Below are 57671 nucleotides of genomic sequence, written 5' to 3'. Positions count from 1 at the left end.
CGGCGCGCCTTATTTCAGCTCTATCCGCTGTTGAACCACCTGTACATGTTTGGCGGCAGTTACCATCAGGGTGTGCGCGCGGCCATTGCACAGCTTCCCGGAAGCTGAAGGACAGCGCCCGTGGCGCACCAGCGGTGATGGCTGTTCAGGGAAAATTCAAGTTCGATGCCGTTTCATGACCGGACTGCGCAGGTTCATGAACATGATAGGTAACGGTATAATAAAGCATTTAAACAGGATGCCAGTCACGCCGAACAGCACCCTTAAGGCGGGATCAGCGCCATTGAGCAGTTATTGGCCCGGCAAAAGAGGGCAGATTCCGCATTCAACGCTTCCCAAGACCCTGGAATGTTCCCGTGTACTCGACGAACGGGCATTGTGGTGGTCCCGGCGGCACTGCGTCATCCATGGGCTGGGCCCGACGCGGGCGATCCATTAGGATACGGACACTGCAACAAGGATCCGGACACCATGGCATGGCTCAAAGGCATCATCAGTATCGTGCTGCTGACCGGCAATACGCTGTTCTGGGGAATACCGCTGGTGACATTAAGTCTTTTGAAACTGGCCCTTCCCTTTCGGCCTGTCCAGAGGTGGCTGCTCAAGGGGCTGAACCGGGTTGCCAGCTGCTGGATCACGACCAATAACCTGTGGATACGTCACTGGCTCAAACCGGACTGGCATATTTGCCTGCCTGACACGCTTTCCAGAGAGCGCCACTGGCTGGTCATTGCCAATCATCGCAGCTGGACGGACGTGATTGTCATGCTGTACGCCCTGCATGATCGTTTGCCGATGCCGCGTTTTTTCATCAAGCGGGAGCTGATCTGGGTCCCCATTTTAGGGCTGGCCTGGTGGGCGCTCGAATTTCCCATGATGCGGCGCTACTCCGCCAGCCAGCTCAAGCGTCGTCCTCATCTGGCAAGGCATGACCTGCGAGCGACCCAAAAACTGCTGACCCATATCGACCGTACGCCTGTTACCATCTACAACTTTGCCGAAGGCACACGCTTTACCCGAGCCAAGCATGAACAGCAGGAAAGTCCCTATCAACATCTTCTCAAGCCTCGTGCCGGCGGCTGTGCCCAGGTCATGACGATGATGGGGCATAAACTCTCCGGTATTATTGACGTCACTCTTGACTACCGTCATGGCCGATCACGCTTTTGGGACCTGCTCTGCGGGCGAAGTGCAACGATTACCCTGACGGCGAGACGACTGGACATTCCGGAGTGGATGCCCGACGGGGACTATCTCAATGACACGCATTACAGGGAACGCTTTCAGGCATGGATCAATGCACTATGGCAGGAAAAGGATCAGCACCTCTCATGCACTACCGCTTCCTGACCCTTTTAGTGCTCCTGTTGCTGACAGGCTGTGCCGGGCGTGGAATGAGCGGTGGCGGCGAAGCCGGCTATGTCACTGTCCAGCGGGGCGACACCATGAGCGCCATCGCCCGTCAGGCCGGGGTACCACTGCTGCGGCTGCAGCGGTTCAATCCGGGCATCAGAGCCAACGACATGCGCATCGGGCAGCAGTTGATGCTGCCGGGCCGCAATGAACGTGCCCCCGGCAGCGGGCAATACCGCTACTCGGTGAGAAGCGGCGATACACTGGGGAGAATTGCGAGCCACTTCGGTACGTCCAGCAGCCGTATCACTGCTGCCAACCGCGGTATCGATCCCAACCGCTTGCGGGTCGGGCAAATGCTGACGGTCCCGGTGGGCAGTGCGTCTGCCTCAACGGCCTCGCGCGCCACTGGCGCTCAAACCTCGGCAGTCCCCGCCAGCGCATTACCCAGCGGCGCAGGCCCATGGGCGTGGCCGCTGCGTGGGGCCCAGGTGCAGCGGGAGTTCGGCAAGGACGGCCGCAATGCCCTGCAGCCCATGCTGATGTCCGCCGGGAGTGATCACACGGCTCGGGCCGTGGCCTCCGGTACCGTGCGTTTTGCGGGTACCATGCGCCAGCTTGGCGGCGTCGTCATCGTGCATCATGACAAGAACCTGCAAAGCGTCTATGCCCAGTGCGACCGAATCAACGTCAGCAATGGTCAGCACGTCAGTGCCGGCACACCCGTTTGCGAGGTGCGCCGCGATTCAGGCACCGGCCGCCATGATCTGCTTTTTGACACACGCAATGCGGGCCGTCCCTTCAACCCCAGGCAGATTGTGCGATGACACACGACACAACAACGTCACATGATCGCCCCGCGACCGTCATGAACGACAACCATACTGATCAACATACCGATGATCTCCGAACACCAGCTTCCCGGACACCAATGAAGGTCGCTTTCGTGAGCGAAACCTGGGCCCCCGAAATCAATGGCGTCACGCACACCCTTGGTCATCTGGCGCACCATCTCAAGACGCGCGGGATGTCATTGCAGCTGATTCGCCCCCGGCCCCGAACCGATCATCATGACGAGCTCATGAGTGAAGAGCTGCAGGTCGGTGCCATTCCCATCCCGGATTATGATGGGGTCAGCATGGGGTTTCCGGCGTCTCGCAAGCTTGGCAGACTGTGGCGGGATCATCGCCCGGATGTGGTCTATATCGCGACCGAAGGCCCGCTCGGGCTTTCTGCGCTTAATCAGGCGCGGCGAATGGGGATTCCGGTGATCAGCGGCTTCCATACCAACTTTGATCAGTACAGCCGCCACTACATCATGCTGAAAGTGCTCAGCCCTCTGGTAAGGCCCTTTCTGCGACGTTTTCATAATCGCTCCACCATGACTTTGGTCCCCACCAGGGCCCAGGCGGACAATCTCGCCCAATATGGTTATGACAATGTTAAGGTGATGAGCAGAGGGCTGGATTGTGAGCGTTTTTCACCCGAGCAGCGGGACACGTCGCTGCGCGAGCAATGGGGCGCCGATGAGAACACCCCCGTTGCCCTGCACGTCGGACGTCTGGCGGCCGAGAAAAACGTTTTGCTTTTAATTGACACCCTTGAGGCCATGCGCAAGCGCGAGCCCGACCTCAAGGCAGTACTGGTCGGTGACGGGCCGCAGCGTGCCCTGCTGGAAAAGCGTCTTCCTTGGGCGCACTTTGCAGGATTCCAGCGCGATCAGGCGCTGGCCAGACACTACGCCAGTGCCGACATTTTCCTGTTTCCGTCGCTGTCGGAAACCTTTGGCAATGTCGTCACCGAGGCGATGGCCAGCGGACTGGCCGTTGCTGCCTTTGATTATGCCGCCGCAGGCGAGCTGATTTGCGAGGATATACAGGGTAAGCTTGCCGCCCCTGACAGACCGGCACAGTTTATTGAAGCTGCCGTGGCGCTCTGTGATGACATGGCATCGGCCCGGGAAATGGGCCGCGCTGCCTGTGAGCGGGTACATACACTGGGCTGGCCAAAGATTGGCGACGCCTTTATTGATTATCTGCGTCAGGCACAGGAGGTGAACGATGGCAGGTGAACGACTGATTCCGGTATTTAAAAGACTCGATACGCTCGAGTGGAAAGCCTGCAACAAACTGGCACGTCTTGGCGCCTATCGTCCGCTTCTTTTCGTTCTGCGCTGGGCAAGCCGTCTGGGTGATGCGCCAGCATGGATCGTCATGTGTCTGAGCATTCCGCTGCTGACACAGTGGTGGTACGGCTGGTTTCTGGGGGTCTGCTTCGGCCTTTCAGCAGCGGTAGGCGGTATCCTGTATCGCCTGCTTAAAAACCGTCTGTGCCGCGAACGTCCCTACATCTCCTTTGAAATCCCCTGCACCATGCCGCCACTGGATCGCTACAGCTTTCCCAGCGGCCATACCCTTCATGCCGTGATGTTCACCACGCTGGCCGCCTTGTTCGTGCCGCAACTGCTGATTGTAGTGGCGCCCTTTGCAGTGCTGGTCATGCTCTCCCGCGTCATACTGGGCCTTCACTACATTACCGATGTCGCGGCAGGCGCCCTGATCGGCTTTGTACTGGCGCATGGCATGGCACTGATCATTGTTGCCCTGCGCAGCATGCTGTTTGGCATGTAATCAATAACACCACACTGAAAAATAATCTGTGAGCCGGTGCCCGTGAAGGCGCCGGCTTTTTTATAAGCAAAAATTCTCCCGCCAGCCCTGCCTTCTTTAACTTTGGTAACGCTCCGGACTAACGTCTTACAGCCAGATACGTCGTATTACTGAATGCTGTGTCAGACATAATCATAACAACCGGCAGGGAACGATGGCGCACCACATGGCCGAGCATGCAGCCCATGCAAGGCTTGAAGGCCCGTTGTTTTTCCTGTCTGTCTGGTTCAACGGAGCACGCCCATGAAGATTACCCCCTCGCTGAAAGCTGGTGCCTTTCTTGTACTTGGCGCATTTGCACTCAACGCTTACAGCGCCGAATACGAATGGAAATTTCAGGCCTCTGAAACCTCTGGAGAGCCCAGTTTCAAGATCAAGCAGGAATGGGCCGACAGGATCAAAACGATGACCGATGGCCGCGTGGCCATTGAGGTGATGCCAATCAATGCCGTGGTAGGTCCTACTGAAACCCTGCAGGCCGTCAGCGCCGGGATACTGCAGGGGCATATGACAGATCCCAGCTATTTTTCGGGCCAGAACCCGGCCTTTGGCATGCTGGGCAACCTGGTGGGCGCCTGGCAAAACCCCTACGACTTCCTGGAATACATGAAGTATGCCGGCGGCGAAGGCCTCTACAACGAGCTGGTCGAACCCTACGGTGTACACCTGATCTCGGCGGCCACCTTCCCGCTGGAATCCGTCCCCTCCACGGTGGAAATCAAGACCATAGAGGACTTCAAGGGCCTCAAGATTCGCGCCCCGCAGGGCATGGTGTACAACATCTTCGAGCGTATTGGCGCAACGCCGGTCAACCTGCCGGGCTCCGAAGTCTATACCGGCCTTGAAAAGGGCGTGATTGACGCCGCCGACTCCACGGTCCTTTCCAACAATGATGCCCAGGGGCTTCATCAGTTCGCCCCCTATCCGCTCTATCCCGGCTTCCACTCCATGCCCATGATCGCGGTGTCGATCAACAAGCAGATATGGGATGGCCTGCCGCAGGATCTGCAGGTCACGCTCAAGACCTCCTTTGATCGCATGGCCTACGACCTGATCGCACGCCTCAAGGCGCTGGATCTCGAGACGCTGGCCAAGCTCGAAAAGGACCCCGATGTGCACCCTTATGATTTGCCGCCGGAAGAGCGCAAAAAGTTTCGCCAGGCGGCCGAGAAGGAGTGGCAGGAATGGGCCGGCCGCAATGACATGACCCAAAAGATTTATGATTCGGCCACCGGATTTCTGCGCTCACGTGACCTGCTTTGATCGCAGCACACGACCGCTCGGACCATACCGATAACAACGACAAGGGAAATTCATCATGTCTATCCGCTTTCCGCTAAAAGCCTGTCTTCTCATTGCACTGGGCAGTACAGCGTTTACTGCTCAGGCCGCCGAATATGAATGGACCTTTCAAACGTCGGAAACCTCCGGTGAGCCGCAGTTTGAAATGAAAAAGGCATGGGCCGACAACGTGGAGAAAATGTCGAACGGCCGTATTGCCATTGAGATTTTACCCGTTGGCGCCGTGGTACAGGCCAATCAAACCCTGCAGGCAGTGCGCTCCGGCATCCTGCAGGGGCATCTGACCGACCCCAGCTACTTCACCGGCCAGGACCCGGCCTTTGGCATGATGGGAAATCTGGTTGGCGCCTGGAGCGACCCCTACGACTTTCTTGATTACATGAACAATGCCGGCGGTGAGGCGCTCTACAACAAGCTGGTCGAACCCTACGGACTTCATCTGATCGGCGCTGCCGCCACAGGCCTTGAGTCCCTGCCCTCCAGCAAGCCGATTCGCTCCATTGCAGACATGAAAGGGCTCAAACTGCGGGCGCCGGAAGGCATGGTCTACAACATCTTCGAAAAGGCAGGCGCCACGCCGGTCAACCTGCCGGGCTCGGAGGTCTATACGGGGCTTGAAAAGGGGGTCATCGATGCCGCCGATTACACGGTCTTTGCCACCAACCAGGCGCAGGGGCTGCATGATTTTGCGCCCTATCCGCTTTACCCCGGCTTCCACTCCCTGCCCATGGTCGCCGTCTCGATCAATAACGACATCTGGAAGAGTCTGCCGGCTGACCTGCAGGCCATGCTGACCACATCAGTAGACGCGCTCGCCTACGAGATGGTCGCCGAGCTGAAAACACGCGATCTGGAGGCGGTACGCCAGGCCCGCCAGAACCCGGATATCGAGATCATTGATCTATCCCTGGAAGAGCGCGCGAAGTTCCGTGATATCGCCCGTCAGGAGTGGGCCGAGTGGGCCGGGCGCAACGACATTACCCGTGAGTACTATGACTCGGTCGTGGCCTATCTCAAGGCACACAATCTGCTGCCCGCAGAAAGCGACAATCAAGCAAAAGACGCATCATCCTGATTAAACAGTCCTTGCGCAGGCACGGCCAGAGGCACGATATGGCCGTGCCATCCTCCGATCGATTTTCTCTGATGCAGAGGCTGTCTCATGTCCAAAGATCCTCACCGCCAGCATGGCGTTATCGAAGCAGACGAGGAAGAGCTCGCGCGTTCGAACCCGGACCATATCGATCGTGCCCCGGACCCGGTACGCAGCTTTCTCGACCGCGGCGTGGTGTGGTGTGCTCGGGGCGCCGCCTGGCTCATCTTCGCTGCCATGGCCGTCAGCGTTTATGAAGTGCTCATGCGTTACGGCTTCAACTCTCCCACCTCGTGGGTGCACGAAAGCGTTGTGATGCTGGTGGCCGTCAGTTTTGCGCTTGGCGGGCCGGCAGCGTTGGCCAGCAACCGCCATATTCGTGTGCGCGTTCTCTATGACAGTGCCGGTCCGCGCCTGAGGCTCTGGCTGGACCGTTTCAATGATCTTGTGACCTTCGGCTTTTGTCTGGCCATGAGCTACGCCGCCTTCACCATGTTCTGGGACGCCTCGCACAACCCTCTGGGGGCATGGCAGCTGGAACGCTCCGGTACCTCCTGGAACCCGCCGTTTCCGGCGCTGGTGAAAGGCATCATCATGGCGTCACTGATGATCATGTGCGTCCAGTCGCTGGTCCATTTCATTCAGTCCCTGCGAGGCAGGCCTGCCGAGGTACGGCACAATGACGGGGAGGCAGCGTCATGACCATTGCCGACGGTACGATCCTGATGGTCGGGGCCATCTTTGCCCTATTGATTACCGGCCTGCCGCTGGCCTTCATTACCGGCCTGGTCGCACTCGCCTTTACCTTCGGCTGGTTCGGCCCAATGGCCATGCCGCTGGTCACCAGCCGCATCTATGGTTTTGTCACCGAGTATTCACTGGTGGCGGTACCCATGTTCGTGTTGATGGCATCTCTGCTGGACCGCTCCGGGATCGCAAAGGATTTGTTCAATGCCATGCGTGTCTTTGCAGGCCGACTGCCCGGCGGTGTGGCGGTGCAGACGGTGGTCGTGGCGTTTTTTCTGGCGGCGCTTTCGGGGATTATTGGAGGTGAAATCGTGCTGCTGGGCATTCTTGCCCTGCCGCAGATGCTGCGACTGGGGTATGACAAGCATCTGTCCATTGGCGTGGTCTGCGCCGGCGGCTCACTGGGGACCATGATGCCGCCCTCGATCGTACTGATCATCTATGGGTTGATTGCCAGTGTCTCCATTGCCGATCTGTTTACCGCCGCCATCACACCGGCCGTGATCCTGATGCTGTCCTACATCGGTTATGTACTGGTGCGCTGCCTGAAAAACCCAAGCCTTGGCCCACCGTTAACCGAAGAAGACCGACGCGAAACCTTTGCCACCAAAGGCAAGGCACTGCAGGCGATTATCGTACCGGCGCTGATCGCGGTGCTTGTTCTGGGCTCGATCTATGGCGGTGTGGCCTCGGTTACGGAAGCAGCGGCCATGGGGGTGTTCGGCGTGTTGCTGGCGATCGTGCTGCGTGGAGAGTTCTCGTTCAAGACCATGCACGAAAGCCTTGGTCAGACGCTGATGACCTGCGGCATGATTATCTGGATCGGCATCGGCGCAGCAGCCCTGGTTGGGGTCTACAACCTGATGGGAGGGAACCGGTTTATCTCGGGCATGATCATGGGCCTTGATGTTGCCCCGATCGTGATCGTCCTGGTGATGATGGGCATCCTGCTGGTGCTGGGCATGTTCCTCGACTGGATTGGCGTGGCGATGCTGACCCTGCCGATCTTTGTCCCGATCATTACGCAGCTGGGCTACAGCCCAATATGGTTCGGGATTTTGTTTGCCGTCAACATGCAGGTGTCTTTCCTGTCACCGCCGTTCGGGCCGGCGGCATTTTATCTCAAGGGAGTCGCCCCGCCGGAAATCAGCCTCCAGGATATTTTTGTCTCGCTGCTGCCCTTTATTGCCCTGCAGCTGCTGGTGCTGTTTGCCCTGCTGTTCTGGCCTGATCTTGCCATGTGGCTGGTGTAGACATTGGACACCCTGCAACGCCAGACCTGAAAAGGAACAGCCTGTCGGAAAAAGGCCCTGCCAACGCAGGGCCTTTACCGGTTCCATTCAGCCGCAATAGCACTTCATCCACGACAGCAATTCAGCCACGATAGTAGTGCGTCGTGACAAAGGGCATCGGCGTGACCGTCATGTCCATCCGGCGGCCGCGCACTTCGGCCTGCAGCTTTTGACCCGGCGCACAGCACTCACGCTTGAGATACCCCATGGCAACAGGCATACCGACCGAGGGGCCAAAGGTGCCTGAAGTGACCTCACCGATGGGGTCCCCTTCCATATTGAAAAGTTTCGCGCCTTCACGCACCGGCGCCTTTCCGTCGGACTTCAGCCCGACTCGCAACCGTTCGGTATCCTGATTGGCCTGCTGGGTCAGGATCACGTCTGCCCCCGGGAACCCGCCTTCACGCTCACCGCCCTGGCGCCTTGCCTTGCCAATCGCCCAGCCCAGAGAAGCTTCAATGGGCGTGGTGTCTTCACCCATGTCGTGGCCATAGAGACACAGCCCGGCCTCCAGTCGCAGTGAGTCACGCGCACCTAGCCCAATGGGCGCCACCTCTTCCTGAGCGAGCAGCCATTCGGCAATGTCCTTGGCACCGTCTGCCGCAATGGACAGCTCGAAACCATCTTCTCCGGTATACCCCGAACAGCTCACCCAGACCTCATGGCTCATAATTTCGAACCGGGCATGCTGCATGAAGGTGAGCTCTGCCGCCTGCGGACACAGCCTGCGCATCACCGCACGGGCCATGGGCCCCTGAAGCGCCAGCAGAGCACGATCCTCGACCACCTCAAGAACACCGCCCTCACCCAGCCCGCTTCTCAACAGGGCCGCATCTGCAGCGCGACAGGCGGCATTAACGACCAGATAGAGATGATCCCCGGCATTGACCGCCATGAAGTCATCATGGATACCGCCCACGTTGCTGGTAAACAGGCCGTAGCGCTGGCGCCCGGGGACAATACTCACGGCATCAATGGGCGATACCCGCTCCAGCGCCTGTGCCGGCTGACTACCGCGAATCAGCATCTGCCCCATGTGCGAGACGTCAAACAGTCCACACTGGCGACGGGTATGCTCATGCTCACGCTTGATCCCCATCTCGAACTGGACAGGCATTTCATAGCCGGCGAAGGGAACAAATCTGGCCCCGCGCTGTTGCCAGAGCGTATAAAGCGGCGTTCGATGCAGGGTTGACATAAATCCTCCGGATCCGGTTCATGAATGAATGCTGTTGGTGTACACGGCCCTCGTTTGCCGGGGCCATGCACATGCCGCCGACCTGTTTTTACCCTTGATTGGCCGCCTGCCTTTCCGCAGCGAAATGCTCTCGAGTCAGCTTGAAAACGACCGGTGACAGCAGCGCCAGGGCGATCAGGTTGGGGATCGCCATCAAAGCGTTAAAGGTATCCGCCAGCAGCCAGATGAAATCAAGATGGGCCATTGCTCCCACGGGGATGGCCAGCACAAATGCAATGCGATAAACACGCGCTGCGCGGCTGCCAAAAAGATACTGAAAGCATCGTTCGCCGTAGTACGACCAGCCCAGAATGGTGGTAAAGGCAAAGATCGCCAGCGCAATGGCCACGATATAGTCGCCGGGTCCCGGCAACGCCGTCCTGAAGGCCAGAGAGGTCAATGAAGCGCCCGAGTCCCCGTCAAGCCACTGCCCAGAGGTCAAGATGGCCAGAGCCGTTACAGAACAGACCACGATGGTATCAATGAAGGTGCCCAGCATGGCCACCATCCCCTGCCTGACGGGGCTGTTGGTCTGCGCTGCAGCATGGGCAATGGGGGCACTGCCAAGCCCGGCCTCATTGGAGAAGACCCCTCGAGCCACACCAAAGCGGATGGCCGCAGCGACGGCCGCACCGGCAAACCCGCCGGCCGCTGAAATGGGCGTAAAGGCATGACGAACAATCAACAAGAACGCTTCGGGGATGGCGGCATAGTTAATGGCCAGTACGATCAGACCGGCCAGCAGATAGGCCACGGCCATGAACGGCACCAGACGTCCGGCGACGCTTGAGATACGCTGGATGCCTCCGAGAATGACGGCACCCGCCAGCACCATGATGACCAGACCGGTCACCCAGGAAGGAATGCTGAAAGAGGTCGACAGGGCATCGGCGACCGAATTGGCCTGCACCGTATTACCGATGCCAAACGACGCCAGTGTTCCAAACAGGGCAAACAACACACCCAGCCAGGCATAGCGTTTGCCAAGACCGTTTTTGATGTAATACATCGGCCCGCCCACGAAATTGCCCTGATCATCGCGCTCGCGAAAACGCACGGCACAGACCGCCTCGGCGTATTTGGTGGCCATGCCGACCAGAGCGGTCATCCACATCCAGAACACGGCGCCTGGCCCGCCAAGCGCGATGGCAGTGGCCACACCGGCAATATTGCCGGTGCCGATGGTGGCCGACAGCGAGGTCATGAGCGCGTTAAACGATGAAATCTCGCCGCTGTCCTTTTCACCCGGCGTACGCCCCTGCCACAGCAGTCCAAAGGCGCGACCGATGTTGCGTACCGGCATCCCCTTGAGCCCGATCTGAAGATAAAGTCCGACACCCAGTAACAGCATCAGCATCAGTGGCCCCCAGACCACTCCATTAATTCCTTCCACCAGTCCCTGCAATGCTTCCATGACCGATTTCTCCCGATTTGTTATTGAAGTCATAGTGTGTCAAACGACATGGATGACGGCGCATCATGAAAATCTACAGGCTGACCCTGACAATGTCATGGCAAGCTTGCCGGAGACCGACGTTTTTCACGCCAGCCTCTTTTAGTCCTCGACCGGCGACGTTACGATAAGGAAAAAGTTTCCGATCGGAAACACACCGGCATAACAAAATCGCCGATCCGCAATCAGCAGTGGACGAGCAAGCTGCCTGAAGCCACCCTATAGGCAGGTCAGCCTCGTTATCCCCGGGATGTTTCGCCATCCGTCATCTTGGCATTGAACAGGACATATAATATGAGCCAGATCCCCACTAATCTTCGCTATTCGGACAGTCACGAATGGGTCCAGGACAATGGTGATGGTACGGTCACCATCGGCATTACCGACCATGCCCAGCAGGCCCTTGGCGATGTGGTCTTCGTGGAGCTTCCCGAAGTGGGCAGTACCCTTGCGACAGGCGAAGAGTTCGGTGTGGTCGAGTCGGTCAAAGCCGCCTCGGACCTTTATGCCCCACTGAGTGGTGAAGTCCTGGGCGTCAACACCCTGCTCGAGGATGCCCCTGAAAGCCTCAATGAAAGCCCCTATGACGATGCCTGGCTGATCAAGATTCGTCTGGCAGAACCCGATGAACTCGAATCGCTGATGGACGCTGACAGCTATACCGAGCTTGTTGCCAACGAAGCCAACGACTGATCGCGTTTACCACCAACACCCGAGGCTGACCTCCTCGCTGTTGTCGGAAGGCCGCTCACTCGTTACCGGGTTCTGCAGTGACGCCTTCCGACACCTCATCTTACGGATATCCCATGGCCGCTGATTCTCGCTCGCTGGATGAACTCTTCGCGCATGATGCGTTTATTGCCCGTCATATCGGCATCGATGCCACGGCACGTCACCAAATGCTGGAGACGCTGGGCGCCGATACGATGGCGGACCTGCTCGCGCACGCCATCCCCCAGGACATTCGCATGGAAGGCGAACTGAATCTGGCCGAACCGGTGTCGGAGCTTGAAGCGCTGACGCGCCTACGTCGGGTCATGGGTACCAATCGGGTCATGAAAAATCATATCGGGGCCGGCTATTACGGCACCATCATGCCTGCCGTCATTGCACGCAATGTCCTTGAAAATCCGGGCTGGTATACCGCCTATACGCCGTATCAACCCGAGATTGCCCAAGGGCGGCTCGAAGGCCTGCTCAACTTCCAGCAGATGGTCATGGACATGACCGGCATGGCACTGGCCAATGCCTCATTGCTGGATGAAGCGACTGCCGCCGCCGAGGCCATGGCGCTGTGCAAGCGCTCCAACCGGAAAAATAAAAGCTCGGCATTTTTTGTGGCCGATCACGTGTTCCCTCAGACGCTGGACGTCGTGCGTACGCGTGCTCGCTGGCTGGGTCTTGAGGTCATCGTCGACCGCGCCGACGCACTGGATCAGTACGATGTCTTTGGTGCCCTGCTGCAATATCCGGCTGAAGACGGTAGCGTGACGGATCTCGGAGCGCTTATCGAGCGCGCGCATGAGCGTCACACCATGGTCGCCGTGGCCACCGACCTTCTGGCACTGGCCCTTTTGAAGCCGCCGGGAGAGATGGGCGCCGATATCGCACTTGGCTCCGCTCAGCGCTTTGGCGTGCCCATGGGCTTTGGCGGCCCGCATGCTGCGTTTTTTGCCGTCAACGACGACCTCAAGCGTTCCATGCCCGGTCGTGTCATCGGGGTCTCCCGCGACCGCCACGGCAAACCCGCGCTGCGCATGGCCATGCAGACACGTGAACAGCACATCCGTCGCGAGAAGGCGACCTCCAACATTTGTACCGCCCAGGCGCTGCTGGCCAACATTGCCGGCTTTTATGCGGTCTATCATGGCCCGGACGGTATTCGCACCATTGCCGCCCGCGTTCATCGCCTGACCTGCATTCTGGCAAAAGGCCTGGCCGACAGCGCTGCAAGCGTCGACAACGAGGGCTTTTTCGATACGCTGACGCTGCGTGTTGATGATGTAGCAGGACTTCAGCAGCGTGCTGAAAAGGCCGGGCATAATCTGCGCTATCGTGACGATGGCCGGATAAGCATCAGTCTGGATGAGACCACCACACCGGAAGATATCGACGCCCTTTTCGCCATTTTACTGGGTGACCGGCACGGGCAGGATGTGGCCGCCATCGATGCCACGCTTCAAAATACCGGCGCCCGACTCCCGGCACCCTGCCAGCGCCAGTCGGACTTTTTGACGCATCCGACCTTCTCGCGCTATCACAGCGAAACCGAGATGCTGCGCTACCTGAAGCGGCTCGAAAATCGTGATCTGTCGCTCACGCATGCCATGATTCCGCTGGGCTCCTGCACCATGAAGCTCAATGCCACCACCGAGATGGTGCCGCTGTCCTGGACCGAGTGCGCCGACATTCATCCCTTTGCGCCCGAGTCGCAGGTGTCGGGCTACATGACGATGATTGGTGAGCTGGGGAACTATCTCATTGAAGTCACCGGTTATGATGCCATCTCCATGCAGCCCAACTCCGGGGCACAGGGAGAATATGCCGGGCTTCTGGCCATACGGCGCTATCAGCAGTCGATCGATCAGGGCCATCGGCACATCTGTCTGATCCCGTCATCGGCCCATGGCACCAACCCGGCATCGGCCGCCATGACCAGCATGAAGGTGGTGGTGGTGGAATGTGATGCCAACGGCAATATCGATCTGGAAGACCTGCAGGCGAAGGCTGAAAAGCACAGCGATGAACTCTCGGCCATCATGCTGACCTATCCGTCGACGCATGGTGTTTTTGAAGAAGGTGTTCGCAAGGCCTGTGAGATCGTGCATCAGCATGGTGGACAGGTGTATATCGATGGCGCCAACATGAACGCCCAGGTAGGCCTGTGCCGGCCGGGGGATTATGGCGGTGATGTTTCACACCTCAATTTACACAAGACCTTCTGCATTCCCCACGGTGGCGGCGGCCCCGGCATGGGTCCGATTGGCGTCAAGGCGCATCTTGCCGATTATCTGCCGGGCCATGTCCATCGCACTGATCACACGAGCCTTGAGCCCGGCACTGCCGTCTCCTCGGCCGCCTTTGGCAGCGCCCTGATCCTGCCCATTTCATGGGCCTATATCGTCATGATGGGCGCGCGCGGCCTGCGAGAAGCCAGTGAAGCGGCCATTTTGAATGCCAACTACATGGCCCATCGTCTGAGCGAGCACTACAGCGTCCTCTACCGTGGCCAGAAGGGTCACGTGGCGCACGAGTGCATCATCGATATTCGCCCCCTCAAGGCCGCCAGCGGTATCGACGAAGAGGACATTGCCAAGCGTCTAATGGATTACGGCTTCCATGCACCGACCATGTCCTTCCCGGTGGCCGGCACCCTCATGATCGAGCCGACCGAGTCCGAGTCACGTCAGGAGCTGGACCGCTTCTGTGAGGCCATGATCGCCATTCGCGAAGAGATTCGCGCCGTGGAGCAGGGAAACGTGGCCCGCGACAACAATGTGCTGGTCAATGCCCCGCACACCCAGCGTGACCTGTATCAGGAAAACTGGCCGTTCCCCTACTCCCGGGAACAGGCTGCCTTTCCAACCCCGGCGACAAAAGCCGCCAAGTTCTGGCCCAGCGTCAACCGGGTCGACAATGTCTATGGCGACCGCAATCTGATCTGCAGCTGTCCGAGCATCGATGACTATCGCGACTGATTGACCCTCGCGATTGATCAGCCCTTGGGATACAAAAGGCCGGCACAATGGATGACATTGTGTCGGCCTTTTTGGTCAACACCTGGCGCTGCAGAAGAGGCTTACGCGTTACTGCCCTCGGCAGGCGTTTCGTGGCCATACATGTCGGCAGGCGCTTCGTAGCCATAAAGGGCATTGCGACGCTGCTCGCGAAACTCATCCAGCAACTGCCGGTATCGTCGAGGCAGCTCCGCCCCTCTACGCGTCAGGACATACAGGGACTCATACACCGGTACCGACAGCGGTACTTCCTGAACCTGGCGCTGCCAGGGCGAGGTTTCAAGCACCGCGCGTGATACAACCGTAAAGCCCAGCCCGCGGGCGACCGCGTCCAGCACGACCGCCACATCGTTGGTATAGCCCTTTTGCGGAAAATAACTGATCGAGCGGAACTCGGCAGGATAGTTGTCGCGCAGCACCTGGCTTGCGTTATTCACGCCATTGAAGTAGTTCAGAAATCCCAGAGACAGCAGCTCGTTGATGCTATTGCCACGAAAATCGGCAGGCACTACAAGGCACAGCGGCTCATGGTGCCAGAGCTCATACTCAAGGTCGGGATGACGCGTGATGTCCGTGACGATCCCCAGGTCATGGCGACCGGCCAGAACGTCCTGCACGATTTCAGCATTGAAGGCGAAATTGTAATTGATGGTCAAACCGGTGTTGACCTGCTGATAGCCCAGTGCAAAGGGGTAAAACATCAAGCCGATGCTTGACGGGCTGGCAATCCGACAGTCGCCACTGCTCAGGGACTCATCATCAAGGCCATGGCGAAACTGTTCATGTTCGGCAAACAGGCGAATGGCATAGTCGTAGGCGCGCCGCCCTGCTTCCGTGAGCGTAAAACGACGGCCATGCCGGCGCAGCAGGGTCTTGTCGAGATAGTGTTCAAGCTTGCGGATGTGCTGGCTGACCCCGGGCTGCGTCATTTCCAGCTTATGGGCCGTATGGGTAAAGCTGCCTGTTTCCACCAGCGTGATAAAGGTTTTGAAATACTGGGCATTAAACATGAGACGTTATCAGCTCACTGACGGCCCTGAACGACATGCGCCCGGGCAAACAAAAAATCTTCATTTCTGATCAGATAGATACGGCGTGACCGGCTACCTTATCAGAAAAGACCATGGTCCGCATGAGCTCCTCGGGCTCTCGTGTTAGCATCCCGGGACAGGATTTTTGACACTGCTTGCCATTGGAATCTCCAACATGCCCGACCCCTTTTTAAGACGCGCCGAAGACATTAAAAAGACACTGCTTGCGATGGAATCCGAGGCGCGCGAGGAAGACCTTTTTGCACTGGGCTACATGATTCCGCAGATCGAGCTTGTGCAGGAGATGGCGCAATACGATCCAGAGGACGTAACCAGCGAGGACTTCGATGCCACCTACCGCCAGTGGCTTGAAAGCACCTTTATGGAAGATGCCATGGAAAGCGATGACCGTCAGCGGATCGAGGAACTCTGGCACAGCGCCATGAACCGGGCGGGCTGACCCATGTCGCCAGAGTTTGCCTCTGGCATTTGTTGACTGCAGGAAAAGGACATCAAAGAGGATGAAGGAAGCTACACGGATTTCAGTCACCATTTCTCCGGAAGGCAGTCTGGAAGTGCTCTCTCAGCAGGAGGTCAATCGCCTGCGAGACACTTCATCCAACGGCATGCACGATGTGCTTCGCCGCTGTGCACTGGCCATCCTGAACTACGGCACCATGGTTGATGACAGCTGCAGTGTGCTTGAGGCCTATCACGACTTTGATATTGAAGTCATCCAGCAGGATCGAGGCATCCGTCTAAAGCTTACCAATGCCCCGGCCCATGCCTTCGTGGATGGCAGCATGATTCGCGGCATTCGTGAACTGCTGTCTTCCGTTTTGCGTGACGTGGTTTACGTCTCCAACGAAATTGAAAAACATGGTCGCTTCGATCTCGAATCTGCCGAAGGCATTACCAACGCCGTGTTTCATATCCTGCGCAATGCCGGAGTCATGAAGCCTTCACGTGATCCCAACCTGGTGGTCTGCTGGGGCGGGCACTCCATCTCACGCGAGGAGTACGACTACAGCAAGTCGGTCGGCTATCATCTGGGGCTGCGTGACATGGACATCTGCACCGGTTGCGGGCCGGGCGCCATGAAAGGGCCAATGAAGGGTGCCAATGTCGCACACGCCAAACAGCGTCGTCGCAACAGTCGCTATCTGGGCATTTCGGAGCCTGGCATCATTGCAGCCGAGTCACCCAACCCGATCGTCAATGAACTGGTCATCATGCCGGACATTGAAAAGCGACTCGAGGCCTTCATTCGCGTTGGCCACGGCATCATCATCTTTCCTGGTGGCGTGGGCACCGCCGAAGAGATCCTGTATCTGCTGGGCGTATTGCTGCATCCAGACAATGCCGACATCCCCTTCCCGATCATCTTTACCGGGCCGGCCGGCAGCGCCGACTATTTCCGGCGCATTGATGAATTTATTGCCTTCACGCTGGGTACCGAGGCTCAAAAGTACTATCGCATCATGATTGACGACCCCGTCGGTGTGGCCCGTGCCATGAGAGACGGTATCGAGGAAGTTACTGCCTTTCGCCGCGAGCACCAGGATGCTTTCTACTTCAACTGGCGCCTGGAGATTCCACGAGACTTTCAGCAGCCCTTCACCCCGAACCACGAGTCAATGGCCGGGCTGGCCCTTCATCGTCGCCAGAACGTGCATGATCTGGCCGCCAACCTGCGTCGCGCCTTCTCGGGAATAGTGGCCGGCAACGTCAAGGAGCAGGGCGTACGGGCCATCGAAAAACAGGGTCCTTTCCGCCTGAACGCTGAAAGCGAGCTCATGGCGCCTCTTGATGAGCTGCTGACCTCCTTTGTCGCGCAGGGACGCATGAAACTGCCCGGCAGTGAATACGTGCCCTGCTATACGCTGAACACGTAAAACGTGACCAGACTGCCGGTGGCGCTACTGCTCTGCAGGGCGCCACCAGCCATAAAGTGCATGCAGCAAGAGCCCGATGGTCATGGCTCTGGGCAACCACTGATACCAGTCCTGCGACTGCCCTGTCGCAAGTTGCCAGATCGCCGTTGCCGCCACACCCGCCACCAGCCACAACAAAAGCCGTTTAAGCGCTGTCAACGCTCCCTTCCTGACGCTGCTGGAGGCACGCTGCCATAACAGGGCAGACACGACGACCAGCGCCGCCACGCCCCCACATACCAGTATCAGACGCTCATTGTCGCGAACAATATAGTAACCGGGCGCTGCCATCAGCATGGTCAGGGCAAGTCCCAGCAAAATGGAGATTCGCTCACCGCTGGCCAGCAGACCCTGACGACTCACGAATGCGCCTCCAGCCACTGCTCTGCCCAGGGCAGTGCGGCATCGTCGGCCATGGGCGTTTCCGAGGCGTCTACTTCCAGACGCTCGCCAACACGGCTGGCGCCAAGAGCGGTCAGAAGCTCGTCCAGCTTGCGCCCGGCACCACAGAAACTCTCCTCGTAGCTGCTGTCTCCCATGGCAATCAGGGCATATTGCAGGCCCTGAAGTGACGGGCGCTGTTGCTCAAGGGCACTGCTGAGACCGGTGAAATTGCCCGGATAATCGCCCCGGCCCGTGGTCGAAATGCAAAAAAGCGCCAGATCCGGCCGAGGGTCGACCAGCTTTTCCAGTGTGGGGGTTTCATAAATATCGACACCGTAGCCTGCCGATTCAAACAAGGGCGCTATCTGCTCGGCGACATCCAGCGCGCCGCCATAAACAGTGGCAACATAAATTCCGACATCAGGCATGATTTTCGATCACCAGGATTAAATTTGGGAAATGGTAACATAGTGCTTCAGGCGCTTTCCTGGCGAGCAACCTGCAAAAAAGCCCCGCCATGGGCGGGGCTTTTCATGTCATGACAGACGATTGTCATGGCCGTGGATACAGCAGTGGATCAGGCCTTGTCGCGCTCTTCCACCAGAGCCTTGAGCTTCTGCCCGGGACGGAAGGTCACCACGCGACGCGCCGAGATCGGGATCTCCTCTCCTGTCTTGGGATTACGACCAGGCCTTTCACGCTTGTCGCGCAAATCAAAGTTGCCAAAACCTGACAGCTTGACCTGTTCGTTTTCCCTGAGACACCCGCGGATTTCGTCAAAAAACTGCTCGACAAGCATTTTGGCTTCACGCTTTGAAAATCCAAGCGACGTGTGCAGATGCTCTGCCAGTTCAGCCTTGGTCAACGCACTCATTATCCGACATCCTGTAGGAGACAATCTTTAGGAGACAGTATCCCGCCGCCGCATTCAGTTACGCAGCAACGCGCCAAAACGTTCCGAGGAGACCGCTACAATATTGTCAATTGTCTGATTAATTTCAACATCTGTCAGCGTGCGCGAAGGATGCTGCCAGGTCAAGCCCAGCGCCAGGCTCTTGCGCCCCTCTTCCACACCGGCGCCCTGATAGACGTCAAAAAGACGCAGATCCGTTAATGCTTCCCCGGCCTGTTCACGAATGACATCCAGAAGCGACTGTACCGGCAGGCTCTCGTCTACCAGCAGAGCCAGGTCGCGCCTGACTTCCGGATGGCGAGACAGCGGGCTGAATGCTGCCAGCCTGCCCTGCTGCAGGGCCGCCAGCTCAAGCTCGAACACATAGACCTCGGGCTTGATGCCAAGCTGCTCTCTGACAGCAGGATGCAGTGCTCCGACCCAGCCGGCGGGATGCTCACCTCGCAGGATACGGGCACACTGCCCGGGATGAAGCGCTTCATGCTCACCCGGCTCGAAACGCCATTCGCCCTCGACACCCCCCAGTGACAGAAGACGCTCAACGTCTCCCTTGATGTCAAAGAAATCGACGCCTTCCCTGCGGCCCATCCACCCTTCCGGGTCTCGTGTGCCACAGATCATGCCACCCAGCATGGGCGTTTGCGTCAGCGCATCGATCTCGCCGTTGAACACAAGTCCGGTTTCAAAAAGACGAATGCGCTGCTGCTGACGATTGAGGTTGTGCAACAGCGCACGGCTCAAGCCCGCCCATAGACTCGAGCGCATCACGGACATATCGCTGGAAATGGGGTTGGCAAGTGTCGGTGTCACGACATTCGGGTTCAGGGCCTGCTGAAGATCGTCAGACACAAAACTGTAGGTAATGGCTTCTTGATAGCCACCGGCCACCAGATGCTGACGAATGACATCGAGCGAAACCTTCGTGGCATCCTCACGACGTGGCGCCAGACTGGCCTGCGGGTAGCGAACGGGCAACCGGTTATAGCCGTGCACGCGCGCCAGCTCCTCGACCAGATCTTCTTCAAGGCGCACATCAAAGCGCCACGCCGGAGCACTGACGTCCCAGCCACCTGACGCACGAGCCGTCAGGGTCATGCCCAGACGCGTCAGAATATCGCTGATCTCGTCATCTTCAAGCGTCATACCCAGAATACGACTGACGCGCTCGGCGCTCAGACTGATCTGACAGGTATCGGGCAGCGCCTGTTGATCCGTTTGCTCGATGACAGGGCCGGGACGGCCACCGGCAAGCTCGACAAGCAATCCTGTCGCCCGCTCGAGTGCGCGCACCTGCAACGTTGGATCCACACCGCGCTCAAAACGATGGGAAGCGTCCGTGTGCAGACCGTATTGACGCGCCCTTCCAGCAACGGCCAGCGGCGCAAAGAAGGCAGACTCCAGCAGCACATGACGCGTGTCAGAATTGACACCGGAACGCTCTCCCCCCATGACACCGGCAATGGCCAGCGGCCCTTCAGCATCGGCAATCAGGAGGGTATTGTCTTCAAGCGCTACCTTCTGCCCATCAAGCAGGGTCAATGACTCACCGGCGCGGGCATTACGCACTTCGATATGGCCCTGGAGTCGATCCAGATCGAAGGCATGCATCGGCTGTCCCAGCTCAAGCATCACGTAATTGGTAATGTCCACCACAATATCGATGGAGCGCAGGCCGCAGCGACGCAGATATTCTGTCAGCCACAGAGGAGAAGGCGTGCTGACATCAACATCGCGGACAATACGCGCACTGTAGCGTGGGCAGGCACTGGTATTGTCCAGACGAACCTCAAAGCGTTCATCGATCTGCGCTGCCACGGGCGCAATCCCGGGCGTTTTGACTTCAACCCGATTGAGCACACCGATCTCGCGTGCAAGCCCCATAACACTCAGGCAGTCGCCGCGATTGGGGGTAAGATCAACATCGATACTGTGATCATCCAGCCCAAGCCACTGCCTTAAATCCTCACCTATGGGGGCATCGTCCGGCAGCACCCAGATGCCCGGAGACTTTTCCTCGACCAGGCCAAGCTCTGACTCGCCGCAGATCATGCCGTGAGAGGCCACACCCCTTAGTTTGGCTTCCTTGATGGCGAAATCGCCAGGCAGTACAGCACCGGGTCTGGCCAGCGCCACTTTCTGACCGGCGGCCACATTGGGCGCGCCGCACACAACCTGTTGAAGCTGGCCGCTGCCGTCATCGAGCTGGCAGACGCGCAAACGATCAGCATCAGGGTGCTGAGCGGCCTCTTTAACCTGTGCAACCACGACGCCTGAAAACGGGGCGGATACCGATTCAATGGCATCCACTTCCAGCCCTGCCATGGTGATCTGATCGGCAATCGCCTGCACATCCTGCGCCACATCAACCCATTGACGCAGCCACTGTTCGGAAACTTTCATCTTGCCTCGCTATACCGAAACGAATTACTGGAACTGGCGGAGAAAGCGCAGATCGTTATCGAAGAAAAGCCGCAGGTCATTGACGCCATATCGCAGCATCGCCAGACGCTCGACCCCCATACCAAAGGCAAAACCGCTGTAGCGCTTCGAATCTATATCGACGTGGTCAAACACATTGGGATGCACCATGCCGCAACCCATGACCTCAAGCCAACCGGTATGAGAACACACCCGGCATCCCTTGCCACCGCAGTTAACGCACTGAATATCGACTTCTGCCGAGGGCTCGGTAAACGGAAAGTAGGAGGGACGAAAGCGAACATCGAGCCGGTCACGTTCAAAGAAGGCTTTCAGGAAAGCTTCAATGGTGCCCTTGAGATCGGCAAAGCTGACGTTTTCATCCACAAACAGCCCTTCTACCTGATGGAACATGGGGCTATGAGTGAGATCGGAATCGTTACGATAGACACGCCCTGAACACACCAGTCGCACTGGCGGCTCCTGATGTTCCATGGTGCGGATCTGAACCGGAGAGGTGTGCGTGCGCAAGACATGGCGCGCATCGAAATAAAAGGTGTCATGCATGGCGCGGGCAGGATGATGCGCCGGTATGTTCAGCGCCTCAAAGTTATGATAATCGTCCTCGATTTCAGGCCCTTCGGCGATGTCATAACCAATATTGGCAAAACACTGCTCGATACGACGCAGCGTCTGGGTAATGGGGTGCAGACCGCCCGATGACTCCCGCCGACCCGGCAGGGTGACATCCACCTTCTGCTCTGCAAGCCTGGCCGCCATGGCACTGGCTTCCAGCGCCGTCCTTTTGGCATCCAGTGCGGCTTCAACCTGTTGCCTTGCCTGATTGATCACTTCCCCGGCGGCGGGTCGCTCCTGCGCCGGCAGTTTTCCCAATCCTTTCAAAAGGGCAGTCACCTCGCCCTTCTTGCCCAGGTAGCGGACACGAATATCTTCCAGTGCCCTGATATCTTCGGCAGCGTCAATGGCTTCGACTGCCGTCGCTACTACTGTGGAGAGATGCTCCATCCGTCTTGCTCCATGAAAAACGGCAGATTGCAGATACCAGGAAAGCTCTGCACGTTGATCCTGTTATCAGGGATCTGACGATAAATTGTTGCCACACAAAAAAACAAGGGAAGAGCGACGGCTCTTCCCTTGTAGCACTTCGGCAGGTGACATCAAGTCACCAGTACCGTCAGGCAGCCTTGGCTTGCTCGACGATGGAACCGAAAGCCTGCTTTTCGTGAACGGCCAGATCAGCAAGGATCTTGCGGTCGATCTCGATACCGGCCTTTTTCAGACCGTTGATGAAGCGGCTATAGGACATGCCGTGAGTGCGAGCTGCAGCGTTGATACGTGCAATCCACAGTGCGCGGAATTGACGCTTGCGCTGACGGCGGTCGCGGTAGGCGTATTGGCCTGCCTTGATGACCGCCTGCTTGGCAACACGGAAAGTACGTGAACGAGCACCGTAGTACCCTTTCGCCTGCTTCAGAATCTTCTTGTGACGACGACGAGCGACGACACCACGCTTTACACGAGCCATGAAAATCTCCTGACTTCAGTTATTTGAATCGACTTAGATATAAGGGAGCATGCGCTCGATCAAACGACGATCGGCATCATGGATCTGCTTCATACCGCGCAGCTGACGCTTACGCTTGGTCGATTTCTTGGTCAGGATATGGCTGCGAAAGGACTGCTTGTGCTTAAAGCCCTTGGCAGTGCGCTTGAAGCGCTTGGCCGCACCGCTGTTGCTCTTGATCTTCGGCATGAGAATAACTCCGCGCGATATTTTTTAGAAAACCCGAGGCCGGCATGCCATGTCATCCATAATGGCTCGACATGCCCGTTAAACTGCCCACGGATCACTTTTTCCTGGGGGCCAGCATCATGATCATTTGCCGGCCTTCCATCTTCGGACGCGATTCTACAACAGCAAGGTCTTCCAAGTCATGTTCTACACGCTCCATGAGCTTGCGTCCGATATCCTGGTGTGCCATTTCACGACCACGGAATCGCAACGTGACCTTGCCCTTATCGCCTTCCTCAAGGAAACGCGTCAAATTCTTGAGCTTGACCTGATAATCACCTTCATCAGTGGCCGGCCTGAATTTGACTTCCTTGATCTGGATCTGCTTTTGCTTCTTCTTCTGAGCAGACTTCTGTTTTTTCAGTTCGAACTGATGCTTGCCGTAATCCATGATCTTGCAAACGATCGGATCGGCATTGGATATCTGCACGAGATCAAGCCCAGCTTCTTCAGCCTTGGCAAGCGCCTCATTCATGGGCACAACACCCAGCTGCTCGCCCTCGCTATCGATAAGCCGAACTTCATCCGCACGAATACGGTCATTTATGGGTGCGCGCTTTTCCTGAGGGCGCCCACGTTGGTTATTTCGCTTGATCGTCAAGTCTCCATTGCTGAAAAGGAATGCTGCTATCTACGCTCGGTATCGAGTCTGGCAAGAAATTCGGGAACTGTCATGGTCCCCAGATCCTCACCGGTCCGCGTTCGGACAGCAACGCTATTTGACTCCACTTCCTTATCGCCGACTACCAGCAGATAAGGCACTTTCTGGAGTGTATGCTCACGAATTTTAAAACCGATCTTCTCATTCCTCAAGTCTGACTTGACACGAAGACCAGCTTGTTGCAATTGCTCGGTCAGCGACGAGGCATAAGACGCCTGCGCATCGGTGATATTAAGCACAACGATCTGCTCTGGAGAAAGCCACAGAGGCAAGGCGCCCGCATGATGCTCCAGCAGGATACCGATAAAGCGCTCGAAGGAACCAATAATGGCACGGTGCAGCATGACCGGTGTATGACGATTGCCATCTTCACCTACATATTGCGCACCAAGACGGCCGGGCATCATGAAGTCAACCTGCATGGTGCCTACCTGCCACTCCCGGCCCAGACAGTCACGCATATGGTACTCGATCTTGGGACCATAAAAGGCGCCCTCTCCCGGCAGCTCCTGCCAGGTGACGTCACAGGCCGTCAGTGCCGCGCGCAGCGCACCCTCGGCCTTGTCCCAATCTTCATCACTGCCGATACGCTTTTCAGGGCGCAGTGCAATCTTGACGTCGATATCGCTGAAGCCAAAATCTTCATAGACCTTGAGCGCCTGGCGGTGGAAATCGGTCACCTCAGGCTCAATTTGACGCTCTGTACAGAAGACGTGACCGTCATCCTGAGTAAAGGCACGCACTCGCATGATGCCATGCAACGCGCCCGAAGGTTCGTTGCGATGACAGCCACCAAACTCGCCGTAGCGAATGGGCATTTCGCGATAGCTGTGCAGGCCGGAATTAAATACCTGAACATGTCCCGGACAGTTCATCGGCTTGAGCGCATACTCGCGCTTTTCCGACTCGGTAAAGAACATGTTTTCCGAATAGTTGTCCCAATGACCGGACTTTTTCCAGAGACTGACGTCCATGACCTGCGGGCAGCGAATCTCCTGATAGCCGCCACTGTGATACACGCGACGCATGTACTGCTCGACTGCCTGCCAGATGGCCCAGCCTCGCGGGTGCCAGAAGACCATACCGGGCGACTCTTCCTGCTGATGGAAGAGATTAAGCTGTCGGGCAAGCTTGCGGTGGTCGCGCTTTTCCGCTTCCTCAAGCCGTTTCAGATAGGCATTCAACTGCTTCTTGTCCGCCCAGGCCGTGCCATAAATGCGTGTCAGCATGGTATTGGAGGCATCGCCGCGCCAATAGGCGCCGGCCAGCTTTAGAAGCTTGAAGGACTTGAGATGCCGGGTATTGGGAACGTGAGGTCCCCGGCACATGTCCGTGTATTCCTTGTGATGATAAAGACGAATGGTCTCGCCTGCTGGAATACGGGAAACGATATCCTGCTTGTAGGGTTCGTCTCTGGCGACAAAAGCCTCCATGGCCTGATCGCGGTCGACGTATTTCCTGTCAACGTCATACCCTTCGTCGATCAGTTCGCGCATGCGCTTTTCGATCTTTTCCAGATCATCGCTTGAAACAGACTGCCCAAAATCGATGTCGTAATAAAAGCCGTCATCAATGACAGGACCAATGGCCATTTTGGCTTCGGGGTACAGCTGTTTGACGGCATGTCCAATGAGATGCGCACAGGAGTGGCGAATAATCTCGAGCCCTTCCTGGTCCTTCGCAGTCACGATGGCAACGGTTGCGTCATGGTCGACAATGTCGGCCGTGTCGACCAGCTGGCCATCGATTTTACCGGCAATGGCCGCTTTTGCCAGACCGGCACCGATGGACTCGGCGATTGCCATAATGGATACGGGAGATTCGAATTGACGCTGGCTACCGTCAGGAAGCGTGACGACGGGCATAGGAGTTCCTTCCTTTTTCAGTGGTGACCGCTACCAGGAGTCACTTGAGGTATTACATTGTCAGCACGACGCAGGGAATGCGCCATGGAACTGGCAGGCGTGAGGCAAGCTATAAGCCGGCATGCAAACTAACAAAGAGTGACGAATGACGTCCAGCTAATAACTGAACATTGCTGCAGTCGTTGGTATCTGACACACAGCATTTATATAAAATCATATAAAAAAAGAGGGCGCCGAAGCGCCCTCTTTGGTCAGGTGCAGATCAGTAAAATTTACTGAGCGCTGGCACCGTTCTGACCAGTACGATCCATGACCTGACCATCGTCACCCAGCGGGTGTACTTCAGTACGACGGTTTTCTGCGCGGCCTTCAGCAGTATCGTTGCTGGCTACCGGACGCTCTTCACCAAAGCCGAGAGCTTCCATACGATCAGCGGAAACGCCCTGAGAAGTCAGGTAGTCACGTACGGACTCTGCACGACGCTGAGACAGGTTCTTGTTGTAGGAAGCGCTACCAACGGAGTCGGTGTGGCCTTCCAGACGAACGCGAACCTGTTCGTTGCTGTTCAGCTTCTCTGCAACGTCGTTGAGCGTCTGCTCGGCGTTGGAGGTCAGCTTGGCGGAGTCAAACTCGAAGTTGACGTCGCGCAATACCAGTGCTGCCGGGCAGCCCAGTGCATTGACCTGAGTACCGGCCGGGGTATCCGGGCACTGATCCTGATAGTCCGGAACGCCGTCACCATCGGAATCCAGCGGGCAGCCGCGTGAATCGACTTCTACACCAGCCGGAGTACCCGGGCACTGGTCGAGATAGTCCGGCACGCCGTCACCGTCAGTATCGATCGGGCAGCCCTTGGCATCAACGGCAACGCCGGCAGGTGTACCCGGGCACTCATCACGAGAATCCGGCACGCCATCGTTGTCAGAATCCATTTCACGGCTATCGCCACCCGAGCAAAGCAGGGCACCTGCTGTTGCACCGGCAGTTGCGCCGACGGCAGCACCGGTCTCTTCATCGTCATTGCTGCTGACACCGTAACCGAGGCCACCACCGATCAGGCCACCAGCCAGACCGCAGACGAAAGGAGAAGAGTACCAGGAATCGCCGCTGGAAGAAGCGCCAGAGGATTGAGAACCTGAGCTGGCGCAGCCAGCGAGACCCATTACGAGAGCAGATCCCAGCAGCAAGCCAGTTGTTGATTTATTCATGCAAGACTCCTTCTTTTTTGCAACGCTAGGGCAACGATGTTGTTACTAAGCGGTTCCGAGTATAGGCAACGCCAACAGCTCTAGAAAGTTTTTCTTCTACTGCCAGAAAAAGCACGCGAGAGGCATTGGAACACGCTATTGACCACCCTGCTTTGGTCACTCGAAACAACTACACGATGCCATGATGAAAAACGCGTCACAGGCAATCCATTGTGACGTATTCGAACACTGTTTTCGCACTGAAAGCGATGAAAGTCAAACGCTGTTTATTGCATTGATTAAATTTCAGGTTAATTGTTTCGAACTTCAAAAAAATAAATCATGCCCTGAATATACTTTATCGATGCGCCAGAACGTTATCCGTTCGACCTACCAACTTGCGCGCAGCCTGAAGAATAGCCGTTTCGTGTTCGTTGACAACCTGCAGTCTATGCCGGTCTTCCTGCATTCTTTCGCGCGCCGTCAGTGCCGAGCGCGCCTGATGGGTATGCAAATGCGAGGCGCTATCGCTGACCTGCGCAATCACTGCCAGTTCATCATCCTTCCACCAACCGGTATCAAGAATATCGATAATGACCCGGGCGCGCAGACATCCTTCCATGAGGTCCATCTGGCCTTCCTGCATGGCCCGACCTATAACGTTGAGATTGGACAGGCACTGATATTCGGCTTGTGCCTGCTCCTGAACCTGATGCTCTCGACGTCGACGCAGCTCGCGGGACATGCGCCAGATGATCAACAGTAAAACGCCGACAATCACCAGTGCCATGCATAAAAGCGTCATTGCCCAGATGTGTGACACGATAAATATCCCTCCTCAGTATTGGTCTGCCGATACATCTCATGAAGACTGCACTGATAGGCATGCATTCAAAGGCAAATAGTCACAGGGGAACAGCATTGGCAACACGTCAGTTTATTCAGCGCCTAATGCCTTGAACTCGGCAATCAGTTTTTCCTGCTGCTGCTTATGGGAATAGTTTCTTGCAAGTACTGATAATTCCTCGCTCAACACATGGCGCCTGTCACTGTTCTCAAGAAGCTCATGGGCATTTTGTGCCCATTTCCGAGTATCCATGGCGTCGAGTACAAGTTCCGGATAGCGATTTTCCAGAATCTCGGCACACCCGACGCCGGATGAAAGCATGACCGGCGTACCGCATGCCATGGTCTCCAGTGCAACGCGTCCAAATTCTTCGATGTGTGCAGGCAACATAAAAATATCCAGTGCCCCGTACAATTTCTCCACTTCGCTTACGGTAGAGCGCCAGATAAACCGCTCGGCAATACCAAGCCTTTGAGCCAAATGCTGGAACGAAGATGCATCATCCTTGCCAACAACAAGAAAACGACAGCGGTCAGGCAGCATTTGATCAAGCTCGGCGGCCAGCTTCACAAAGCCTTCAACATTACGTTTTGTGAAATTGCCCGAAGTGACCACCCCTACCAAAAAATCATCGGGTGCCACGCCCAGAGACTGACGAACATCTTCTCTGCCAGCATGGGCTCGCTCCGGGTTGAACTGCGCGGGATCATAACCGGGATAGCTGATATCGATTCTGTCAGGCGCGATGTCGTAACGGGTTATCAGATCGTTGCCCATCATTTTTGAATTGACGGCAACTCGACGAAAGCGCTTGCCCCTGAGCACATGATCATGGATGGCAGCCACTTCATGATGCTCTGGCAGCGCACGCCCATGTATGGCCTGACTCGCCAGATGCACACAGTTATGCAGATACACCACATCAGGCGTTTCCACATCGCCATGGCTGATCAGCAGAGCCGGTGAATGTCGACTCACCCATGTCTGAACACGACGATTGAACCAGAATCGACGGCGTGCCCCCTTGAATGGCCAACGCCAGGTTTTCACAAGTTTTGCACCCGCACGCTCTACCAGAGCGGCATTACCTCTCTCAGCGATGATCACGACCTGATAGCCCAGGGCGATCAATGCGGCCGTCTGTTCAAGTGCATTGCGACTTGCACCGGTACTTTTTTCTACCTGGCGGATGGCTATGGCGGCCAGAGGTCTTGCATGTTCCGTCATTTGAAAGGCACTCAAACAGCATTATCAGCGAAGATGTTTTCACTGGCAGTAATGAACATCCACCGCGCCGACACCTGCGTCAGCGCATTGGCGCCAGTGCCCGGCCACTATGCATGACCGGTTGGCCATCATGGTAACACCAGGCTTTTCCCGGACCACTCATTCGCTTGTGGCCCCAGATTGGGTCACGTCATGCCCCCCGAATCATGAGGGCTTTAATCACGATACCCATTGGGGTTTTTCTGTTGCCAGCGCCAGGTATCTGCCATCATTTTTTCAATACCAAACTCGGCTGTCCAACCAAGTACCTCTTCGGCATGGGCCGGGTCGGCGTAACAACGTGCGATATCACCGGCACGCCGAGGATGAAACTCATAGGCGACTTTCCGGTCACTTGCCTTTTCAAAGGCCTGCACGACTTCAAGTACGCTGTAACCCTTGCCGGTTCCAAGGTTGAAGGTATGCACTCCATCATGTCTGGACAGATACTCAAGCGCCTTCAAATGCCCTTGCGCCAGATCCGTGACGTGGATGTAGTCGCGAACGCCCGTGCCATCAGTAGTGTCATAATCATTGCCAAATACAGACAGCACTTCGCGGCGACCGATCGCCACTTGGCTGACAAAGGGCACCAGGTTATTGGGGATGCCGTTGGGGTCTTCACCGATCATGCCGCTGTCATGGGCACCGACCGGGTTGAAATAGCGCAGTACGGAAATGCGCCACTGCGGATCCGAGACAGCAAGGTCCTGCAGAATCTCTTCGACCATCAACTTGGAGCGGCCATAGGGATTGGTCGCCGCAGTGGGGAAATCTTCATTGATAGGGACCGATGACGGGTCGCCATAAACGGTGGCAGAGGAGCTAAACACCATTTTCCTGACGCCAGCACGTGACATGGCACCGCAAAGGACAAGCGTGCCGTTGACATTGTTATCGAAATAATCGAGCGGCTTTTGAACGCTTTCCCCTACAGCCTTGAGCCCGGCAAAGTGAATGACCGAGTCAATCTCGTGCTGGCCGAAAACATCATCGAGCAATGAGGCGTCCCGAATGTCCCCTTCAATCCATTGCACTTCCTTGCCTGTCAGTGCATTGACTCTTTCCAAGGATTTTTTATTGGCATTGCAAAAATTATCCAACACCAATACGTCCTGACCTGCTTCCAGCAGCGCCAGCACCGTATGCGAACCAATATAGCCTGCTCCTCCGGTGACAAGAATCATTTGTCCTCCCCTTGATGTGTGAGTCAATAAGATGGCTGGATGCACAATGATTGTGCACAAAAAATCGATGGTCATGGTCGACGAAAGGGGCAAATACAATCGTCTTATACTTCATTATAAACATGAATAAAGACGAGGGTTTATGCTGACCCATCGGTTATTCGCGCGTCTTCCGTTTTCCTGTTCTGATACCGAGAAAAAACAATGCCCGATACAACGACCGATACCGACCAGCCCTCCTCAGGCAAGGCACCTGTCATCGGCCTTTGGCTGGGCCTGCTATGGGTTTTGATGGTATTGATTATACCCGCGCCACAAGGCATGTCGGGTAGCGCCTGGCACTGTATTGGTCTGGCGCTTCTGATGGCCACGTGGTGGTCTACAGAAGCCATTCCCATTCCGGCGACCTCACTGCTGCCCATCATTCTGGCCCCTGCCATGGGCATCGGGAGCCTTAAAGACGTTACTTCGGCCTATGCAGATCCCATCATTTACCTCTTTTTGGGTGGCTTCCTGCTGGGTCTGGCCATGCAGCGCTGGAATCTGCATCGTCGCATTGCATTGCGAATCCTGATTATTGTGGGGTCTGACCCCAAACGCCAGATTGGCGGGTTCATGCTGGCCACGGGATTTATCAGCATGTGGGTTTCCAATACGGCAACAGCCATCATGATGCTGCCTATTGGTACCTCTGTCATCGCCCTGCTCTCTACCAGCAATGAAAGCGAAGTACGTCGATACGCAACGACCCTGCTACTGGCAATCGCCTATTCCGCCAGTATCGGCGGGGTTGCCACATTAATAGGCACACCGCCCAATGCGCTGCTGGCCGGCTATCTGTCCAATAACCAGAATATCGATATTGGCTTTGCTCAATGGATGATCGTTGGCTTGCCGGTATCCATTGCCATGATGCTTCTGGCCTGGTGGTGGCTGACCCGGGAAGGCTTTGATCTTGGGCAGGACGATGCCGGTGACAACCTTTTGAAAGAAGAACTGGCCAAACTGGGCGCCATGAGTTCGGCCGAAAAAAGGGTCGGCATTGCCTTTCTGGTCGCCGCTGCTGCCTGGATTGTTCGTCCCCTTCTCAACAATCTTGGTCTTGACTGGCTCAGCGATACCACCATTGCCATGACAGTGGGCATTGGCCTCTTTTTGACGCCGTCGGGCACCAGCAAAAAAGAAAAGCTCATGGACTGGGAAAGCTCAGCATCGCTCCCCTGGGGCGTACTGCTGCTATTCGGTGGCGGACTGGCGCTGGCCGGCATTATTCAGAGCTCAGGACTTGCGTCCTGGATTGCAGAGCAGCTTTCGCTGTTTTCGGTTCTCCCGCTGATCGGGCTGATTGCCATTGTCGTACTGGTGATCATCTTCCTGACAGAAGTCACCTCCAACACCGCCACCGCTGCCGCCTTTTTGCCGTTGCTGGGCGCACTGGCCATTTCTCTGGGGCTCTCGCCACTGCTAATTACCGTGCCAGCGGCGATCGCTGCAAGCTGCGCCTTCATGATGCCTGTCGCAACCCCCCCCAACGCTATCGTGTTCGCAACCGGCCAGATGAAAATTCAATCCATGATTCGCGCCGGCCTGTTTTTGAATCTTGCCGGCACCGTCATCATCACACTGCTGGTATATATGCTTGTGTCCCTGCTCTGGTAAGCGCCTGACTACCCAATCAAAAAAGCCGTCTGCTGCTGGCAGACGGCTTTTTTATATGACAGCTTTTTATTGTTGTTAGAAACAGACGTTCACTCCCTTTCGCCGCGGGCACAAAAGGAGGTCATTTCACGTAAAGAACAGAAACCCCTTAATGATCAAGGCATTGGCGATATCGATCAAAAATCCACCGACAACCGGGACAATAATGAAGGCCAGCCGTGAAGGGCCGAATCGTTCGGTTACCGCCTGCATGTTGGCAATGGCGGTGGGCGTCGCGCCCATGGCAAAACCGCAGTTGCCTGCCACCAGAACAGCAGCATCATAGCCGCCCCCCATGACCCTGAAGGTCACCTGCGTGGTATAGAAAAAGACCAGTGCCACCTGCACCATCAAAATAACCAGCATGGGCAGAGCGAGATTAGCGAGATCCCATAGCTTGAGGTTCATCAGCGCCAGCGCCAGAAACACGGAAAGCGCCACGTTACCGACCGTGTTATTGGCATCATCATTGACATGGTAAATCCGGCTGATGCGGAGCACATTGCCGATAATCACGCAGGAAAACAGCACCCATACGAAGGTCGGCAGGCTGAACGGCGTATTTTCAAGGACGCCATGAAAAAAGGTGCCGGCCACAAGCCCTGCAAAGAGACAGCACAGCACACGAATCATGCTGCCCACGTCAGTTCGTTCATCCTTGCCAGCAAGATCAGCGACATCGGCCTGATCATCACTTTCAATTTTCATCCCCTTTTTCCGGGCCCGTCGAATCAAAAATGACGCTGTAGGCCCGCCCACCAGAGAGCCAAACACCAGCCCGAATGTTGCCGCAGCCATTGCCAGCGCCATGGCACTTTCAACCCCATAATTGTTGGTGAACACCTCGGCCCACGCCGCCCCGGTGCCGTGCCCTCCAGACATGGTGATCGACCCACCAAGCAGCCCCATTACGGGTGACAAGCCAAACAGGGTGGCAATACCGACCCCTACGATGTTTTGCAATATCAGCAGGCCCACCACGAGCGCGAAGAAAATCAGCAATTTCGAGCCACCAGCACGGATCAGACCGAAATTGGCGGAAAGGCCGACCGAGGCGAAAAAAACCAGCATGAAGGGTTCCTGAAGGCCACCAAAAAAGGTGATTTCGATCCCAAAACCCCGCAATGCGGTGACCACAAGCGTGGCAAGAAGGCCACCAACCACCGGTACCGGTATATTGAATTCACGCAGAAAGCGCACATGCTTGACGCACTGCTGGCCAAGCACCAGCACCACAATGGCGATAAAGAGCGTCGTTATGGGACCCGGCGTCATAATGATTCCTGTAAGTTATTGATGTCACACACTGCAACGCCAGAAAGGCAGGCCCGAGTATAAGTCATGCGCCCCTTTCGGACCCAGCCTCATGGATGATGCCTGCGGTTTCGCGATTCTTCACTCCATGCAAAACAGGATTCTGCTTCGATTAAACCCTTGTTCCCAGAGTACAGGGTCTCTTCTTGTTAAATACGATTTTGCTCATATTCATCGATCAGTCATGACATAAAAAAGGATCGCCGCTTGCGCGGCGATCCTTCTATTCATTACCTGTCAGCAATCACTCCTGCTAAAAGGTTTCCCACTCATCGGCATCACTGGTGGCAGCAGGTGCCTTGTAGTTCTGGCTCTTTGCCGGTGTTTTAAGCTCGGTAGAAGCTCTGGGGGCCGTCGAATGCTTTGAAGCAGCCGATGTCGACGGTTTATGGCCAACCGACCTTTCCATGATCCGACTGGCGACCGGCACGGTAGAGTGCCCCATTGCCGAGCGATTGGAGACCTTGAAAAATGCCACCTGTTCACGCAGGACCCGTGCACTGTGTTCCATCGAACGGCTCGCTGCGGCCGCTTCTTCTACCAGTGCGGCGTTCTGCTGGGTCACGCTGTCCATCTGAGAGATGGCCTGGTTGACCTGATCGATACCGGTGGACTGTTCACGGCTGGCCGCGGCAATCTCGGCCACGATGTCGGTCATCTTGTTGATGCTTTCAACGATACCACCCAGCGTCTGACCCGAACGGTTGACCAGTTCGGCACCGTTGGCCACCTTGGCCACGCTGTCATTGACCAGTGTCTTGATCTCGCGGGCAGCGTCGGCGCTGCGGCTCGAAAGCGTTCGCACTTCACTGGCCACGACCGCAAAACCGCGGCCCTGCTCACCGGCACGAGCCGCTTCTACCGCCGCGTTGAGGGCCAGCAAATTGGTCTGAAAGGCGATCGAGTCGATCAGCCCGACAATCTCGGCAATCTTCTGGCTCGAGGTGCTGATGTCATTCATGGCCAGCGTCGTCTGCTCGACCACCTGACTGCCGTCGCGGGCCTGCTGGCGCACATTGAGCGCCAGCTGATTGGCCTGAGCGGCGTTGTCGGCGTTCTGTTTGACGGTCGAGGTCATCTCTTCCATCGACGCCGCCGTTTCTTCAAGGCTTGCGGCCTGTTCCTGGGTACGACGTGACAGGTCATCGTTGCCGGACGCAATCTGGCTGGAGGCAGAGCCCACCGACTCGGCATTGACGCGGACATCGTTGACCACATGGGCGAGCTGCTTTTGCATGGCGCCCAGACTGTGCAGCAGGGTGGCGAACTCGTCATGACCCTTCGCTTCGATATGATTGTCCAGATCGCCCTGAGCGATGGATTCGGAGACTTCACTGGCCCGCTTGAGTGGGGCCATAATGCCGCGAATCAGTACCCAGGCAATCACCGTCATGAGCACCAGTGCCAGTACAATGGCAGCAATAATGATGCCGATGGATTGCGAAGCCGCTGCGATGCCATTGCCGTAAGACTGTTCGGCCTGTTCGGCATTGATTTTCAAAAGGCTTTCAAGCTCTTTCGATAAGGCTTCGAAATTCTCGCGCGTTTGCTGAATGGTCGGGGTAAATCCGAACTCCCCCTGACTCATGTCGCGGTTTACCTGCTGATACAGTGTCCAGTAGGCCGTCAACAAGGGTGCAAGCCTGTCGGCTATAGCCCTTTCTTCCGGTGAGGTCACCTGTGTGGTGCTGTATGTCTGCCAGAGTCGATCCGTATCGTTTTTATACTTCTGTTCATACTCACTCAAAACCGTAACTCCGCTTTGAGGATTTCTGTCTGCGCGCACCTTGAAAGAGTCAATTCGGGACCAGCTGATGTTTTTTCTAATATCGGAAAGATTTTGCAAGGGCAAAACATTGGTCTTGTAGACCGATTCCAGATTGCGGTTGCTGAGTTTCATGCCGAACACACCAGCAGTGCCAATAACCACCATGAAAATGCCCATGACGACCATGGTCGCCACAAGCTTGTATTTCACACTACGATTTAGCCCAAACATTTGGACCCACTCCCCGATGGCTTCGAAAGGTTAATAACGACCTGGTGGGTCGAGTGACCTTTATAACGGCAAACTCTGGCGTAACCTGAGGGCTCCAAAATCCCTTTTAAAAAAAAGGCCGCCCGAAGGCGGCCTCTGATACTGAACTGGATTTGCCATCCACTAGAAGGTTTCCCACTCATCGGCATCGCTGGTGGCCGCGGGTGCCTTGTAGCTCTGGCCCTTTGCCGGCGTTTTAAGCTCGGTAGAAGCTCTGGGGGCCGTCGAATGCGTTGAAGCAGCCGATGTCGACGGTTTATGACCAACCGACCTTTCCATGATCCGACTGGCGACCGGCACGGTAGAGTGCCCCATTGCCGAGCGATTGGAGACCTTGAAAAATGCCACCTGTTCACGCAGGACCCGTGCACTGTGTTCCATCGAACGGCTCGCTGCGGCCGCTTCTTCTACCAGTGCGGCGTTCTGCTGGGTCACGCTGTCCATCTGAGAAATGGCCTGATTGACCTGATCGATACCGGTGGACTGTTCACGGCTGGCCGCGGCAATCTCGGCCACGATGTCGGTCATCTTGTTGATGCTTTCAACGATACCACCCAGCGTCTGACCCGAACGGTTGACCAGTTCGGCACCGTTGGCCACCTTGGCCACGCTGTCATTAACCAGTGTCTTGATCTCGCGGGCAGCGTCGGCGCTGCGGCTCGAAAGCGTTCGCACTTCACTGGCCACGACCGCAAAACCGCGGCCCTGCTCACCGGCACGAGCAGCTTCTACCGCCGCGTTGAGGGCCAGCAAATTGGTCTGAAAGGCGATCGAGTCGATCAGCCCGACAATCTCGGCAATCTTCTGGCTCGAGGCGCTGATGTCATTCATGGCCAGCGTCGTCTGCTCGACCACCTGACTGCCGTCGCGGGCCTGCTGGCGCACATTGAGCGCCAGCTGATTGGCCTGAGCGGCGTTGTCGGCGTTCTGTTTGACGGTCGAGGTCATCTCTTCCATCGACGCCGCTGTTTCTTCAAGGCTTGCGGCCTGTTCCTGGGTACGACGTGACAAGTCATCGTTGCCGGACGCAATCTGGCTGGAGGCAGAGCCCACCGACTCGGCATTGACGCGGACATCGTTGACCACATGGGCGAGCTGCTTTTGCATGGCGCCCAGACTGTGCAGCAGGGTGGCGAACTCGTCATGACCCTTCGCTTCGATATGATTGTCCAGATCGCCCTGAGCGATGGATTCGGAGACTTCACTGGCCCGCTTGAGCGGCGCCATGATGCCGCGAATCAGTACCCAGGCAATCGCCGTCATGAGTATTAGTGCCAGCACAATGGCAGCAACGATGACCCCGATGGATTGCGAAGCCGCTGCGATGCCATTGTTATAGGAAAGCTCTGACTGCCGGGCGTTGAGCTTTAAAAGGGTCTCCAGCTCTGCCGACAGGCTTTCGAAATTCTCGCGCGTTTGCTGAATGGTCGGGGTCAATTCGAATATCCCCTGACTCATGTCACGCCCTACCTGCTGATACAGGGTCCAGTAGGTCGTCAGCAATGGGCCCAGTTTGTCAGCAACCGCTCTCTCATCTGGCGAAGTCACCTGTGTGGTGCTGTACGTCTGCCAGAGGCGGTCCGTGTCATTTTTGTACTGCTGTTCATAACTGCTTAAAAGTGTGGCGGCAGTCTGGGGATTCCTGTCAGCCCGTGCCTTGAAAGAGTCAATTCGGGACCAGTTAATATTTTTTCGAATGGCGGCGAGATTCTGCATGGGCAGAACGTTGGTCTTGTAGACGGACTCAAGATTGGCATTGCTGCGCTGCATGCCAAATACGCCGGCAACCCCGATAATGACCATGAACACCCCCATGACAATCATGGTGGCCACAAGCTTGTATTTCACACTTCGATTCAGGCCGAACATGCTGACCACTCCCGAGTAATCAAAAGGGACGGCCTGAAGGCCGCTTGAGACTTATAACGGCTGTAGAGAAGGCTTCTGAAGTTAATCCGGCTTTCTTGAAAAATATAAAGCCGCCCATATGGGCGGCCCTGGCCGGCGAAGGTTTCGAATCGTTTAAAAGGTCGCCCACTCATCTTCGTGCTCAACTTCAGTCTTGCGAAGCGGAGCTGTTTTCTTCGCAGCGGTGGCTGGACGCTTTAATGACCCTTGTGCCTTATCGGCATATTCATGGCTCATAAGTCCTGGAGCCGATGCCAGGGCATGTGTTGCCTGGCCCTGATCCACCTTGAAGAATGCGACCTGCTCACGAAGCACCCGCGCACTGTGTTCCATCGAACGACTGGCTGCGGCCGCTTCTTCCACCAGCGCGGCATTCTGCTGAGTCACGCTGTCCATCTGCGAGATGGCCTGATTGACCTGCTCGATACCGGTCGACTGTTCACGGCTGGCTGCGGCAATCTCGGCCACGATGTCGGTCATCTTGTTGATGCTCTCGACGATACTGCCCAGCGTTTGGCCTGACCGGTTCACCAGCTCGGCGCCATTGGACACCTTGGCCACGCTGTCATTGACCAGCGCCTTGATCTCTCGGGCAGCGTCGGCACTGCGGCTTGAAAGCGTGCGTACCTCGCTGGCCACGACCGCAAAACCACGGCCCTGCTCACCGGCACGTGCAGCTTCGACCGCCGCATTAAGAGCCAGCAGGTTAGTCTGGAAGGCAATCGAGTCGATCAGCCCGACAATTTCGGCAATCTTCTGGCTTGAGGTACTGATGTCATTCATGGCCAGTGTTGTCTGCTCGACCACCTGACTACCGTCGCGGGCCTGCTGGCGCACATTAAGCGCCAGCTGATTGGCCTGAGCGGCGTTATCGGCGTTCTGTTTAACGGTCGAGGTCATCTCCTCCATCGACGCCGCCGTTTCTTCAAGGCTTGCCGCCTGTTCCTGGGTACGACGTGACAGGTCATCGTTGCCGGAGGCAATCTGGCTGGAGGCAGAGCCCACTGACTCGGCATTGACGCGGACATCGTTGACCACATGAGCGAGCTGCCTTTGCATGGCGCCCAGGCTCTGCAGCAGGGTGGCGAACTCATCGCGACCCTTTACCTCGATATGATTGTTCAAATCGCCCTGGGCGATGGACTCTGACACTTCACTGGCCCGCTTGAGCGGCGCCATGATGCCGCGAATCAAAAGCCAGGCGATCGTGCCCATGGCCAGAAATGCGACCCCGATCACCATCAGGATTGAAACAAAAGACACATGCGAACTTTGATTGCTGGCGACATAAGCCCCTTCTGCTTCTGCCACATTAGTGCTGAGCGCGCTGGCCACACCATTGGCAACCATTTGAAAGGTATCGCGGAACTGCGTCATGTCCTCAGGAGTAGGAAAGACGCCGCCAGCCATGTTACGCAGAAACTGATCATAGTTTTGCCAATATGCGGCCAGCGCCGGCGTAATATTAGCCGCAAGCGCCTGCTCTTCAGGTGAATCAATAAACTGAGAGGTATAGGTTTTCCACTGCTGGTTGCTTTTTTCCTGATAATCGCTGTTATAGCGAGAGAGCAGTTCGCGGGCCGAGTTAGCGTTTTCATCGATCTGGATACGCATGAAATCAACCCGAGAGGCATAAAGATTGGATCTCACGCTTGCCAAAGTCTGCATGGGAAGAACGTTTTTACTATAGACGTACTCAAGATTGTGATCTGCCGACTTCATGCCGACGATACCGGCGACACCAATGACCAGCATGAAGAGCGCTGTCATGATGACATTGCCTATCAATTTATATCTGACGCTACGATTCAGGCCCAGCATGATAGGATTCTCCAGGAAAGAGGGGGTGCCTCGGATGCTGTAATTCCTATCGACCTGCTGTCAGCGCTGCTTGATAAAACGGGCTATATTAATATTTATTAAAATAATGACCCTGATAGTTTTAACCTGGATGCTGCTGGGATAAACGTCATAACGTCCGACAGCTCACCACATGATTCGAAGCTCCCCGGGCTAACCGGCATGACCTGTTGCCTCATGCTGTGACGCTTTCTTCACCGACATTAGAAAAAATGGACACCATGAAATGAGCAGCCTTCACGCACTCAGGGGCATGACCCTGCACTTCAATGATGATCCAGGAACAAGCGATGAGCCCCGTGCAGGCAGTGTGGAATATCATCAGGATGGCCTGATCCTGATTCAGGAAGGACGCATACTCAAAAGCGGCCCGGCGCAGACGCTTCTGGAAACACTACCCAAGGGTACGCCCATCGAGCACTGGCCGGATCAACTGATCATGCCGGGCTTTATTGATCCCCACCTTCACTACAGCCAGCTGGATATTACGGCCTCCTACGGCCGCCAGCTGCTGGACTGGCTCAATACCTACACGTTTCCGGAAGAGTGCCGTTTCAGCGACCGTGCCTACGCCGACGAAATCGCCAAAGCCTTCATGGAACAGCTTCTGGCCAATGGTGTCACCACGGCGTTGGCCTTTTGTACCAGCCACCCTTCCTCCGTTGATGCCTTCTTCAGCGCCGCTCTCGAGCGCAACATGCGCATGCTGGGCGGCAAGGTGATGATGGACCGCAACGCACCCGAAGCGCTTTGCGATACGCCCGAGACCGGCATTCGTGACAGTCGGCGACTGATCGAGCAGTGGCATGAGCGGGGCCGCCTTGAATACGCCATTACGCCCCGTTTTGCACCGACGTCAACGCCGCAGCAGCTGGCCGCTACCGGTGAATTATTGAGTGACTACCCCGGCATGGTGCTGCAGACCCATCTATCCGAAAATCGACAGGAAGTTGACTGGGTTGCATCACTTTTTCCAGAGGCGCGTGACTACCTGGATGTTTATTCACGCTACCAGCTGGTGCGCCCGCGGGCGATTTTTGCCCATGGCATTCATATTGATGATGATGTCCGTCAGCGGCTGGCCGATGACGGCGGCGCCATCGCGTTCTGCCCCAGCTCGAATCTGTTTCTGGGTAGCGGGTTATTTGACTGGCATCAGGCACGCGAGCAGGAAGTCCGCGTGGGTATTGCCAGTGACATTGGCGCCGGCACCAGCTTCAGCCCCTTTCAGACCCTGCAGGACGCCTACAAGGTGGGGCAGCTTTCCAATCAACCGCTGACGCCCTGGCAGGCCTTTTATGCCCACACGCTGGGTAACGCTCGGGTGCTCGATATTGATCACCATGTCGGCAGCCTGAGTCCCGGCATGGAAGCCGATATCGTGGTGATCAACCCGCGCGCCACACCCATGCTGGCCCGCAAGGAACGACACGGCCCCACGCTAATGGAGCGGCTTTTCAACCTGATTATTCTGGGTGATGAGCGCTGCATCAGCGCTACCTATGTCATGGGCAAAAAGCTCCATGAGGCCGCCTCTCATTGATTTTCCGGCGACCATCACGGTCGCCCTCTTTCCATCACCTGCGCCTGCGCGCCATGAATGACCCGCGGAACACACTGCATGCATGACAATGAGCTGATCTTTCGACACGGCGACCGTCCGCCGTTTCATACGGCTTTTCTGGTCGCCTTCCAGCATGTACTGGCCTGCTTTGTCGCCATCATTGCCCCGACCATTATTGTGACCGGGGCACTGGGGCTACAAAGCGAAGCCCCCTTTCTAATCAGTCTGGCGCTGCTGGTCTCCGGTATCAGCACACTGATTCAGACCCAGCGCCTCGGCCCGCTGGGCTCCGGGCTGTTGTGTGTACAGGGCACCAGTTTTTCCTTTGTTGCAGCCCTTATCTCGGCAGGACTGATCGCCCGCGAACGCGGCGCCAGTGATCACGAAGTGCTGGGGGTGCTGTTTGGCATCTGCATTGCCGGCAGCCTGATCGAAATGGCACTGGGCAGTGTATTGCACCACCTGAAACGCGTGATTACACCGACGGTAACCGGCGTGGTGGTGACCCTGATCGGGCTGAGTCTGATCAGCGTCGGGGTAACCGACATTGCCGGGGGCCATGGCGCCGATAACCCCGGCGACCCCATGAATCTATTGCTCGCAGTAATCGTGATTGGCGTCGTGCTGACGTGCCAGCTCAGCCGCCACCCCATGCTGCGCGTGGGCTCCGTTTTTGTCGGGCTTTTGGCGGGCTGCGTTGCGGCAGCCCTGATGGGACGACTGGATCTGAGTGGCGTCGCCCAGGCCCCGCTTTTTCAGTTTCCCCAACCGTTACGTTATGGTCTGGGCTTCGATATTGCCGCCTTTATACCGGTCGCGTTCATCTTTGCCATTACGGCCATCGAGACCGTTGGCGATCTGACCGGCTCGTCGCGCGCCTCGCACCTGCCCACAAGTGGCCCCGAGTATCAAAAGCGCATTCGTGGCGGCGTACTGGGTGACGGCTTCAACTCACTGATCGCCGGCGTTCTCAACACTTTCCCCAATACCACGTTCAGCCAGAACACGGGCATCATCCATTTGACCGGAGTCGCCAGTCGTCATATCGGTCTGTTCGTGGGCGGCATTCTGGTCATTTTGGGGTTGATTCCTGCCATGGGGGCGGTATTGCAGTCGATCCCGCAGCCGGTTCTGGGTGCGGCTACCACGCTGATGTTCGGTCTGATTGCAGTATCAGGTATTCGGATGCTGGCCGAGCAGCGCATGACCCGCAAACGGGTCATGATCATCGCGCTGTCCCTGGGCGCCGGACTGGGTGTGGAGCTTGTGCCTCAGGTACTTTTCGGCCTGCCGGAGCTCGTTCAGAGCGTGCTCTCCTCCTCCATTACCACCGGCGGGCTGCTGGCCATCCTGATGCATCTGGTGCTGCCGGAACATCAGGATACGGAAGAGGATCAGGCCATGGCAGAAGATCAGGCGCATGCGGCCACTCGGCAGGCAACCGATACGCAATAGTCTGAAGGGGTAAAATGTTCAGCGCCTGGCGGGTACCCGGCTACCGTGACGGCTTCGGCTGTCACGGTGAATGTTGTATCCCCAGGGGCTTACCAGCAGTACGATGACTTCACTGGTACCACGTGAAAGTGTCAGTTCAACCGGTATCTGATCAAAGAGCGGACAGTCCACACCCTGGCCGAGAAAATAGTCACGCACGTGGTAGACGAGCCGGTAGTGTCCGCCACTGCCATCCTGCAGCAGGACGTCTTCAAGTTCTCCGCAAACATTGGTATGAAGCGTCGCAATGGGCTCCTCCTCTCCATACGCCTCAAGCGACACCACCATCCCCTTTACTGCAATGCCGTTGTATTGATCCAGTACTCGCGTCGTCAGCGTTGCCATGTCCGCCTCCTGAAAACATGCCTTCCCCTGCATTGAACATCGCATTGAGGCCGGGCGATATCGACTGATGCTTTTACCGCCCATGCACTATTGCAGCGGCCTTCATGATACTGCGAGACAGCAGAGGTCCGGGCCATCACTTTCGTCCAGGCCAAGGCAGTACCACTGCGACCAGCGACCAAAAAAAAGGCCGCACCCGAAGGTGCGGCCCTTGAACCACCACAGTATCCATCAGCTGCGGTTGTCCTCATCGGAAGCGTGCGTTGAGCGCCCGGTAGACGCCTGTGTCGCGCCGTCCTGCTCTTCTTCCTGCTTTTGACCAATGCCCAGCTTGCGGCTGGCCCACTGTGAGCCCTGCATGATGAACACGTAGGTCGCCGGCACGAAAAGACTGGCAAAAATCGTGATGGTAATCATGCCGCCCACTACAGGTGTGCCGATATGATGACGGCTTGCCTCACTGGCACCGCTGGCCAGTGCCAGGGGCAGCGTACCGCCAATGAAGGCCAGTGATGTCATCACGATCGGGCGGAAGCGCTGGCGTGCCGCATGCTTGGCTGCCTCCACGATCGACAGCCCTTCATGCGCTCTCTGCTGCTGGGCAAACTCCACGATCAGAATGGCGTTTTTCGCTGCAAGCCCCACCACGACCAGCATCCCGATCTGCAGATACACACTGGTATCAAACTGCCGCAGCCAGACCGCCAGCACCGCACCAAGGAAGGCAAAGGGTACCGAGGCAATAACGGCCAGCGGCAATGTCCAGCTTTCATACTGCGCTGCCAGAATCAGGAACACCATGACGATACCGAACACGATGGCAATGACCGCCGCGTCGCCCGCGTTCTCCTGTTGATAGGCCTCACCGGTCCAGCCCATCGAGTAGTCACTGCCAAGCTGGTCCTGAACGATCTTGCGCACGGCCTCTATTGCCTGACCATTACTGTAGCCGGGCGCGGCGGCAATCTGGAACTTGGCAGCCGGATAGACGTTATAACGATCAAGCGTCGTGGGCGCCTGCTCACGCTTCATCGTGACCAGAGCCGACAGCGGAATACGCTGACCATCGCCGCCTCGAACATAAACCTGATTCAGGTTTTCCGGCGACTGGCGGAATTCGTCTTCGGACTGCAGATACACCTGGAAGTTACGACTCTGACGTGTGAAGTAGTTCACAAACGCACTACCAAAGGTACTGGAAAGCGTCGTGTTCAAATCACTTAGATCAACGCCCAGACTCTGCGCCTTTTCGCGATCCACCGTGGCGTGATAGGTCGGTACTGCCGTATTCAGCGTCGTGAAGGCCTGAGCAATGGCCGGGTCCTGATTGGCCGCCTGCATGATTTTCTGGCTCGCCTGAGCAAGTTCCTGAGAATCGGCACCGCCAAGCGACTGCAAATATCCGGTCAGCCCCCCTGTAGGCGATAGCCCGATGATGGGCGGCAGATTGAAGGCCATGGCCTGCCCACCCGGGATTCCGGCAGCCGTTTTCATGATCGTACCGATAAGCCCGTCTGCGGTGATATCACGCTGTGACCAGGGTTTCATCGAAATGAACATGGTGCCCTTGGCGGTATTGGCCGCCCCGGACACAAGATCATAGCCGGGGATGGAGGTGGCATAATCCACCGCATCGATGGCCTCGAGCTCTTTGGAGAGCTTTTGCATGTACTCGTCGGTGCGCTCCACCGAAGAGCCGGCGGGCAGATTGACCGCGGCGAGCACGACGCCCTGATCGGTCGACGGTATCAATCCCTGCGGCAGCTGCGAATACAGCCACCAGGAAAGTACGCAGCAGCCGGCAAACATCGCCATGGTGATAAAAAAGTGCCGGATCAGAAAGCCCACACAGGCCAGAAAGACGTTGGTGACCTTGTCAAAGCCGCGGTTGAACCATACGAAGGGCTTTTTGACGACCTGTAGCCAGCGGGGCTCTTCACCCTCCTTGTGGCGCTTGATGAAAATGGCGCCCATGGCCGGTGTGAAGGACAGCGCCACCAGCGCTGAAATGCCCACCGAGATCGCAATGGTAATCGCAAACTGACGATACATCTGACCGGTCATGCCGGAGATGAAGGCCACGGGAATAAAGACAGACGCCATGATAAAGGAGGTCGCCAGCACCGGGCCGGTCACCTCCTTCATCGCCTTGAAGGCAGCGTTCATGGGCGTCGTATCGGGTTCTTCCTCGAGTATGCGCTCGATGTTTTCGATGACCACGATCGCGTCATCCACCACGATCCCGATGGCCAGTATCATGCCGAAAAGCGACAGCAGGTTGATCGAGAAATCGAGCAGATACATGCCACCGAAGGTCCCCACTACCGAAATGGGCACCACTGACATGGCCACCAGCGTTGAACGCCAGTTCTGCAGGAAAACAAACACGATGATCGCGACCAGCAACAACGCCTCGATGAAGGTATGTTTGACCGACTCGATCGAGGCATCGATGAACAGCGTCGTATCATAGGGAATGACGTAATCCAGCCCCGCCGGGAAGCGCTGTTTCATGTCAGCCAGCGTCGTCTTGACCTCATTAGCCACGTCCAGCGCGTTGGCGCCCGGCTGCTGATAGATGGCGATTGGCGCAATAGGTGAGCCATTGACGCGGCCAATAATACCATAGCTGGACGACCCTAGCTCGACTCTGGCCACATCGCTGAGCTTGAGCGATGACCCGTCTTCATTGGTTCGCAGAATGATATTGCGGAAATCGCTGGCAGAGGACATGCGCCCCTGGGTGGTCACCGTGTAGGTGTACGCGCCCGGTTTACGCTGGGGCGCACCGTTGAGCTTGCCCGCTGAAACAACGGTATTTTGCGCCCGAATGGCCGAAGAGACTTCAGCAGGGGTCAGATCATACTGCGACAGCTTGTCCGGATTGAGCCAGATACGCATGGCGAAATCCTGGTTGCCCAGTACTTCGGCATTCCCCACACCCGGCAGACGCCTGATTTCATCAAGAATATTGATGTTGGCGTAGTTGTTCAGGAAAAGGCGATCATATTCGTTGTTGGGCGAATAAAGCGCCGTGAACAGCAGGATACTGCTGGAACGCTGCTCAACGGTAACCCCCTGATTCTGTACTTCGGTCGGCAGCTGAGAGAGCGCTCTCTGAACACGATTATTGACGTCGATGGTGGCCTGATCCGGATCGGTACCAATCCGGAAATAAACCTGCATGCTCAGCTGACCGCTATCGGCGCTGGTGGACGTGATATAGATCATGTCCTGAACGCCGTTGATCTCCTGGGTCAGTACGGAGGCAACCGTTTCCGACAGCACCTGGGCACTGGCGCCCGGGTAGGCCGCCGATACCGAAACGGTAGGCGGCACCACCTGCGGGTACTGCTCGACCGCCAATCCTCTTACCGACATGAACCCGATCAGCGTAATGATGATCGAGATGACGGTGGCAAAGATCGGCCGATTGATGAAAAAGCTCGAAATATTCATCGGCTCTAATCGCCCTTAATGGTTGCTGCTGCGTTCATCAGCACTGGTTTGATCGGAGCCACCGCTAACACCAGTACTCTGCCCCGGCATGTTGCTCGCGCTGCCACCATCCTTGCCGGAAGGATCTCTAGGCGTCTCGTCCGTGTTGCCATCGAAGGGCTGCGGATCGATTTTATCGCCCCCCGAAATACCGCCGAGATTACTGACGATCACGCGATCACCAGGCGCAATGCCTTCGGTCAGGATGATCCAGCCCCGGGCCTGCTCTCCCATCGTGACAAAGCGGCTTTCGGCTTCATTGTTATCGTTGAGCACAAAAATCTGGGGACCCTTGAGTCCTTCAGTGACCGCCACTTCAGGTACGGCCAGAACATGAAACCGCATCAGATTTTTCAGTTTGACTCGGACAAACTGTCCAGGCAGGAAAAGATTCTGAGGGTTTTCGAATACGGCGCGTGACTGCACGGTGCTGGTGCTCTCATCGACACGGTCGCCAAGAAAGTCGAGATCACCTTCCAGTGAAGTGTCCGTGGTAGCGCTGTCCTGACCATAAGGAAAATCAAGTTCGACGCCCACTTTGGGGGCATTCTCCATATGACGCTGACGGCGCAGCGCAAAGGCATCGTCCTGAGGCAGGGAGAAACGCACTTCAAGCGGGTCAACCGGGGTCACCTGTGCCAGCTCGGTCTGGCGCGCCACATAGTTGCCGACATTGACCTCGTTGAGGCTGACCTGCCCTGTTACGGGCGCCTTGACGTCAGTGTAATCAAGATCGATCCGGGCACTTTTCAGGGCAGCCTGTGACTGCGCGACGGCGGCTCTGGAAGTATCGCGCTGGCTGAGCGCCTGATCACGCTGCTGCTGGCTGATCGAGCCATTTTGATAAAGACGCTGATAGCGCTCGTAATCACGCTGCGCTTCATTGGCACTGGCTCGCGCACTCTGTAGATCGGCCTGCGCCTGCGCGGCGGCAGCCTGGTAGGTATCCTTTTCAATCGTGAACAGGATATCGCCCTTTTGCACGATATCTCCGGCCCGATAATGCTGCTGCTCCAGCGTGCCATCCACGCGCGCGATGATGTCGACCGAGCGGTCGCTGCGCACCATGGCCGGATAGGTCTTGTCCATCTCCAGATCAAACGGCTTAAGCGTCTGTACCTGAGCCTGCTTGGGCGGTGGTGCCTGCTGCCCCTCGTCTTTTTTATCATCGTTACCGCCGCAGGCGACGAGCAACAGCGAGAAGACTCCAATCAGACTCCACCCCTGGATCCGTCTGGCAAACTTCTGATTCATCTGGAGGATATCCGTCGTTATTAGGTGATCAACTGACGCTTTTTCAAGAGCGCGCAATGAGGGTCAAACCGAGAATGAAACCAGTTTAGATGCATTCCTGTATGTATGTAAATTAATGGTGGTCGATAGCGCCCACCATTTAAGCCTGGTGTTCAATCCTGCAGGACAGAAGGTCAACAATAACAACAAGAACGCCCCGCATGGCGGGGCGTTCAGAAATATTCTGTTCTCTGGCGTCAATCAATCAAGAGGAACACGCAGCTCAAGACTTTTCATGCCGGCATCACGCAGGCCTTCATGATAGATAACGCGCGAGTGATCAACACGAATCTGCTCGTTATGCTCCTGCGCCCAGCGGATCGCCATGTGCTTGAAGCACTGCTCGCGATCCTTTTCACTGCCCAGTGTGGCACTCATCGAACGGCCGGCCGGTACCGTGACCCAGCGCAGCGGCAGCGGCGGATTCCAGGTCGCACGACGTGTCATGCGATAACCGACATCCTTGCGCATACGGTGCGTCGGCGTAATGTTCGGATCGTCATAATAAAAGCAGACAGATTCGACGATGGACTCCTTGGCATGCTGCGGACACATGGACAGCAGCATCTGACGCAGACTCTCTTCACTGTTCTTGTCATCTCCAAAGGAGCGCATGACCAGAAAATATTCTTCATCATGTTCGACCACATTGACCGGTGTCGCATCGTCACGCACCAGACCGTTGGTAGCAATCTCCATACGCATGCTTTCACGATAGCCGCGCGGTGAGCTGCCGAAGTGACGTCGAAACACACGACTAAAGGCCGCATGATCCTGATAGCCGCACTCAAGCGCGACTTCCATGATGGACTTGCGGGTATAAATCAACAGCATGGCAGCACGGTCCAGACGGATCGCTGCATGATAGTCAGTGGGCGTTACGCCAAAGGACTGTTTGAACTTGCGACGAAGATGCGAGCATGAAAGACCGACCTGCTGAGCCACCAGCGTCATGGGCATCAAAATGTTGGTGTGCTCATGAAGAATGACTTCAGTTGCGGCGACGTCAAATTCTCTGCTGTCCATCATCATATCCATTCCCTCGGCAATAACGCGTTGTGTACGGCATGGCGCCTCTATGCGCCAGAATCTTCAGGACTGAAGGCAGCGGCGTTGAATGCAATAAAGGCATGGGCGCGGCATCAGGACCTTCAGATCAGTAACCGTTTTCAGTGAGCAGCACGATTGTCGAAACATGGCGGTCGAGATATCAGGTTGTCATGAAAAAACGCATAACCTGCTGTCTGCATAACGACAATATTTCAGTGCTGACTCGCTGAAAGTTGTACGCAGAATAAGGGAAGGGCTGATCAAGTAAAGTATGAAACTGTCAAAGATTATTAAAATCGCGCTTTGATACATTAATCGTGCAGTCAAAAGCTAAACTCTGAAGAACTACAAAACATAATAAAAAATTTTTTTTATTATTAAATAAATAATACCTGATTCAATTTAAAGCATTATAAAACTAATGCTCGTGCTCAGATAGGCCTTGTTTATCCAGCCTTTTTCAGCATCTCCCCCTGCAGCCCATCAATTCTTTACAGCCATAGGGATGACAATAGTGTGGCCAAAATTGAATATATCGATGACATACCCATTCTTTGATCATACGAACTTTTGAAAGCTGCAAGCCATTGATTGCAATGAAATGTTTCTAAAAGTAACCACTAATAAACATCAAAAATGTGCCTGCCTGCGCACTAAAAAGACCTGTGCGTTAAAGCCGTTAAATTATATTACCCCCCGAAAAAACCGTTTTCTCATGGACCAGAGGCATGGCGGAGGAACGGACTCCTTCCCCTGCCTCATAAAATAAAAAGGCGCCTTTAAAGGCGCCTTGAATAATATGGGTCACTTGACAGTTTAAAAATGTTTCAATCGTCGATGGAAACCAGTGCTGCACGAAGCCTTGCTACCGCCTGGCCATGAAGCTGGCAAACACGTGACTCACTCACTCCCATGACAGCGCCGATCTCCTTGAGGTTCAGCTCTTCCTGATAATAGAGCGCCATCATCAGTTTTTCGCGTTCTGGCAGGGCCTCAATAGCCGCCATCATCTCATGGCGTTCAGCGCCGGCAATCCAGACATCATGAGGATCAAGTGAGCTTTCAACACTTTCCGACAGACGCGAAGCCTCTGCCTCATCGGAGCTTGAGTCCTCGTAGGTCATCAGAAAGCCGTTATTGGTATCGCTAAGCACCTGTTGATACTCGCGCAGCTCGATACCCAGCTCGGAAGCCACCTCACGCTCTGTCGGGGCTCGCCCGTCGCGCTGCTCAAGCTTCCAGATGGCCCGGTCGATATCACGGGCACTGCGCCTGACGCTTCTTGGCAGCCAGTCACGTGAGCGCAGCTCATCAATCATGGCGCCGCGAACTCGCTGAGACGCGTAGGTCGAAAACGTTGCCCCCTGATCGGCATCAAATCGCTTGAAGGCGTCCAGAAGTCCCAGCATGCCCGCCTGTATCAGATCATCCAGCTCCACACTGGCCGGTAGACGCACCTGCATCGAAAGTGCCTGACGTCGAACCAGTGGCATATAGTCGTCCAGCAGTTGCCTCTGATCGATTCTGCCTTGAGCCGTATACATGCCCATATCCTGAAATCCGTTTGATGAGGGGACACACGATGTGTCCAGCCTGTCTTGTGCACACATTATTGACAGAACACTACAAAAACGAATGGGAAAAGAGCCACAAAAAGTACGGCTTTCTTTAGGGATTGATGACAGCACCAGCGCCGCTACGCTTTTCGACGGCGCCTTTTATCCAGTATCGCCATCAGTGACCCGGCACTGATGCCGTGAAACACGATCGATATCAGCACGACCAGGCTGACCACCGCCCAGACCGTTTCAGCCTGACCAAATTCTGCCTGATTCAGCGCATAGGCCAGATAGTAGAAGGAGCCGATACCGCGAATCCCGAACACGCTGACCACACAGCGCTCATGCCATGGCATGGCAGTGCCGATCAGACCGATCATGCCCGTCAGCGGACGAATCAGAAACACCGTCACTACTGCTGCCATCACGATCAGAGGATTGACACCATCAAGTGCCGTGCCCGCGATGGCCGCACCAAAAAAGACCAACATGGCCATCATCAAAAGCTTTTCAATCTCCTCACTGAAAGCGGCAAGTTGCACATGGTAGTCATGCTTGTCCTCTTCACCCCGCAGTGTCAGTGCGCATACGAAAACAGCAATAAAGCCATAGCCATGCACCGTCTCGGCAGCGGCGTAGGTTAAAAAGGTCCCCCCCAGCGCTGCAAAGCCCTGCCCGGTACCGGCCAGCGACAGCTTGCCCAGGCGAAACGTGACAATACCCAGCAGGCGCCCTATCCCCCAGCCGGCCGCCACACCAATGGCAATACGCCATACCACATCCACGCCCAGCCAGTGCCAGTTCCACGAATCAAACAGCGTGGCATACGTGGCCACCGCAATGGCCAGATAGGTAAAGGGAAAGGCCAGCCCGTCATTGAGCCCGGCCTCGGAGGTCAGCGAAAAGCGAACCTCATCTTCCGGCCCCGAACGCGGCGGGCCTACCTGGACATCGGAGGCGAGTACTGGGTCGGTGGGCGCAATGACCGCCCCCAAAAGCAGCGCAGTCTCGATCGGCAGCCCGAGCAGAAAAATCCCTACCAGTACGACCATCACGATTGTCAGCGGCATGGTAATGCTCAGCAAACGCCAGGTATTGGCCCATCGCCTGAGCCCCACCCTTCTATCCAGACGCAGCCCGGCGCCTGCCAGCGAAATGATCACCGCAATCTCGGTGACCGTTTCAAGGATCTCGGGATGTGCCAGTGGGCTTGGCGCGGCGTCGCCCATCAGCCGTGCAATACAAAAGCCCACCGCAATACAGATGATCGGCAGCGACAGGGGCAATCGCTTGATCACCAGCGGCAGCCACGCCACCAGCAAAATCAAAAGACCGATGCCGCCCAGCATCATGATGTGCATATCCATTGCGTTCGTAATCTCCAGACACTGCTTTAACCTTCTTAGATGCGGTGCACTTTAGCCCCCACTTACTGTTAATGAGTTACTCGAAGTTAAAAACGGTCCTGAATATACAAAACACTACAATGATCAAGTGTCTCGATTATTGTTTATCCATCAAACACATAAAACTTTATAAGTTTTTAAGGCGTTAATTTTCGCTAAAAAATCGCCATGCTTACTCAAGCAATTTTTACCCGCGTCGTTAATGAGTCTGCAAGCACGATGAACTGCCAAGGCAGCGTGCAGGGACAGGTGGCCCATAGCGGTAACCACTTCACCGGGAAGATAAATAAAACCTTCCTGAAGTACCTAAAGAAATGATCACGTAGCACCGATAACTGCATCAGGCGGCAGGTGCCGCGAAAAACTGGCTTATAAAAGCCGCTTCTTTTTAGAAAGACGCATTAGGAAATCGCAAACATGGCAATGGTCGTCAATACCAATACCCTGTCTCTGACCGCTCAGCAGAACCTGAACAAGTCACAGAACTCCCTGAACAGCGCCATCGAGCGTCTGTCCTCCGGTTCGCGCATCAACAGCGCCAAGGATGATGCCGCCGGTCAGGCCATCGCCAACCGCATGACCTCACAGGTTACCGGTCTGAACCAGGCCAGCCGTAATGCCAACGATGGTATCTCACTGGCCCAGACCGCCGAAGGCTCGCTTGATCAGGTCAACGACAACCTGCAGCGCATTCGTGAACTGACCGTACAGGCTCAGAACGGCACCAACTCCGCCAGCGACGTCGACTCCATCCAGAAGGAAGTCAATCAGCGTCTGGAAGAGATCAACCGTGTGACTGAAAGCACTTCTTTCAACGGTACCGATCTGTTTGCTACAGGCACTGCCGGCACGACCTTCAATATTCAGGTCGGTGCCAACGATGGTGAGAAGATCAGTATCAAGATTGGTGATTCAAGCGGCTGGAATTCTTTTGCCTCTTCTGGCACAGGTTTTACTGCAGCAGCTACTCTGGCAAGCGTCGGTGGTACTGCACGTGGCGTAGATGCCAAGGGCTTTGACGTACGAAGCTCCACAGCTCTGGCTGATCTGGATACCAAGCTGAAGGCGGTCGACAACAACCGCAGCGACCTGGGTGCCGTTCAGAACCGTTTTGAGTCGGCCATCGACAACATCAGCACCACGGCCACCAACCTGAGTGCAGCCCGCTCACGAATCGAAGATGCCGACTACGCGACCGAAGTGTCGAACATGTCCAAGGCACAGATCCTGCAGCAGGCTGGCACCTCGGTACTGGCGCAGGCCAACCAAACCACTCAGGGCGTTCTCTCCCTGCTGCGTTAATCTGTTTTTGCAGTACAAAAGGGCCGGCTTATGCCGGCCCTTTTGTTGTCATTTCCATGTGGCAGCTCTACTGCCTGTCGCTTGTTCATACGTGGCCTGAAATAAATGCCCTGCCATCAAGAATATCGCTCTGTTTTCTTGCACAAAGTCTAAAGAAAACATCATGCCGTACCGATAATTAAATCAGGCGGCAGATGCCGCGAATTAACCGGCTTATATAAGCCGCTTCCTTTTAGAAAGACGCATTAGGAAATCGCAAACATGGCAATGGTCGTCAATACCAATACCCTGTCTCTGACCGCTCAGCAGAACCTGAACAAGTCACAGAACTCCCTGAACAGCGCCATCGAGCGTCTGTCCTCCGGTTCGCGCATCAACAGCGCCAAGGATGACGCCGCCGGTCAGGCCATCGCCAACCGCATGACCTCACAGGTTACCGGTCTGAACCAGGCCAGCCGTAATGCCAACGATGGTATCTCACTGGCCCAGACCGCCGAAGGCTCGCTTGATCAGGTCAACGACAACCTGCAGCGCATTCGTGAGCTGACCGTACAGGCCCAGAACGGCACCAACTCCGCCAGCGATGTTGACTCCATCCAGAAGGAAGTCAATCAGCGTCTGGAAGAGATCAACCGTGTGACTGAAAGCACCTCCTTCAACGGTACCGATCTGTTTGCTACAGGCACTGCCGGCACGACCTTCAATATTCAGGTCGGTGCCAACGATGGTGAAAAGATCAGTATCAAGATTGGTGATTCAAGCGGCTGGAATGCTTACTCGGCAACAGGTACGGCAGCTACTGCATTGGCCTCAGTGGGTGGTACTGCACGTGGCGTAGATGCCAAGGGCTTTGACGTACGAAGCGCCACAGCTCTGGCTGATCTGGATACCAAGCTGAAGTCGGTCGACAACAACCGCAGCGACCTGGGTGCCGTACAAAACCGTTTTGAGTCGGCCATCGACAACATCAGCACCACGGCCACCAACCTGAGCGCTGCCCGCTCACGGATCGAAGACGCCGACTACGCCACTGAAGTGTCGAACATGTCCAAGGCACAGATCCTGCAGCAGGCTGGCACCTCGGTACTGGCGCAGGCCAACCAGACCACGCAGGGCGTGCTCTCTCTGCTGCGTTAAGTATTCATTGAAGTTGCAACACAAGGGGCCGGCTTATGCCGGCCCTTTTTGTTTATTGGTTCCAAAAGGTTGTAATTCCCCATTATTGTTTTGTCGAAAGTCGCTTTAACACCTCTTCCCTCTCGACATGACAGTGCATGTCAAAACTGATGATGCCCGCACCGGGCATATCAAGCATCACCTCGTTATATGCTCAAAAAATTTTCTATTGATCTAAAGAAAATTATCAAAAGGACCGATAAACAGGTCAGGCGGCAGGCAGTGCCGCGAATTAACCGGCTTATATAAGCCGATTCCTTTTAGAAAGACGCATTAGGAAATCGCAAACATGGCAATGGTCGTCAATACCAACACACTGTCCCTGACCGCTCAGCAGAACCTGAACAAGTCACAGAATTCCCTGAACACCGCCATCGAGCGTCTGTCCTCCGGTTCGCGCATCAACAGCGCCAAGGATGACGCCGCCGGACAGGCCATCGCCAACCGCATGACCTCACAGGTCACCGGTCTGAACCAGGCCAGCCGCAACGCCAATGACGGTATCTCGCTGGCCCAGACCGCCGAAGGCTCGCTGGACCAGGTCAATGATAACCTGCAGCGCATTCGTGAGCTGACGGTACAGGCACAGAACGGCACCAACTCGGCCAGCGACATCGACTCCATCCAGAAGGAAGTCAACCAGCGCCTGGAAGAGATCAACCGCGTGACCGAAAGTACCTCTTTCAACGGCACCAAGCTGTTCGCTGCGAATTCAAGCAGCAGTTTCAGCATCCAGGTGGGCGCCAACGACGGGGAAACCATTAGCATCTCGATTGGTCGCTCCAACGGTGCCGGTACCGCCGCCGCCAATACTGGCTGGAACATGTACACTGCATCAACAGCTGCGGCGGGAACGGTCAAGGGTACGGCTCGTGACGTATCCGCACAGGGCTTTGACGTCCTGAGCTCTGGTGCTCTGGCCACTCTGGACGCCAAACTGAAGTCGGTCGACAACAACCGCAGCGACCTGGGTGCCGTACAGAACCGCTTCGAGTCAGCCATCGACAACATCAGCACCACGGCGACCAACCTGAGCGCTGCCCGTTCACGCATTGAGGACGCCGACTACGCGACCGAAGTGTCGAATATGTCCAAGGCACAGATCCTGCAGCAGGCTGGCACCTCGGTACTGGCGCAGGCCAACCAGACCACGCAGGGCGTGCTCTCTCTGCTTCGTTAAGTATTCATTGAAGTTGCAATACAAGGGGCCGGCTTATGCCGGCCCCTTGTATTTTGGTGTCTTCAAAAGGAGGGTCTTTTTCATTTTGCAAACCACATGCCTCGCCGCTTGCTGAATTACGCTGCTTCTGACATTGCCGTTCAACCTTTTGCTTACGAGCCTTTTCCCTTTCATAAGGCACTTGTACAAGCCAATGACAGTAACAGTGCTATCAGGTCTGGCTGTTCGCATATCAAAAAAAAATTTCAGATATCTAAAGAAAACATCGAAAACCACCGATAAACAGGTCAGGCGGCAGGCAGTGCCGCGAAAAACTGGCTTACATAAGCCGCTTCCTTTTAGAAAGACGCATTAGGAAATCGCAAACATGGCAATGGTTGTCAATACCAATACCCTGTCTCTGACCGCTCAGCAGAACCTGAACAAGTCGCAGAACTCCCTGAACACCGCCATCGAGCGTCTGTCTTCCGGTTCACGCATCAACAGCGCCAAGGATGACGCCGCCGGCCAGGCCATCGCCAACCGCATGACATCACAGGTTACCGGCCTGAACCAGGCCAGTCGTAACGCCAACGACGGTATCTCACTGGCCCAGACCGCCGAGGGCTCGCTTGATCAGATCAACGACAACCTGCAGCGCATTCGTGAACTGACCGTTCAGGCTCAGAACGGCACCAACTCCGCAAGCGACGTTGACTCCATCCAGAAGGAAGTCAATCAGCGTCTGGAAGAGATCAATCGCGTCACCGATAGCACTTCCTTTAACGGCACGAAACTGTTTGCCGCCGCCACAGACAGCACCTTCAGCATTCAGGTTGGCGCTAACGATGGCGAACAGATCAGCATCAAGATCGGTCAGTCCGACACGACTGCCAATACAACGGTCGATGGCTGGAACATGTATACCTCGACGGCTGCCAACACTGTCGCTACTGTTAACGGCAGCGGTCGCTCTGTTGCAGCCAATGGTTTTGACGTCATGAGCACGCAGGCTCTGGCACAGCTTGACGCCAAACTGAAATCGGTCGACAACAACCGCAGTGATCTGGGTGCCGTTCAGAACCGTTTCGAGTCGGCCATCGACAACATCAGCACTACGGCCACCAACCTGAGCGCTGCACGCTCGCGGATCGAAGACGCTGACTACGCCACTGAAGTGTCGAACATGTCAAAGGCGCAGATCCTCCAGCAGGCCGGTACCTCGGTGCTGGCGCAGGCCAACCAGACCACTCAGGGCGTACTCTCCCTGCTGCGTTAATGGCTTCTGAAGTAGATCAACGAAAAGGCCGGCTTATGCCGGCCTTTTTTGTTTTCTGACACCCTCTATTCCCCCCTCGAAAAGCCAAGGATTTTTAGCGTCGGTGCTCAAGCGATCTCCTTTCCGCGTCGTTAATGAGTCTGCAGGCACGATGAACTGCCAGAAGCCTCGTGCAGGGACAGGTGTAACCCACAGTGATGTCCCCACTTCAGCAGCAAGCGAAAAACTTCCGGCAGCAGCTAAAGAAAACATCAAGCAGTACCGATAATTAAATCAGGCGGCAGATGCCGCGAATTAACCGGTTTATCAAGGCCGCTTCCTTTTAGAAAGACCTACAGGAAATCGCAAATATGGCAATGGTCGTCAACACAAACACCCTGTCTCTGACCGCTCAGCAGAATCTGAACAAGTCACAGAATTCCCTGAACACTGCCATCGAGCGTTTGTCCTCCGGCTCGCGCATCAACAGCGCCAAGGATGACGCCGCCGGCCAGGCCATTGCCAACCGCATGACCTCTCAGGTTACCGGTCTGAACCAGGCCAGCCGCAACGCAAACGACGGTATCTCACTGGCCCAGACCGCCGAAGGCGCACTGGATCAGGTCAATGACAACCTGCAGCGCATTCGTGAACTGACTGTTCAGGCTCAGAACGGCACCAACTCCGCCAGCGACGTTGACTCCATCCAGAAGGAAGTCAATCAGCGCCTGGAAGAGATCAACCGCGTCACCGAAAGCACCTCCTTCAACGGTACCGATCTGTTCAAGGCCACAGGTACTGGCAGCAGTTTCAGCATTCAGGTTGGTGCCAACGATGGTGAAAAAATCGATATCAAGATCGGTCAATCATCTGGTACTGGCGCAGGTACTGGCTGGGATATGTATACCAACGCTACAGGGACAGCAGGTGCCGCACTGACTAATGGTGGTGGCGGTACACGCGCTGTGAATGCCAGCGGCTTCGATGTACTGAGCGCTAATGCTCTTGAAACCCTAGATGCAAAGCTGAAATCGGTCGACAACAACCGCAGCGACCTGGGTGCCGTTCAGAACCGTTTTGAGTCGGCTATCGACAACATCAGCACCACTGCCACCAACCTGAGCGCAGCCCGCTCGCGCATCGAAGACGCCGACTACGCCACAGAAGTGTCGAACATGTCCAAGGCACAGATTCTGCAGCAGGCCGGCACCTCGGTACTGGCACAGGCCAACCAGACCACTCAGGGTGTTCTTTCCCTGCTGCGTTAATGATTTCCTGAACCAAATGCAAAAAGGCCGGCCTATGCTGGCCTTTTTCGTATGGGCCATCACCTGATCCATCAGCAGACAATTATTTATCC

Annotated in this window: 47 protein-coding genes (1 of these 47 running past the window's edge); 21 read left to right on the top strand and 26 right to left on the bottom strand. The window is 56.1% G+C overall.

Features of this window, described 5'->3' with window-relative positions; translation table 11 throughout:
- The 9 genes from ACUN8C_RS07810 to ACUN8C_RS07770 form a co-directional block, all read left to right on the top strand.
- A protein-coding gene (locus tag ACUN8C_RS07810; protein WP_445621655.1) for a fructosamine kinase family protein crosses the window boundary here: on the top strand, positions 1–108 show its 3' portion. Its footprint begins 735 nt before the window's first position; 108 of the gene's 843 nt are visible here — the last part of the coding sequence; its start codon lies beyond the left edge, outside the window; the stop codon is at positions 106–108.
- A gap of 363 nt (positions 109–471) precedes the next feature.
- On the top strand, positions 472–1350 hold the full coding sequence (locus tag ACUN8C_RS07805; RefSeq protein ID WP_445621654.1) for an acyltransferase: 879 nt from the start codon (positions 472–474) through the stop codon (positions 1348–1350).
- On the top strand, positions 1332–2180 hold the full coding sequence (locus tag ACUN8C_RS07800) for a LysM peptidoglycan-binding domain-containing protein (RefSeq protein WP_445621653.1): 849 nt from the start codon (positions 1332–1334) through the stop codon (positions 2178–2180). The genes ACUN8C_RS07805 and ACUN8C_RS07800 overlap by 19 nt, the downstream gene beginning before the upstream one ends.
- A 119-nt stretch (positions 2181–2299) precedes the next feature.
- The gene (locus ACUN8C_RS07795; protein WP_445621652.1) at positions 2300–3424 is read left to right on the top strand and encodes a glycosyltransferase family 4 protein; all 1125 of its coding nucleotides are present in this window, start codon (positions 2300–2302) and stop codon (positions 3422–3424) included.
- Positions 3414–3983, top strand: a complete 570-nt coding sequence (locus ACUN8C_RS07790; RefSeq protein ID WP_445621651.1) for a phosphatase PAP2 family protein — start codon at positions 3414–3416, stop codon at positions 3981–3983. The genes ACUN8C_RS07795 and ACUN8C_RS07790 overlap by 11 nt, the downstream gene beginning before the upstream one ends.
- 282 nt (positions 3984–4265) lie before the next feature.
- On the top strand, positions 4266–5285 hold the full coding sequence (locus tag ACUN8C_RS07785; protein WP_445621650.1) for a TRAP transporter substrate-binding protein: 1020 nt from the start codon (positions 4266–4268) through the stop codon (positions 5283–5285).
- 55 nt (positions 5286–5340) lie between these two features.
- Positions 5341–6399 (top strand): TRAP transporter substrate-binding protein, encoded by a 1059-nt coding sequence (locus ACUN8C_RS07780; RefSeq protein ID WP_445621649.1) that lies wholly within the window; start codon positions 5341–5343, stop codon positions 6397–6399.
- An 87-nt stretch (positions 6400–6486) separates the two neighbouring features.
- A complete protein-coding gene (locus tag ACUN8C_RS07775) occupies positions 6487–7119 on the top strand; it encodes a TRAP transporter small permease subunit (protein ID WP_445621648.1) in 633 nt (210 codons plus the stop codon).
- Positions 7116–8417, top strand: a complete 1302-nt coding sequence (locus tag ACUN8C_RS07770; RefSeq protein WP_445621647.1) for a TRAP transporter large permease — start codon at positions 7116–7118, stop codon at positions 8415–8417. The genes ACUN8C_RS07775 and ACUN8C_RS07770 overlap by 4 nt, the downstream gene beginning before the upstream one ends.
- 121 nt (positions 8418–8538) lie before the next feature.
- On the opposite strand, the gene gcvT is transcribed toward ACUN8C_RS07770, so the two are convergent.
- Both gcvT and ACUN8C_RS07760 read right to left on the bottom strand, forming a co-directional pair.
- Positions 8539–9654, bottom strand: a complete 1116-nt coding sequence (gcvT, locus tag ACUN8C_RS07765; RefSeq protein WP_445621646.1) for a glycine cleavage system aminomethyltransferase GcvT — start codon at positions 9652–9654, stop codon at positions 8539–8541.
- An 88-nt stretch (positions 9655–9742) separates the two neighbouring features.
- On the bottom strand, positions 9743–11107 hold the full coding sequence (locus ACUN8C_RS07760; protein WP_445621645.1) for an alanine/glycine:cation symporter family protein: 1365 nt from the start codon (positions 11105–11107) through the stop codon (positions 9743–9745).
- Positions 11108–11440: 333 nt separating this feature from the next.
- Here ACUN8C_RS07760 and gcvH point away from each other — a divergent pair, with 333 nt between their 5' ends.
- Together gcvH and gcvP are read left to right on the top strand one after the other, a co-directional pair.
- A complete protein-coding gene (gene gcvH, locus ACUN8C_RS07755) occupies positions 11441–11839 on the top strand; it encodes a glycine cleavage system protein GcvH (protein ID WP_108843624.1) in 399 nt (132 codons plus the stop codon).
- A gap of 113 nt (positions 11840–11952) precedes the next feature.
- On the top strand, positions 11953–14844 hold the full coding sequence (gcvP, locus tag ACUN8C_RS07750) for an aminomethyl-transferring glycine dehydrogenase (RefSeq protein ID WP_445621644.1): 2892 nt from the start codon (positions 11953–11955) through the stop codon (positions 14842–14844).
- 101 nt (positions 14845–14945) lie between these two features.
- Here gcvP and ACUN8C_RS07745 read toward each other — a convergent pair whose 3' ends face one another.
- Positions 14946–15893 (bottom strand): LysR family transcriptional regulator, encoded by a 948-nt coding sequence (locus ACUN8C_RS07745; protein WP_445621643.1) that lies wholly within the window; start codon positions 15891–15893, stop codon positions 14946–14948.
- Positions 15894–16059: 166 nt separating this feature from the next.
- Here ACUN8C_RS07745 and ACUN8C_RS07740 point away from each other — a divergent pair, with 166 nt between their 5' ends.
- Together ACUN8C_RS07740 and ppnN are read left to right on the top strand one after the other, a co-directional pair.
- Complete coding sequence (locus ACUN8C_RS07740) at positions 16060–16374, top strand: hypothetical protein (RefSeq protein WP_445621642.1); 315 nt, start codon at positions 16060–16062, stop codon at positions 16372–16374.
- A 61-nt stretch (positions 16375–16435) separates the two neighbouring features.
- Positions 16436–17809 (top strand): nucleotide 5'-monophosphate nucleosidase PpnN, encoded by a 1374-nt coding sequence (gene ppnN / locus ACUN8C_RS07735; protein WP_445621641.1) that lies wholly within the window; start codon positions 16436–16438, stop codon positions 17807–17809.
- Positions 17810–17833: 24 nt separating this feature from the next.
- On the opposite strand, the gene ACUN8C_RS07730 is transcribed toward ppnN, so the two are convergent.
- From ACUN8C_RS07730 to galE, 13 genes are all read right to left on the bottom strand, one after another.
- Entirely contained in the window at positions 17834–18211 is a 378-nt protein-coding gene (locus ACUN8C_RS07730) for a hypothetical protein (RefSeq protein WP_108843629.1), read from the bottom strand.
- Positions 18208–18660, bottom strand: coding sequence for a flavodoxin domain-containing protein (locus tag ACUN8C_RS07725; RefSeq protein WP_445621640.1), 453 nt, complete (start codon positions 18658–18660; stop codon positions 18208–18210). Before ACUN8C_RS07725 ends, ACUN8C_RS07730 begins: the two co-directional genes overlap by 4 nt.
- Before the next feature lie 149 nt (positions 18661–18809).
- Positions 18810–19106 carry an integration host factor subunit alpha gene (locus tag ACUN8C_RS07720; RefSeq protein WP_086622906.1) on the bottom strand — a complete coding sequence of 99 codons (297 nt, stop codon included), beginning with the start codon at positions 19104–19106 and terminating at the stop codon, positions 18810–18812.
- 54 nt (positions 19107–19160) lie between these two features.
- Positions 19161–21545: a phenylalanine--tRNA ligase subunit beta gene (pheT, locus tag ACUN8C_RS07715; protein ID WP_445621639.1), complete on the bottom strand. Its 2385-nt coding sequence runs from the start codon at positions 21543–21545 to the stop codon at positions 19161–19163.
- Positions 21546–21569: 24 nt separating this feature from the next.
- Positions 21570–22589 (bottom strand): phenylalanine--tRNA ligase subunit alpha, encoded by a 1020-nt coding sequence (gene pheS / locus ACUN8C_RS07710; protein WP_108843632.1) that lies wholly within the window; start codon positions 22587–22589, stop codon positions 21570–21572.
- A gap of 169 nt (positions 22590–22758) precedes the next feature.
- Complete coding sequence (gene rplT / locus ACUN8C_RS07705) at positions 22759–23109, bottom strand: 50S ribosomal protein L20 (protein ID WP_086622909.1); 351 nt, start codon at positions 23107–23109, stop codon at positions 22759–22761.
- A gap of 33 nt (positions 23110–23142) precedes the next feature.
- Positions 23143–23337, bottom strand: a complete 195-nt coding sequence (gene rpmI, locus ACUN8C_RS07700) for a 50S ribosomal protein L35 (RefSeq protein ID WP_086622910.1) — start codon at positions 23335–23337, stop codon at positions 23143–23145.
- A gap of 94 nt (positions 23338–23431) precedes the next feature.
- Positions 23432–23977, bottom strand: a complete 546-nt coding sequence (gene infC / locus ACUN8C_RS07695) for a translation initiation factor IF-3 (protein ID WP_086622911.1) — start codon at positions 23975–23977, stop codon at positions 23432–23434.
- A gap of 26 nt (positions 23978–24003) precedes the next feature.
- Complete coding sequence (thrS, locus tag ACUN8C_RS07690; RefSeq protein WP_445621638.1) at positions 24004–25902, bottom strand: threonine--tRNA ligase; 1899 nt, start codon at positions 25900–25902, stop codon at positions 24004–24006.
- A gap of 272 nt (positions 25903–26174) precedes the next feature.
- Positions 26175–27110, bottom strand: coding sequence for an OmpA family protein (locus ACUN8C_RS07685; protein WP_445621637.1), 936 nt, complete (start codon positions 27108–27110; stop codon positions 26175–26177).
- A 337-nt stretch (positions 27111–27447) separates the two neighbouring features.
- On the bottom strand, positions 27448–27912 hold the full coding sequence (locus ACUN8C_RS07680; RefSeq protein ID WP_445621636.1) for a DUF2489 domain-containing protein: 465 nt from the start codon (positions 27910–27912) through the stop codon (positions 27448–27450).
- A gap of 114 nt (positions 27913–28026) precedes the next feature.
- Positions 28027–29178, bottom strand: a complete 1152-nt coding sequence (locus ACUN8C_RS07675) for a glycosyltransferase family 4 protein (protein WP_445621635.1) — start codon at positions 29176–29178, stop codon at positions 28027–28029.
- Between the two features lie 200 nt (positions 29179–29378).
- On the bottom strand, positions 29379–30389 hold the full coding sequence (gene galE / locus ACUN8C_RS07670; RefSeq protein ID WP_445621840.1) for a UDP-glucose 4-epimerase GalE: 1011 nt from the start codon (positions 30387–30389) through the stop codon (positions 29379–29381).
- A gap of 204 nt (positions 30390–30593) precedes the next feature.
- Here galE and ACUN8C_RS07665 point away from each other — a divergent pair, with 204 nt between their 5' ends.
- On the top strand, positions 30594–32048 hold the full coding sequence (locus ACUN8C_RS07665) for an SLC13 family permease (RefSeq protein ID WP_445621634.1): 1455 nt from the start codon (positions 30594–30596) through the stop codon (positions 32046–32048).
- Positions 32049–32174: 126 nt separating this feature from the next.
- Here ACUN8C_RS07665 and gltS read toward each other — a convergent pair whose 3' ends face one another.
- From gltS to ACUN8C_RS07645, 4 genes are all read right to left on the bottom strand, one after another.
- Positions 32175–33362 (bottom strand): sodium/glutamate symporter, encoded by a 1188-nt coding sequence (gene gltS / locus ACUN8C_RS07660; RefSeq protein ID WP_445621633.1) that lies wholly within the window; start codon positions 33360–33362, stop codon positions 32175–32177.
- 292 nt (positions 33363–33654) lie between these two features.
- The gene (locus ACUN8C_RS07655) at positions 33655–35400 is read right to left on the bottom strand and encodes a methyl-accepting chemotaxis protein (protein WP_445621632.1); all 1746 of its coding nucleotides are present in this window, start codon (positions 35398–35400) and stop codon (positions 33655–33657) included.
- Positions 35401–35562: 162 nt separating this feature from the next.
- On the bottom strand, positions 35563–37308 hold the full coding sequence (locus ACUN8C_RS07650) for a methyl-accepting chemotaxis protein (protein WP_445621631.1): 1746 nt from the start codon (positions 37306–37308) through the stop codon (positions 35563–35565).
- 153 nt (positions 37309–37461) lie between these two features.
- The gene (locus tag ACUN8C_RS07645; protein WP_445621630.1) at positions 37462–39168 is read right to left on the bottom strand and encodes a methyl-accepting chemotaxis protein; all 1707 of its coding nucleotides are present in this window, start codon (positions 39166–39168) and stop codon (positions 37462–37464) included.
- Between the two features lie 265 nt (positions 39169–39433).
- Between ACUN8C_RS07645 and guaD the strand changes: the two genes are divergently transcribed.
- A complete protein-coding gene (gene guaD, locus ACUN8C_RS07640; protein ID WP_445621629.1) occupies positions 39434–40750 on the top strand; it encodes a guanine deaminase in 1317 nt (438 codons plus the stop codon).
- 78 nt (positions 40751–40828) lie between these two features.
- Complete coding sequence (locus ACUN8C_RS07635) at positions 40829–42226, top strand: uracil-xanthine permease family protein (protein WP_445621628.1); 1398 nt, start codon at positions 40829–40831, stop codon at positions 42224–42226.
- An 18-nt stretch (positions 42227–42244) separates the two neighbouring features.
- Here the strand turns inward: ACUN8C_RS07635 and ACUN8C_RS07630 are convergent, their stop codons facing one another.
- The 6 genes from ACUN8C_RS07630 to ACUN8C_RS07605 all read right to left on the bottom strand — a co-directional run bounded on the left by ACUN8C_RS07630 (position 42245) and on the right by ACUN8C_RS07605 (position 51377).
- Positions 42245–42610: a hydroxyisourate hydrolase gene (locus ACUN8C_RS07630; RefSeq protein WP_445621627.1), complete on the bottom strand. Its 366-nt coding sequence runs from the start codon at positions 42608–42610 to the stop codon at positions 42245–42247.
- A 231-nt stretch (positions 42611–42841) separates the two neighbouring features.
- Positions 42842–46069: an efflux RND transporter permease subunit gene (locus ACUN8C_RS07625; RefSeq protein ID WP_445621626.1), complete on the bottom strand. Its 3228-nt coding sequence runs from the start codon at positions 46067–46069 to the stop codon at positions 42842–42844.
- Between the two features lie 15 nt (positions 46070–46084).
- On the bottom strand, positions 46085–47362 hold the full coding sequence (locus ACUN8C_RS07620) for an efflux RND transporter periplasmic adaptor subunit (RefSeq protein WP_445621625.1): 1278 nt from the start codon (positions 47360–47362) through the stop codon (positions 46085–46087).
- 240 nt (positions 47363–47602) lie between these two features.
- Positions 47603–48433 (bottom strand): AraC family transcriptional regulator, encoded by an 831-nt coding sequence (locus tag ACUN8C_RS07615; protein ID WP_165814267.1) that lies wholly within the window; start codon positions 48431–48433, stop codon positions 47603–47605.
- A gap of 845 nt (positions 48434–49278) precedes the next feature.
- Positions 49279–49995 carry an RNA polymerase sigma factor FliA gene (locus ACUN8C_RS07610; protein ID WP_445621624.1) on the bottom strand — a complete coding sequence of 239 codons (717 nt, stop codon included), beginning with the start codon at positions 49993–49995 and terminating at the stop codon, positions 49279–49281.
- Positions 49996–50147: 152 nt separating this feature from the next.
- Positions 50148–51377, bottom strand: coding sequence for a cation:proton antiporter (locus ACUN8C_RS07605; protein ID WP_445621623.1), 1230 nt, complete (start codon positions 51375–51377; stop codon positions 50148–50150).
- Between the two features lie 456 nt (positions 51378–51833).
- On the opposite strand from ACUN8C_RS07605, the gene ACUN8C_RS07600 reads away from it, so the two are divergent.
- The 5 genes from ACUN8C_RS07600 (at position 51834) to ACUN8C_RS07580 (ending at position 57579) form a co-directional block, all read left to right on the top strand.
- Positions 51834–52718 (top strand): flagellin N-terminal helical domain-containing protein, encoded by an 885-nt coding sequence (locus ACUN8C_RS07600; protein ID WP_445621622.1) that lies wholly within the window; start codon positions 51834–51836, stop codon positions 52716–52718.
- A gap of 261 nt (positions 52719–52979) precedes the next feature.
- On the top strand, positions 52980–53855 hold the full coding sequence (locus ACUN8C_RS07595) for a flagellin N-terminal helical domain-containing protein (RefSeq protein ID WP_445621621.1): 876 nt from the start codon (positions 52980–52982) through the stop codon (positions 53853–53855).
- A gap of 328 nt (positions 53856–54183) precedes the next feature.
- Positions 54184–55074 carry a flagellin N-terminal helical domain-containing protein gene (locus tag ACUN8C_RS07590; protein WP_445621620.1) on the top strand — a complete coding sequence of 297 codons (891 nt, stop codon included), beginning with the start codon at positions 54184–54186 and terminating at the stop codon, positions 55072–55074.
- Between the two features lie 367 nt (positions 55075–55441).
- On the top strand, positions 55442–56332 hold the full coding sequence (locus tag ACUN8C_RS07585; RefSeq protein WP_445621619.1) for a flagellin N-terminal helical domain-containing protein: 891 nt from the start codon (positions 55442–55444) through the stop codon (positions 56330–56332).
- 350 nt (positions 56333–56682) lie between these two features.
- Positions 56683–57579, top strand: a complete 897-nt coding sequence (locus ACUN8C_RS07580) for a flagellin N-terminal helical domain-containing protein (RefSeq protein WP_445621618.1) — start codon at positions 56683–56685, stop codon at positions 57577–57579.
- Positions 57580–57671 lie beyond the last annotated feature (92 nt).

The sequence above is a fragment of the Kushneria sp. Sum13 genome (assembly GCF_052692355.1).
Note: the sequence above shows the minus strand (reverse complement) of the source record. Positions and strands in the feature narration are given on the sequence as shown.

Excerpts from the sequence above, each read along its gene's own strand:
- ACUN8C_RS07805 (WP_445621654.1), top strand. The coding sequence starts at position 472 with ATGGCATGGCTCAAAGGCATCATCAGTATCGTGCTGCTGACCGGCAAT.
- ACUN8C_RS07800 (WP_445621653.1), top strand. The coding sequence starts at position 1,332 with ATGCACTACCGCTTCCTGACCCTTTTAGTGCTCCTGTTGCTGACAGGC.
- ACUN8C_RS07790 (WP_445621651.1), top strand. The coding sequence starts at position 3,414 with ATGGCAGGTGAACGACTGATTCCGGTATTTAAAAGACTCGATACGCTC.
- ACUN8C_RS07785 (WP_445621650.1), top strand. The coding sequence starts at position 4,266 with ATGAAGATTACCCCCTCGCTGAAAGCTGGTGCCTTTCTTGTACTTGGC.
- ACUN8C_RS07780 (WP_445621649.1), top strand. The coding sequence starts at position 5,341 with ATGTCTATCCGCTTTCCGCTAAAAGCCTGTCTTCTCATTGCACTGGGC.
- ACUN8C_RS07775 (WP_445621648.1), top strand. The coding sequence starts at position 6,487 with ATGTCCAAAGATCCTCACCGCCAGCATGGCGTTATCGAAGCAGACGAG.
- ACUN8C_RS07770 (WP_445621647.1), top strand. The coding sequence starts at position 7,116 with ATGACCATTGCCGACGGTACGATCCTGATGGTCGGGGCCATCTTTGCC.
- gcvT (WP_445621646.1), bottom strand. The coding sequence starts at position 9,654 with ATGTCAACCCTGCATCGAACGCCGCTTTATACGCTCTGGCAACAGCGC.
- ACUN8C_RS07760 (WP_445621645.1), bottom strand. The coding sequence starts at position 11,107 with ATGGAAGCATTGCAGGGACTGGTGGAAGGAATTAATGGAGTGGTCTGG.
- gcvH (WP_108843624.1), top strand. The coding sequence starts at position 11,441 with ATGAGCCAGATCCCCACTAATCTTCGCTATTCGGACAGTCACGAATGG.
- gcvP (WP_445621644.1), top strand. The coding sequence starts at position 11,953 with ATGGCCGCTGATTCTCGCTCGCTGGATGAACTCTTCGCGCATGATGCG.
- ACUN8C_RS07745 (WP_445621643.1), bottom strand. The coding sequence starts at position 15,893 with ATGTTTAATGCCCAGTATTTCAAAACCTTTATCACGCTGGTGGAAACA.
- ppnN (WP_445621641.1), top strand. The coding sequence starts at position 16,436 with ATGAAGGAAGCTACACGGATTTCAGTCACCATTTCTCCGGAAGGCAGT.
- ACUN8C_RS07725 (WP_445621640.1), bottom strand. The coding sequence starts at position 18,660 with ATGCCTGATGTCGGAATTTATGTTGCCACTGTTTATGGCGGCGCGCTG.
- ACUN8C_RS07720 (WP_086622906.1), bottom strand. The coding sequence starts at position 19,106 with ATGAGTGCGTTGACCAAGGCTGAACTGGCAGAGCATCTGCACACGTCG.
- pheT (WP_445621639.1), bottom strand. The coding sequence starts at position 21,545 with ATGAAAGTTTCCGAACAGTGGCTGCGTCAATGGGTTGATGTGGCGCAG.
- pheS (WP_108843632.1), bottom strand. The coding sequence starts at position 22,589 with ATGGAGCATCTCTCCACAGTAGTAGCGACGGCAGTCGAAGCCATTGAC.
- rplT (WP_086622909.1), bottom strand. The coding sequence starts at position 23,109 with ATGGCTCGTGTAAAGCGTGGTGTCGTCGCTCGTCGTCGTCACAAGAAG.
- rpmI (WP_086622910.1), bottom strand. The coding sequence starts at position 23,337 with ATGCCGAAGATCAAGAGCAACAGCGGTGCGGCCAAGCGCTTCAAGCGC.
- thrS (WP_445621638.1), bottom strand. The coding sequence starts at position 25,902 with ATGCCCGTCGTCACGCTTCCTGACGGTAGCCAGCGTCAATTCGAATCT.
- ACUN8C_RS07685 (WP_445621637.1), bottom strand. The coding sequence starts at position 27,110 with ATGAATAAATCAACAACTGGCTTGCTGCTGGGATCTGCTCTCGTAATG.
- galE (WP_445621840.1), bottom strand. The coding sequence starts at position 30,389 with ATGATTCTTGTCACCGGAGGAGCAGGCTATATTGGTTCGCATACGGTG.
- ACUN8C_RS07665 (WP_445621634.1), top strand. The coding sequence starts at position 30,594 with ATGCCCGATACAACGACCGATACCGACCAGCCCTCCTCAGGCAAGGCA.
- gltS (WP_445621633.1), bottom strand. The coding sequence starts at position 33,362 with ATGACGCCGGGTCCCATAACGACGCTCTTTATCGCCATTGTGGTGCTG.
- ACUN8C_RS07655 (WP_445621632.1), bottom strand. The coding sequence starts at position 35,400 with ATGTTTGGGCTAAATCGTAGTGTGAAATACAAGCTTGTGGCGACCATG.
- ACUN8C_RS07650 (WP_445621631.1), bottom strand. The coding sequence starts at position 37,308 with ATGTTCGGCCTGAATCGAAGTGTGAAATACAAGCTTGTGGCCACCATG.
- ACUN8C_RS07645 (WP_445621630.1), bottom strand. The coding sequence starts at position 39,168 with ATGCTGGGCCTGAATCGTAGCGTCAGATATAAATTGATAGGCAATGTC.
- guaD (WP_445621629.1), top strand. The coding sequence starts at position 39,434 with ATGAGCAGCCTTCACGCACTCAGGGGCATGACCCTGCACTTCAATGAT.
- ACUN8C_RS07635 (WP_445621628.1), top strand. The coding sequence starts at position 40,829 with ATGCATGACAATGAGCTGATCTTTCGACACGGCGACCGTCCGCCGTTT.
- ACUN8C_RS07630 (WP_445621627.1), bottom strand. The coding sequence starts at position 42,610 with ATGGCAACGCTGACGACGCGAGTACTGGATCAATACAACGGCATTGCA.
- ACUN8C_RS07625 (WP_445621626.1), bottom strand. The coding sequence starts at position 46,069 with ATGAATATTTCGAGCTTTTTCATCAATCGGCCGATCTTTGCCACCGTC.
- ACUN8C_RS07620 (WP_445621625.1), bottom strand. The coding sequence starts at position 47,362 with ATGAATCAGAAGTTTGCCAGACGGATCCAGGGGTGGAGTCTGATTGGA.
- ACUN8C_RS07615 (WP_165814267.1), bottom strand. The coding sequence starts at position 48,433 with ATGATGATGGACAGCAGAGAATTTGACGTCGCCGCAACTGAAGTCATT.
- ACUN8C_RS07610 (WP_445621624.1), bottom strand. The coding sequence starts at position 49,995 with ATGTATACGGCTCAAGGCAGAATCGATCAGAGGCAACTGCTGGACGAC.
- ACUN8C_RS07605 (WP_445621623.1), bottom strand. The coding sequence starts at position 51,377 with ATGGATATGCACATCATGATGCTGGGCGGCATCGGTCTTTTGATTTTG.
- ACUN8C_RS07600 (WP_445621622.1), top strand. The coding sequence starts at position 51,834 with ATGGCAATGGTCGTCAATACCAATACCCTGTCTCTGACCGCTCAGCAG.
- ACUN8C_RS07595 (WP_445621621.1), top strand. The coding sequence starts at position 52,980 with ATGGCAATGGTCGTCAATACCAATACCCTGTCTCTGACCGCTCAGCAG.
- ACUN8C_RS07590 (WP_445621620.1), top strand. The coding sequence starts at position 54,184 with ATGGCAATGGTCGTCAATACCAACACACTGTCCCTGACCGCTCAGCAG.
- ACUN8C_RS07585 (WP_445621619.1), top strand. The coding sequence starts at position 55,442 with ATGGCAATGGTTGTCAATACCAATACCCTGTCTCTGACCGCTCAGCAG.
- ACUN8C_RS07580 (WP_445621618.1), top strand. The coding sequence starts at position 56,683 with ATGGCAATGGTCGTCAACACAAACACCCTGTCTCTGACCGCTCAGCAG.